Source organism: Streptomyces lunalinharesii, from assembly GCF_039532155.1.
Taxonomy (GTDB): domain Bacteria; phylum Actinomycetota; class Actinomycetes; order Streptomycetales; family Streptomycetaceae; genus Streptomyces; species Streptomyces lunalinharesii.
In genome coordinates, this window is sequence record NZ_BAAARK010000046.1 from 1 (window position 1) to 48,451 (window position 48,451).

The following is a 48,451-nucleotide window of genomic DNA, read 5'->3' on the forward strand; positions in this document are numbered from 1 at the left end:
CGTGGACAAGGCGAAGGAGATGGGCATCGACTGGTGGGAGCACGACCCCTCGCTCTCCTCGCACGCCGCGGACGGCCACCACTCGCTGGCCGAGGAGAACGCCCGCCTGCGCGCGGAGATCGAGGCGTTGCGCAGCGGGGAGGAACTGCCGGCCGCCGAACGGCAAGACGAACACGGCGGCAAGCGCAGGGAGTCCAGCCCCCGCAGCAGGAGTCGCGACGCGTCATGACCGACGTCAGCTACGTGTACGGCGTGGCCCGGGACCGCGACGGCTGCCTGGACGAGGTCGTCGCCGACGTGCCTGGGGTCGCGGACGCAGCAGTGCACCTGGTCCGCTCCGAGCGCCGCCCGGACGTCGCCGTCGCCGCGAGTGCGGTGCCGGCCGCCGACTTCAACGAGGCGGCGTTGCGCACGCACCTCGAAGACCTGGCCTGGCTGGAGTCGGTCGCGCGGGCCCACCACCGGGTCATCGAGGCGTTGGCCGCACGCACCACGGTGATGCCGCTCCGCCTGGCGACCGTCTACCTGGACGACGACCGGGTGCGGGCCGTGCTCGACGCGCGCCTGACCGCGTTCGACCGCCGCCTGGCGGACTTGGACGGCCTGGTGGAATGGGGCGTCAAGATCTACGTGGACGTCACCGAGGCGGAGGAGGCCCCGCCCGAACCGCCCGCGGGTTCCGGACGCGAGTACCTCAGACGCCGCAGAGCGGCGCGCCACGCCCATGAGGACGTGTACCGCGCCGTCGAGGACGTGGCGGCCCGGGTCGACTCCGCCGCCCGCGGCTACGCCGTCGAACGGGCCCGGCACCGAGCGCAACAAGGCCAACTGCTCACGGGCCCCGGCGAGAACGTGGTCAACGACGCCTACCTGGTACCGGCCGACCACGCGGAGCAATTCCGTTCCGAAGTCGAAGGATCCGCCCGAGGACTGCCAGGCATTCGGATCGACGTCACCGGCCCCTGGGCCCCCTACTCCTTCGCCGCACCCCCCGACAGCGAACCCACCCCGAGGAGCGCTGGGCCGTGACGGAGCCCGACGCCCCTCCGGCGGCACCCTCCGGCGCACTCCCGCAACGGCAGGTGGCCCTCATCGACCTCCTGGACCGCCTGCTCAGCGGCGGAGTGGTGCTCAGCGGTGACCTCGTGCTGTCCATCGCCGACATCGACCTGGTGCGGATCTCGTTGCGTGCACTGATCGTCTCGATCAGTGCAGAGCACCCGTCCCCCTGGGACGCGGCGCTCCGCCCGACGTCGGACGTCCACTACCCCCCTTCCGCCGATGACTCCTGAAGGCGACCGGCACCATGACCGCTTCGGCGAGGTCGCCGACGCGGCGACCCGCGCGTTCCGCCTGCTGCCGGCCACTCCGCACGAACTGGGGCGGCCGCGCAACGCCGGAGCCCGGCCCGTGCCGCAGCGGATCAGCACCGGACCCGACACGGTGGAGCGGGACCTGGTCAAGCTCGTCCTCACCCTCGTCGAACTCCTTCGGCAGCTCATGGAACGCCAGGCGCTCCAACGCGTCGACGCCGGAGACCTCACGGAAGAACAGGAGGAACGCCTGGGAACGACGCTGATGCTCCTCCACTCCCGCATGTCCGAACTCTGCGCCCAGTACGACCTGTCGCTCCAAGACTTGAACCTCGACCTCGGGCCCCTCGGAACGCTGCTTCCGCCCTCCGAATGAGCCCCTGAGTCGCTGAGCCCCTGCCTTCCTGTCCCTCTGGGCACAAGACCGGACAAGTGAGACAATTCACATATGCCTCCCGCGGGGTTCCGCGGGCGGACGGTCGACCCGCAACGGGTCGACCGGGCACGCGAGGAGTACGCCATGAGCATCAGCAAGAAGGCCAAGGGCGTTGCCAAGACCGCCGAGGGAAAGACCAAGGAGACGGCCGGAAAGATCACCGGAGACAAGGACCTCGAACTGAAGGGCAAGGCCGAAAAGACCCAGGGCAGGGCGCGCAAGACCGTGGAGAAGGGCAAGGACCTGCTCGAACCTTGACCTGCTCGTACCCTGACTTGCTCGGCTCGGCCCGGCTCGCGGAATTCCGAACGCGCGGGGGATCGGCGGATCACGAGGCGGCCGGAGCGGCGGCGGCACGGTCCGGCCACCCGCTCGGGGCTTCAGTCCTGAAGATCTGACAGGCCGTCCAGTTGTTCCACCAGGTCGAGTGCCGGGAGTTGGGACAACTCGGCGCGGGCGGCACGCATCGCGGCGCCGTACCGCGGAGCACCGAGCACGGCCGTGACGGCGTCGGCGATTTCGCCGCGGGTCGCCGTCAGGTCCAGGGCGCGCCCGAGGCCGTGGCGGGCGAACGCGGCGGCGTTGGCGGGCTGGTCGGCGAGAACGCCCATGGCCAGGACGGGCGTTGCGCCCTGCACCGCGTCGAGCAGGGACGCCCGGCCGCCGTGCGTGACGAACAGGTCGGCGTGGCGCAGGAGCGCGGGCTGCGCGACGTGCTCGACGACCTTGATGCGCGGGTCGGCGCTCCGCAGGTGAGCCGCGAGGTCGCCGGCGGACACGAGCACGTCGCAGTCGATCGCGGAGAGCGCGGCCATGATCTCCCGGTAGGCGCTGCCGACGACGGTACGGAGATCGGTCATGGCGGTGGTCAAGGTGCCGAGGCTCGCGTAGACGAGCGGACGGGAGGAGTCGGAGCGGTCCGGCGGCTGGGGCAAGGTGGTCCGGAACGCCGCCACGGTGCGTCGGACCGCCCGCGCCGAGGGTGGGGGAGCAGGGTAGAACCACGGGACCGGCGCGGGGGTGACCAGCGGCGGCAGCACGGGCGGGTCCTGGTCGTACTGCTTGTAGAGGGGGAGCAGCGCGGGTGCGACGTCGGTTTCCCAGAGGTCCAGGAGCACCGGTCCGAGGCCGTTGTCCGCCGCGAGCGCGGGCAGTCCCAGGATCGTGGCCGCGAGGTGGGCGCCGAGATCGCTGCACTCGGCAATCACCAGGTCCGGGCGTTCCCGCGTCCACGCGGCGAGCAGGTCGCGGGCCTTCGCCTCGGCCTGTTCCGGCCAGAGGTGACCGAAGGCGTACCGGTTGAAGGGTGAGTTCCCCGAGCCCTGCCAGATCTCGCTCGCCGTCTGCTGGACGAGGGGATCGCAGGTCCAGTTGGTTCCGGCGCGCTGGAACTCCACCCCGCGTCGCGGGGCTTCGCGGCGAAACATGGGGGGAGCGTGGAGCACGACGTGGTGCCCCTGCTCGACGGCCGGGCCGATGACGTAGTCCAACGCGGACACGTGCGAAGGTATCGGCTCGGCGGTGATCGCTATCCGTAAGGCCACGGACACTCCATGGTGCTCGTCGAGGTGGGACGCGGTGTTCTCGTCACGTCGCCACCCGTTGCGCTCGGCGGGACGGCGGTTGTCGCCCCGTTCGTCGTCCGTACCGCGAGGGGCCGCGCGGGCGCAGGCGTCTGCCTGCCGCAGTGCGCTGACGCGATGTGGTCGGACGGACCCGAGTTTGCCTGTGGACCCGTCCCAGGCGCCACGGGCGGCGGACGATTCGGGAAGGGCGAATGCGCATACCGTCCCTGAGCTGGAGCAACACCACCCGCCTGGAACGTGGGAACGGGACGCCGTGGTGCGGCAGTCCGATCCCGTACCGCTGGAACCCTGCCGTACCGCTGGAACCCTGCCGCACCGAGTTCCCCGCCGCGGGCGCTGGTTGGCGTCCCTACACGGCCGACGACGCGGCCCGGGCGTGTTCGGCGGCCTCGGCGGCGGTGTAGGAGGAGGCGAAGGTGAACGCGCGGTGGGTCGGCCCGTGCGCCCGCAGTTCCGCCAGCCGCTCCATGGCCTCGTCCACGGTCGGGAGGTGGCCGGCGGGGACCCACCAGAGCACCAGGTGCGCCTCGACGTGCCGTTCGAACCATTCGCGGCGCCGCTGCATCGCCTCCAGGTGCCCGCTGCGGTAGGTGAACTCCCACAGGGCCTCCTGGGTCTCCCACACCGACATGGTGACGATGACGTTCTCGCCCGCCGGGCGCAGGCCGGTGGCGTCGGCCGCGCCCTCCTCGACGAGCCGCCACACGAAGCCGGGCGCGTCGTCGGCGGAGGCGTTGACCGGGTCGAGCAGTTCCACGAACGGTGCGGTACGCGGGTCGTCGAGGGGGTGGCGGAGCGTGGCGACGTTGAGCTGGGCGAGGTGGACGGCGGCATGCGTGGATGCGGTCATGGCGTCATCCCAGCACGGTCCGGTTTTCTATGTCAATGAAGATTGTTTTTAGAACTCTCGATCACCACGCAACACTCTCCGGGCCGGGCGTCCATACGGGCCCGAACGGCACCATCCGTCCCGAACAGCCCCTCCAGCAGCGCGAGGTTCATGCCGCAGACCAGCGGCGGAAAACCTTCGGCGACGGCATGGAACGGGCAGTTGCGCATCCTGACGACGCGCCCGGCCGGCTCGGCGCCCTCGGTGCCGCCGCCAACTTCCGGGTCTTCCACGTGGGGTTCGTAACCACGGGCCGCCAGCATCTCCACGGCCTCTTCGAGACCGCCGCAGGGTGCCGCCGAGCCGCGCAGGGCCGCCCCCCGGCGACGCGCTGCCGCGCGCAGCCCGGCATCCAACCCGGCCTCCTCGGCCGCCTCGGCGAGCAGCTCGGCGGCGGTGCGGTAGTCGCGGGCGGGTAGCGACACCGACCGCTCGCCCCGCGCCCGCGTGTACACCTTGGCGGGGCGCCCCGCCCCCGGCCCCGAACGACCCGTCAGACGGCGGCTGCCGCTCTCCAACAGCCCGACCTCGGTCAGCTTGTCCAGGTGGTGCGCCGCGAGCGTGCGCGCCACCCCCGCCCCCTCGGCGGCCTCGTTGCGGCCGACCTCACGGCCCTGTGCCGCCACGTACTCGTACAAGCGGCGTCGCACCGGATCCTGCAACGCCGCGATCGCGTCGATGTTCTCCACCCGGCCATTCTAGGAACGCCCCGGCGGGGAGGGCGGAGAGCGCAGGGCACGCGAACGACCGCCCCATTGGCCGCCGGCGACGAGAGCCCTGCGGGCTCCACGACCCCGTCCGCATCTGGCGTCATCAGTCCCGGGCCTCCCTCGTCAGGTTCGGAACGCGAACTCGGCCCGCAGTCGGCCCTCGGCGCCCCGGCTCCGGTCGCTCCAGTAGAGGGCCTTGTACGCGGCGTCCCGCCGCAGATTCGCCGTGATCGACGTCGAGCCGTTCGCGCCGCAGTGGACGGTGCGGCAGGCCCAGTCCCACGTGACGCGCCGACCGTTGCCGTCCACGATCTCGATCCAGTCCCGGCCGTCGTGCGGATCCCGCCCCGTGGGCACTCGCCACGTGACGTCGACGCCGCCGAGGTACGACGGGTACGACGAACTCCGGGACTGCGCCGGCGACACCGCTTCGATGCCGAAGCCGGCGTCGAGCTTCCCCGGGCCCGGCCCTGGAGCCCCGGGGCCGTCGTTCCGGTGCGCCGGGGGCTGCCAGAGCCCGCGCGCCGATTCGGTCTTCGGGGCCGCCTGCACGGCGGCCCGCACCGCCCCGTCCGGTTCCTGAGGCGCCGCGGAAGCCGCCCCCAGTGCCACCACGGACGCACTCGCCAGCACCCCGGCGGTGACCGCGGCCCGCCAACGGGCCGCGTCCGCCCTGGCGCATAAGGAAGAGATCCGGCCCTTGCCTCGCGTGCGGAACGACATGCCCACTCCACTCAGCCGTCGATCGGTGATCACTGCATCGGCAACGCTAGGAAACGGAGGTGAACGTTCCTTCAACGATCGCTCAATGTTCAGCATTCATCCAGACTTGGTGGGCGTCGAGAGGGCGGGCCGGCCCGAAACGCGTTTGACGTTCCTCGGCGGTTGCAGATCGGATGACGTGTCATGAGCGCAGGGAACGTGCACACCGACATGCACCCCGACATGCATCCCATCGACGACGACCTCGTCCGGCGGCTGGTCGCCGGGCAGTTCCCGCAGTGGGCGGGGCTGGCCGTGGCGCGGCTTCCGTCCGGTGGCACGGTCAACGCGATGTACCGGCTGGGCGACGACCTGGTCGTACGGCTCCCGCTGGTGGAGGGCGGGGCCGACGACGTGGCGAGGGAACGCGCGTGGCTGCCGCGACTCGCGCCCCGCCTGCCCGCGCCCGTCCCGGAAGTCCTCGGAGCCGGGCGGGCGGCCGAGGGGTACCCGTGGCCGTGGTCGGTGTACCGGTGGCTCGCGGGCGAGCACCCCGAGGCGGGAGCGCTGAGCGCACCCGCCCTGCTGGCCGAGGACCTGGCCGCCTTCGTGGCGGCGATGCGGAGCATCACCCTGCCCGGCGCGCCACCGGCCCACCGCGGCGGGCCGGTTGCCCTGCTCGACGCAGCGACCCGGTCGGCGATCGAAGAACTGCGGCGGATTCCGCAGGAGGGCGTGGACTGCGATGCCGCCACCGCGGTGTGGGAGGACACGCTGCGGACCCCGGGCTGGGACGGCCCGCCGGTGTGGCTGCACGCCGACCTCATGCCGGGCAACGTCCTGGTGGACGGCGGCAGGCTGACCTCCGTCATCGACTTCGGATGCCTGGGAGCGGGGGATCCGGCCTGCGACCTGTTCCCCGCGTGGAACCTGCTGACCGCCGGTGCGAGGGAGGTCTTCCGCAAGGCGCTGGGCGTGGACGACGCGACCTGGATCCGCGGCCGGGGCCGGGCGCTTTCACAGGCGCTGATCGCGCTGCCGTACTACCGGACGACGAATCCGGCGATGGCGACCAACGCCCGGTACGTGATCCGGACGGTGCTCGACGGAGGCTGAGCCGGGGCGGGACCGCCGGGCGTTGACCCCGCCGATGCCGTCCGCCCGGGCGCCTACGGCCCGTGGTTGCCGGAGCCGTCACCTCGCCGTTGACATGGTCTTACTCGCGAGTAAGGTGACGGAATTCCTCAAGGAGGCGCCATGGCACTGTCAGCTCGATCCCCCCGGTACCTCGCCGGACTCCTGGCCGGGGCGGCGGCCGCCCACTACCTGGTCCCCAAGCAGTTCGATGGGACGATTCCCCGCGCCCTGCCCGGCTCTCCCCGAGCCTGGACCTACGCGAGCGGGGCCGTGGAACTGGCCCTGGCCGCCGGTGTGGCGCTGCCGCGCACGCGGCGCGTGGCGGCCCTGGCCGCGGCCGGGTTCTTCGTCGCGGTGTTCCCGGCCAACGTGCAGATGGCCGTCGACTGGCGCCGTCGCCCGGCACCCTTGAAGGCTGCTGCCCTGGCCCGGCTACCGCTACAGGCGCCCTTGGTGTTGTGGGCCTTGAACGTCGCGAAGCAGCAGGGCGGATCCCCGTCCGGCGGCGACGTTCGGTAGGGAAGGAGCGGAGGAGCGGACGGGGCCGCGGTGCCGTGACCAGCCGTCGTGCGCATCCGCCCGGGGCGCACGGCAGTCAGGATGCGTTCAGGTGGCCCGTGGCACGGTCGGGCCTCATGACATCCGAGACCTCACCCACCCCCGCGCCGAGCCTGCCGGGCGGCGCTGCCGAGCCGTTCGGCCGCCGGCTGCGGGGCAACAAGGTGCCCGAAGTCACCCTCTACTTCTGGATCATCAAGGTGCTGTGCACGACGGTCGGGGAGACCGCGGCCGACCTGCTCAACGCCCAGGCCGGCCTCGGGCTGACCGGTGTGTCGGCTCTCATGAGCGCCCTGCTCGCCGTCGTCCTGGTGTTGCAGTTCCGCACCCGCTCCTACCGCGCCGGCGTCTACTGGCTGGCCGTCGCCCTGATCAGCGTCGTCGGCACGCTGGTCAGCGACAACCTCACCGACAACCTGGGCGTCCCCTTGGCGGCCAGCACGACCGTCTTCGCCCTCGTCCTGGCGATCGTCTTCGCGGTCTGGTACCGGCGTGAGCGGACGCTGTCCATCCACCACATCGACACCACCGGGCGCGAGTCCTTCTACTGGCTCGCCGTGCTGTTCACCTTCGCCCTCGGCACGGCGGCCGGGGACCTGGTCTCGGAACGCCTGGCCCTCGGATACTGGCTCTCCGCGGTCCTGTTCGGCCTGGCGATCGCCGCGGTCGCCCTCGCCCACTTCATGCTTGGGCTGGACGCGGTGTGGAGCTTCTGGATCGCCTACATCCTGACCCGCCCGCTCGGCGCGTCCCTCGGCGACTACCTCTCCCAACCGACCGGCGACGGCGGTCTGGGCCTGGGCACCGTCGTCACCAGCGCCCTGTTCCTCGCCGTCATCCTCGCCCTGGTCGGGTATCTGACGGTGACGCGGAAGGACGTGACGCCACCTCAGCAGGTCGTGCGGAACGCGGGCTGAGGGGAGCGGGCGGCAGGCGTTCAGGATGCGTTCATGCCGCCCCTGCCAAGGTCGGATGCGGCGGTCGTCCCTCGGCGGTCGCCCGTCCCGCGGGGCGCTCGCCCGCACTTCGGAGCGTTCGCCCCGCCACGACCACACCAGGAGCCCCCACCTTGCCGCAGTCGCAAGTCCTCGCCGACCACGACGTCACGAGCACGCCGAAGACGGTGCTGAAGAAGCTGCCCGAAGTCACCCTGGCCTTCTGGGTCATGAAGATCGCCGCGACCACGCTGGGGGAGACCGCCGGAGACCTCTTCTCCCAGACCCTGAAACTGGGCTACTTCCTCACCACGATCGCGCTGTTCCTGATCTTCGTGGTGACGCTGGTCGTCCAGCTCCGCTCCCGCCGCTACAACCCGTTCTTCTACTGGACGGTGATCCTGTCGACGAGCACGGCCGGCACCACGCTGTCCGACTTCATGAACCGCGACGCCAGCGCCGCGTACCTCTCCAATGGCTCCACCTCGCTCGGTTGGGGACCGCAGGGGCTGGGCCTCGGCTATCCGATCGGCGCGGCGATCCTGGTCTCGGTGCTGCTGGCCGTCTTCGCGTACTGGAAGCTCAGCGGGATGACGTTCCGCATCCGGGACATCGTCACCTTCCGCGGCGAGGCGCTGTTCTGGTCGGCGATCCTCGTCTCCAACACCCTCGGCACCTCCATGGGCGACTTCCTGTCCGACAGCTCCGGCCTCGGCTACGGCGGCGGCGCCCTGCTCGTCACCGGGGCGCTCGCCGTACTCGTCGTCCTGATGAAGGCGCCCGCGGTGCCGAACGTCCTGCTGTTCTGGCTGGCCTTCGTCCTGACCCGCCCGCTCGGCGCGACCGCGGGCGACTTCCTGACCAAGCCGGTCGCCAAGGGTGGCCTGGACCTCGGCACCACCGGCTCGTCGCTGGTGCTGCTCGCCGTCCTGCTCGGCCTCATGGCCTTCCTGCAAGTCCAGGAGCGCGGGACCACCACCCGGGTCGCGCCCGCGCCGGTGCCGGAGCCGGTCCCTCCGCGAGCCGACTGAACCACCGCTCCACCGGCTGCGGAGGCGCGTCGGCCACGCCGCTCCCGACGGCCGGCGCGGAGCCGGCGACGGGTCACCCGGCGGGCAGGTCGGCCAGGAAGCGCGCCCCGGCCGGGTGGGTGGGGTCGTGGGACACCTCACCGCCGACGGCGCGGGCCAGCCGCCTGGCGAGCGGCAGTCCGAGGCCCGCGCCGTCGTGTCCGTCGTCCTCATCGGCCCGGCGGCCGGGCTGGAAGAGGTCGTCGACGAACGCCGCGGGCACGCCCGGACCGTCGTCCGTGACGTCGATGCGCACGCCGCCGGACCACGGCCGCACGGACACGGTCACCCTGGAGCGGGCGTAGCGGACCGCGTTGGCCAGCAGCGGGCTGACGATGCGGGCCAGCAGTGCGGGCGCCACGCCGGCCGCCAGCGCCGGATCCGCGGCCTCGACGGCGGCCGTCACCCGCCCCCGCCCGTCGACGTCGTCGACCAGCCGGTGCAGCACGGGGACGACCACTGCGATGCCCGGGGCGGGCGCGGCGCCCGGTGCGCCTTCGCGGGCGTCGTCGAGCAGCGTGTCGCAGATGGCGCGCATGGACTGGGCGGCCTCGGCGATGACGTCGTGGGTGGCACGGGTTTCGGCGGCGGAGCGGGGGCGGGACCGCCACCAGTCGAGTTCGGCGACGATCCGGGCGAGCGGGGTGCGCAGTTCGTGGGACAGCTCGCCGGTCAGCTGCTGCTCGTGGCGCAGGACGGCTCCTATGCGGTCCAGCAGGGCGTCCAACGACGTGCCCAGCAGCGCCAGTTCGGCCGGGTGGCCCTTGGTGCCGAAGCGTTCCTCGGAGCCGACGGCGCTCCACTGTGCGGCCTGGTCGGTCATGATGCGCACCGGACGCAGGGCCCGCCCCACCGCCAGGCGGGTCAGCGCGTAGGTGCACGCGAGCATGACGGCGTCGAGGACCAGGGAGCCCAGCAGCAGGGTGTCGGCCGAGTTGCGGTACGGGGCGAGGTCCAGGGCGGTGACGACCGTGGCGGCGCTGTGCGGACCGGACACGGGTCGGGAACACAGGCGGACGCGGCGCGGGTCCTCGGCCTCGATCGTCGTGCACCGCTCGCCCCCGCGCGCGGCGAGCCGCGCGGCGGCCCTGGTCAGGGTGCCGTCGGCGGTGGCCGTCGGCGGCTTCTCCAGCAGGCGCGTCCCGGTGTAGATCCACACGTTCGCGTCCAGGAGGCGGTCGTTGGCGGTCTCCACGATCCGCACTCCGCGGCCGCTGGTGTCGACGGTCGTGGCGACGGCGGCCGAGCGGCTGCCCAGTTCGTTGTCCGCCTGGTGCCGCAGGTGCCGGTTCACCGCGGTGTTGAACACCACCGTCAGCACGGCCATCAGGAGCGCGGCGGTGGTCAGCGCCACGAGCGAGAGCCGGCCGCGCAAGGTGCGGGGGGTCGGGCGACGCACGAGTCCGGTCATGACAGCCGGTTGCCGATGCCGCGCACCGTGTGCAGGGTCAGTTCGCTGCGGGCCTCGCGCAGTTTGCGGCGCAGCCGACTCACGTACTGGTCCACCGTGTTGTCGCTGACCTGGGCTCCGTCCGGCCAGGCGGCCCGGACCAGGTCGCGCCGGCGGACGAGGTCGCCGCCGGCGGCCACCAGGGTCGCCAGCAGCCGGAACTCCGTGGGGGACAGCTCGACGTCGGCGGCACCGACCCGGGCCGTGTGCCGGGTCGCGTCGAGCACCAGGTCCCCGGCCCTGGCCACGGCGTTCGGTGCGGCGCGTCTGAGCACGGCCCGCAACCGGGCGGCGAGTTCGGCGAGATGGAACGGCTTGGACAGGTAGTCGTCGCCTCCGGCGGAGAACCCGGACAGCCGGTCGGTCAGGTGGTGGCGGGCCGTCAGGAAGACGATCGGGGCGACGAATCCGTTGGCGCGCATCGCCTGGCACACGTCGCGGCCGTCCGCGTCGGGCAGTCCGACGTCCAGGACGACCGCGTCGACGTCGTGGGCGATCAGCCGCAGGGCCATGGCCCCGTCGGCGGCGAGCACGGGCGCGAAGCCCTCGTCGTCGAGGCCGCGGCGGAGCACGTCGCGCAGTGCGTGATCGTCCTCGACGACCAGGATCTTGTGGTGCATGGACCTCCGTCCGGTCCTCGGCCCGCGCGGGCCGTGCGGGAGGGGGATTCCGCGGGCGGCATCCGGTCCGACGCCCGCGGGCGTACACCGAGCCGCCTGGTGGCGCACGGCCGCCGACCGGCGCCCGCCATTCGACTACAGCCGTGTAGACGCTTCACGGCACTGTAGACGACGGAGCGGGCGTACGGGTTCCCCTTGGCGGACCGGCCGAAGGGCGCCGAGTAGCCTGTGCGGACGGATGGCGAAGGAAGGCAGCAGTGGTGAACCCAGGCGACGAGGAGGCCCGCCAGGCATCCGGCAGGCGGGCGCGCGGTGAACTGGAGAGCGACGTGCTCGCCACGCTGTGGGCCGCGTCCGGCCCGCTGACCGCGCGGGAGACCCAGCAACGACTGCCGGGCGAGCTCGCCTACACGACCGTCATGACCATCCTCTCCCGACTGCACGACAAGGGAACCGTCGTCCGGCACCGCGAGGGCCGCGGGTACGCCTACGAGCCGGCCCGGGACGAGGCGTCGCACACCGCCCAGCGCATGCATTCGCTGTTGGCGGGCGGCTCCGACCGGGAGGCGGTGCTGGCCCGTTTCGTCTCGGAACTGTCCACGCAGGACGAGCACCTGCTGCAACAGCTGCTGTCCGGACACGGCGAACCACCAGCCGAGAGCGGGCGCTCCCCCCGGAAGCGGTGACCCGGTGCTGGTCAGCGTCTACGTCCCGTTCCTCGTCGCCGTCGCACTCGCCGCGTTGGCGCCCCCGATCGCGCGTCGCCTGCCCCCGCGCCCCGCTGCCTGGGCGCTGGTGTGCATCGCGTTCGTCACGGCGGTCGGCTGGGCCGGCTCGCTGGCGCTGCTGGCCTCCACCGGCATGGCGCAGATCCCGGAGATCGCGGCGGAGGGCCACTGGTCCGTCGCCGTCCTGCGCGCCGAGGACCCGGTGTACCTCGTCGTCGCCGTCGCAAGCGCCCTGGCGTTGGCGGCCGGCGCCGTCGCGTCGGGCGTGGCGGCCGTCCGTCTGTTCCGCCGACTGGTGCGGGCGCGCCGGGAGTGCGCCGACCTGCCGGGGGAGACGGAGCTGGCGGTCGTCGACGACGAGGTCCCGCTGGCCTTCGCGCTGCCGGGGGCGCCGGGCCGGATCGTGGTGTCCCGGGGGATGCTGCGCTGCCTGGACGACGACGAGCGCGCGGCCCTGCTCGCACACGAGCGGGCGCACCTGCGCGGCCGCCACCACGTCTTCCAGGGGCTGTGGGGGCTCGCCGCGGCGCTGAATCCGCTGTTGCGGCCGCTGGCCGCCACTGGTGGCTTCCTCTTGGAGCGTTGGGCCGACGAGGAGGCCGCGGCACGCGTCGGCGACCGCAGGGTCGTCGCGCAGGCCGTCGGGCGCGCCGCACTCGCCGCCGCCGGCGCCTCCCGCCCCCCGGCGCTGGCCGCCACCGGCGGGGCGGTGCCCCAGCGGGTGCGGGCCCTGCTGTCCCCGCCTCCCGCCCGCCGGCGGCTGCCGTTCGTGGTGGGCGGTCTCCTGCTCACCCTCTGCTGCGCGAGCCTGGCCCAAGCTGCCTCCGACAACGACCGGATACTGGACCACGCGCAGTGGAGGCGGTGTGCGGCGCACCTCCACAGCGTGCGCGAGTGGCCGGCCGACCGCGGCCTTCACGCGGCGGCCCGTTGCGTGGACCGCGCCCGAGGGGTGGACGGAAGCCGCCGCTCGTAGGTGGCGCGGAACCTCCCTGCCTCCGCCTGCCCGGACCCGTGCGGCACGCCTCTCCCGTCGCGTCAGGGCGGAGGGCGTGCCGTTCCCGCTCCGGGGAGCGTACGGGCCCCGGCCCCGGCCCCGGTCCCGTCGTCGCCCGATCCTGCGAGCGCATCGGCCCGTCCCTCGTGCCGGAACGGCGTCGACGTCTGCCCCGGCCCTTGCGGGGCGCCGCGCCCGGCTTCTCCGGACGGGGCCCGTTCCCCACTCTCTACAACATGTAGTAGCTTCGGCCTCGGCGCCGTCGCGATGCAGTCATGAACCTGATCCGCGTCGAAGCGCGGCCTCGGCCTGCCGTGGTGCCGCCTGCCCGGCGTGTGCCCGGCCCGTGCCCCGTAGTCCGTCAGGAGGCTGATCGACCGTGCCCCAGCATCGCGAACACCCACCGGGTTCGCCTCCCGCGCTGCCCGTTGCCCAACGACGGGGTGCGGGTCGCCAGCGCATCGTCGTCCTCTCCGCGAGCGTCGGCGCCGGACACGACGGGGCCGCCGACGGACTGGCCGCCCGGCTCGCCGGGCACGGCTTCCAGGTGGACCGGTACGACTTCCTCGACCTCCTGCCGGCCCGTGCGGGCAAGCTGCTGTGCGGCGCCTACCACCGTCTCCTGACGCGTGCGCCGGAGAGCTACCAACGCCTCTACCAGGCCACGGAGCGCGCCGCACGCCCCGGTGCCGTCTGGCGGGCGCTGTTGCGCAGTGCCGAACGGCGCACCCTCGCGGCACTTCCGCCGGACACGACCGCAGTCATCTCGACCTACCCGGGGGCCAGTCAGGTCCTCGGCGCGCTACGGCAGCGCGGGCTGCTGACGGTGCCGGTCTTCACCTACCTGACCGACTTCTCCGTCCATGCCCTGTGGATCGCCCCCGGCGTCGACGCGCACCTGGCCGTGCACCCCGTACCCGCGGCCCAGGCACACGCCCAAGGCGCGGCCGCCGTCACGGTCGTCGGACCCGTCACCGACCCCCGTTTCAGCCCTGCCACCGCGGGTCAACGCGCCGCCGCCCGGGCCCGGTTCGGCCTGCCCGACCAGGCACCGCTGGCCTTGCTGGTCGCCGGATCGTGGGGGGTCGGACCGGTGCGGCAGGCCGCCGCCGAGATACAGGCGACGGGCGTCGCCCAGCCGGTGGTGGTGTGCGGACGCAATCGAGCCCTCGCCGAGCGCGTGCGACAGGACGGCGTCGCGCACGTCTTCGGATGGGTGGACGACATGCCCGGCCTGATGCACGCCTGTGACGTGCTGGTCCAGAACGCCGGTGGGCTGACCTCACTGGAGGCGTTCGCCGCCGGGCTGCCGGTGGCCAGCTACCGGTGCATCCCCGGTCACGGCCGCACCAACGCCCAGGCACTGGAAGAGGGCGGGCTGGCGGCCTGGATCCGCACACCCGACGAGCTGCGCCCCGTGCTCGGCGAGCTGTTGCACGGACCACGCGGCCAGGCACAGCGCGCGGCCGGGATCGCCCTGCACCGAGCCGCCTGCGGTCCGGTGCCCGCCATCACCGCCCGCACGGGGCGCCGCGCGGCACCGCCCGCCCCCGCCCCCGCGCCCGCTGCCCGCCCCGCCGGCCGGCGACGGCTCGTCCTGGCCGCCGCCACCACGGCGGTCACCGTCTCGCTGGGCGTGGCCGCCCCGCTGACCTATGCGTACACCAAGTCCCCTGCCCGCTTCACCACCGTCGCGCACTACTTGGACGGAGACGACCGATGACTCCGGTCCGCACCGCACTGCTCGCCTCGGCCGCGGTCCTGCCGGGACTCGCCGCCCTGCACGCCGCACCGGCGATCTCCACGTTCGGACCGTTGCGCAACACGGTCATGCCCCGCCTGGCCGGGCAGGGGCGACCCGACCACATCGCGCTCACCTTCGACGACGGCCCCGACCACCTCTCCACCCCGCACTTCCTCCGCGTCCTCGAGGCGCAGGAGGTCCGCGCCACCTTCTTCCTGCTCGGCTCCATGCTGCACCGCTCCCGCGGGCTGGCGAAGGAGATGGCCGCCGCCGGTCACGAACTCGCCGTGCACGGATGGCAGCACCGTCCTCTGGCGTTCCGCGGCCCCCAGGCCACCTGGAGCGACCTCGCGCGCGCCCGCGATGCCGTCGCCGACGTCACCGGCCGGGCGCCCACGTTCTTCAGGCCCCCTTACGGGGTGATGACCACGGCCAGTCACCTCGCCTGCCGCCGGCTCGGGCTGAATCCGGTGCTGTGGACCAACTGGGGAGCGGACTGGCGCAAACGGGCCACTCCGCGCTCCGTCCAGGACACCGTCCTGCACAACCTGCACGGCGGCGGCACCATCCTGCTGCACGACTCCGACTGCACCTCCGCCACGGGCTCCTGGCGCGTCACCCTGCGAGCGCTGCCGTACCTGCTCGACGCCTGCCGGGAACGCGGCTGGCAGGTCGGCCCGCTCCGCGAACACGGCGTCGCCCCCGTCCGCCCCCGCACTTGATGTCCCAAGCCACCAGCGGGAGTTGAGCACGGGGTGGAGAACGGCGGCGTGGTGTTCGAAGCCAACGTGCACCCGGTGCTCGGTTCGGCGCACCCCGCGGAGTCGGTGGCGGTCCGGTACGGGCAGGCGCACCTGGCCCTGCTGTGATCGGGGAAACGCGCCCCGGGGGCGGGCGGCCGCGGGGCGCGCGTGGCACCGGACCGGCCGGGCTCGGGACGGGTCCCCGTCGCGGGAGCGCCCCGCACCGCTCGTAGGATGGATCGCGCCGACGCGTGCACGGGTAGGGAGGCTGTTGGTGCTGGCTGCCGTTGCCGACTCGCCCGGCCGACTGGCCGACGTCCTGACGCTCCGCGACGTCGACGGGCCGGCCGATCCCGGCGCGGGAGAGGTCGTGGTGCGCATGCTCGCGACGACCGTCAACCCGTCCGACGAGGTCAGCGTTTCGGGCGCGTACGGGTCACGGACGTCGTTCCCGATGGTCCCCGGGTTCGAGGGCGTCGGTGTGATCGTCGCGGTCGGGCCGGGAGTGCCTGGCAGTGCGCTGGGGCGGCGGGTGCTGCCGCTCGGCTCGGCGGGGAACTGGCAGCAGTACAAGCGGCTCGGCCACTCCTGGTGCGTTCCGGTGCCGGACGACGTGCCCGACGAGGTCGCCTGCTTCGCCTACATCAACCCCCTGACGGCCAGGCTGATGGTCGACCGGTTCTGCGGGCCGGGCGTGCGCACCGTCGTGGTCACGGCGGCCACGTCGGCCATCGGCCGGCACCTCGCGGAACTCCTGGCCGACCGCGGGGTCACCCCGGTGGGGGTCGTGCGGGGCACGCCGGGGCGGGGCGTGGCGGATCCGTCCCGATGGCGGGCCGTGGTCGCGACGAACGAGCCCGGCTGGCGCGAGCGGCTGCGGGCGGCGGTCGGGCCGCGGGGCGCCGACGTCACCTTCGACTGCGTCGGTGGGGGCGTGGGCGGCGACGTGTTCGCGCTGACGGCGGGCGACGGCGCGTTCGTCCACTACGGCCTGCTGTCGGGGACGCCGCTCCCGGCGGACTGCTTCACCGGTGGCGGCGGGGCCCGCGTGGAGCTGTTCCGCCTGCGCGACACCGTCCAGAAGGACGACGGGCGGCACCTGCCCGAACTGTTCGCGCCGGTCTTCGCCGACCTGCGCCGCGGTCGCCTGCACACGGCCGTCGGCACGCGCATCGGACTCGGCGAACTCGCCGAGCACGTCAAGGGGCCGGCGGCCGGCCGCGCCGGGAAGGTCCTCGTCGACCCGCAGCGGTGACGGCCGCACGGGCACCGGCCCGTGCGGCCGAACGGCCCCTTCCTACGCCTTGCGGGCGAGCAGGTGAACCTCCTGGAACTGCCGGCGGTCGGTGGGCTGGGGCTCGCGGACCATCCGGGCCACCTCGGCGAGCCCGGACGCGCGCAGCAGTGCGGCGAGGTGGCCCGGCGCCCACCGGTAGGCCGGCGCGACGGCGTGATCGAACTCCTGCGTCGGGTGGGACGCGCCGTCGGTGGCCGAAAAGCCGATCAGGAGGTGGCCGCCGGGCGCCAGTACGCGGCCGAACTCCGCCACGACGGCGGGGAGTTCCGGCGGCGGAGTGTGGATGACGGACCACCGCGCGAGGACGCCGGCCAGCCCGCCGTCGGCGACGTCCACCGCGGTCATCGAGCCCACGTCGAACGGCAGGCCCGGATGGGCCTCACGAGCCAGTTCGATCATGCTGGGCGAGGCGTCCATGCCGAAGACCGTCAGTCCCAACTCCCGCAAATGGGCGGTGACATGGCCGGGTCCGCACCCCAGGTCCGCGACCTGGCCCCCGCCGCCCGCGCGGACGACCTCGGCGAAGGCACCCAGCATCGCGCGGTCCAGGGGCCGGTCCCGCAACTCGTCACGGAACAGCTGTGCATAGGTGGCGGCAGCGGCGTCGTAGGCATCGCGGGTGGCGCTCAGGGCATCGTGTTCGACCATGCCCGTGACGATAGTTCCCGACGCCCAGGCGAGCCGCGAGAAGCACGCTCCCCGCGCACACCCGCCCGCCCACTCGACGCATGGCTCATCCGGCCCGCTCCTCATGGGTGAAGAAGTCGATCAGTTCCTGGGGCGTGGGTTGGTGGGGGGCTCGGGCGCCGGCCGCGGCGCTGCGGGGGAAGAGTGCCTGTTCGTACGCGGTGAGGGCGGCCTCGATGTCGTCGGGGTGCGTGGCGAGGGCCTGGCCGAGTTCGGCGCCGTCCTGCATGGCCAGGTTGGCGCCTTCGCCGTCCGGCGGCGAGAGGTGGGCCGCGTCGCCCAGCAGGGTCACGCCGGGCACCCGGTCCCAGCGGTGCCCGATCGGCAGGGAGTGGAGGGGGCGCAGGACCGGCGCGGCGCCGCCCGCGGTGATCAGGGCGGTGAGTTCCGGTGCCCAGCCGGCGTACTCCGCCGCGATCCGGGCGGCGGCCGCGCCGGCATCGGCGAAGTCGACGGTGGCGAACCAGTCCTGCGGCTTGGCGACGCTGACGTGGGCGTGCAGCGTCCCGTCCTGTTCCCGGTGCACCACGAGCCACTTCCCCGGCCCGTCCGGGTCGAGGGCGACGAGCGTCCCATCGCCGACCGCCTTCGCGGTGGCCGGGTGCCGGACGTCCGCGTCGGGCAGCCGGGTCTCGACGAACGACCGGCCGACGTAGGCGGGGGAGGCGTCGGAGAGCAGCGGCCGGACTCGTGACCACGCGCCGTCCGCGCCCACCAGCAGGTCCGTGACCACAGTGCTGCCGTTGGCGAAGAGCACCTCGTGGCGGCCCTCGATGCGGGCGCGGACGCCGGTGACCTTGTGGTCCCATCTGACGGTGCCGGCGGGGAGCGCGTCGAGCAGTAGCTGTCGCAGCTCGCCGCGCTGCACCTCGGGGCTGGTGCCCGTGCCGTCGTCGGCCTTGTCGTACAGGACGGTCCCGTTCCGGTCGACGAGCCGTATCGCTTGGCGGCCTGCCAGGACGATGCTGCGGAACTCCGCCGTCAACCCGGCTGCCCTGAGGGCGAGTTGACCGCTGCGTTCGTGGATGTCGAGCATCCCGCCCTGCGGACGCGCCGTCGCGGAGGGATCCGCCTCGTAGACCGTGACCGGGATGCCGTGGACGCGCAGGACGCGGGCCAGCACGAGGCCGCCGAGGCCGGCACCGATGATCGTGACAGGGGTGTGCATGGGTCTCCCTTGGGTTCGCCTTGGGTTCGCGCACCTGCCGGGTGGGCCCGGCAGGTGCCTTGCGAAACTGCGGTGCGCGCCGGACCGTTCGCCGGCGCGCGAGGCGACTCAGACGACGATGATCCGGCGCCCGCGCGTGTGGCCGGCCTGACTGTCGCGGTGCGCCGACGCGGCCTCGGCGAGCGGGTACGTCGCGTCGACCGGGAGGTGGAGCCTTCCCCGCGAGACGAGGTCGACGGCCGTGGCGAGGGCGTCCGGCACGCTGCCGGCCACGCCGGAGAAGCGGACGCCGAACTCCGGTGCGCCGAGGTCGGCGATGGAGACGACCCGGTCCGGATCGCCGGTCAGTTGGACGAGTTCGCGGAGGACGCCCGAGCCGGCCAGGTCGAGGGCCGCGTCGACGTGGCCGAGCCGGCGCACCCGCTCCACCCAGCCCTCGCCGTAGGTGGTGGCGCGGGCGCCCAGGCCGCGCAGGTAGTCCTGGTTCGCGCCGCCGGCCGTGCCGATCGTGGTGATGCCGCGGTCGCGGGCGATCTGTAGCACCGTCGAACCGACGCCGCCGGACGCGCCGCTGACCAGCAGTGTCTGCCCGGGCTGCACGCCGACCTCGCGGATGATGCGCAGCGCGGTCTCCACCACGGAGGGGTACCCGGCCGCCTCCTCGAACGGCAGCCCCTCGGGCATGCGGGCCCAGGCGGACAGCACGGCGAACTCGGCGTAGGTGGCGGCGCCCTCGCCGAACACCTGGTCGCCGACCTCGACGTCTTCGACGCCCGCACCGACCTCGTCCACCACCCCGGACGCGTCCTGCCCGACCCCGGCGGGCAACGTGATCGGACGGACCGTCAGTTTCTGACCTTCGCGCAGGCGCCAGTCGATGGCGTTCACGCCCGCCGCCCGTACGGCGATGCGCACCTGTCCGGGGCCCGCATGGGGTTCTTCGGCGTCCACGAGTTGCAGGACGTCCGGACCGCCGAACTCGGCGTAGCTCACTCTCTTCATGTCGGCGACTATAGTGCTAACGGTTAGCGTTTCAAAACGGTTATTGCTTTGTATTTGGTAGCGTGAGGGCATGACCGTGCCGCCCGGACGCCGCGAACGCAAGAAGGCCGCGACCCGCCAGAAGATCGCCGACACCGCCCTGCGGCTCTTCCTGGAACGCGGGTACGACGCGGTGGGCATCCGCGAGGTGGCCGCCGAGGCCGACGTCGCCGTGACCACGCTCTTCTCCCACTTCGCCGCCAAGGAGGCCCTGGTCTTCGAGCAGGACACCGACTTCGAGCAACGCCTCACCGAGGCAGTCACCGCCCGCACACCGCACGAGCCGCTCCTGCCTCCACTGCGCCGCGAGATCCAGGCCCTGGTGCGGCACTGCACGGCGGACGGCGCCGCCCCGATCTGGCGCATGATCGAGGCGTCACCCGCCCTGCGGGAGTACGAGGAGTTGATGCGGCTGCGCCATGCCGAGTCGCTGGCCACGGCCATCGCCGCCGACCCCGACTCGTCGCTGACCCCGACGGCCAGCCGGACCATCGCGAGGTTCGTGATCGACGCCTATTCGCTGGCCCGTGAGGCGCCCGACCCGGACACTGCGGTGGACGAGATCTTCCGGATGATCGAGGCGGCCTGGGACGTCGCCCGCACTTCCTGACGCACGCGCAGGACCGTGGATCGGTCACGCCTACGGGGTGAGGGTGTGTTCGGTCCAGATGGTCTTGCCGTGGGCGGTGTAGCGGGTGCCCCAGTGCGCGGCGAGTTGGGCGACGAGGAAGAGGCCGCGGCCCCCCTCGTCGCTCGCGGCGGCGCGGCGCACGTGCGGTGCGGTGCTGCTGGCGTCGGAAACCTCGCAGGTCAGGTCGCGGTCGTAGAGCAGACGCACGGTGATGGGCGGGGCGCCGTAGCGGATGGCGTTGGTGATCAGTTCGCTGAGGATCAGCTCGGCGGTGAACGCGGCGTCCCCGAGGTCCCACTGCGTCATCCAGCGCACGCAGGCGGCCCGGACGGGCGCCACGGCGGCAGGGTCGGGGGCGACGTCCCAGTGCGCGATGCGGTCGGGCGCCAGGCACCTCGTGGTGGCCACCATCAGTGCGACGTCGTCCTGCGGATGCTCGGGCAGCAGCGCCGCGCAGACGTCGGTGCAGGTCTGCTCGCTGGTGCGGCCCGGACGGGCCAGCGCGTGCCGCAGCCGTTCCAGACCGTCGTCGACGTCGAGGTCGCGGCGCTCCACCAGGCCGTCGGTGTAGAGGACCAGTTTGCTGCCCGGTTGCAGCGTGCGGGTGTGGGTTTCGAAGGGGGCGGTGCCCCATCCCAGGGGGAGGTTGGCCGGTACGTCGAGGACCTCCACGGTGCCGTCGGGGTGGACCAGGACGGGCGGCACGTGCCCGGCCCGGGCCACTTCGCAGGCGCCCGTGGTGGAGTCGTAGACGGCGTACAGCAGCGTGGCGCCGGTGACGGGTTCCGCCTCGGCGCCCGGGGCGGGGTCCTGGTCGATGCGGACGACGAGTTCGTCCACGTGCGCCAGCAGTTCCTCGGGTGACTGGTCCAGGGCGCTGAAGTTGTGGATCGCGGTGCGCAGGCGGCCCATGGTGGCCGTGGCGTGCAGGCCGTGTCCGACGACGTCGCCGACGACGAGGGCGACGCGCGCGCCGGGCAGCGGGATGACGTCGAACCAGTCACCGCCCACCCCTGCCTGCGCGGGCAGGTACCGGTAGGCGGCCTCGACGGCGTTCTGCGGCGGCAGCCGGCCGGGCAACAGGCTGCGCTGCAGCGCCACGGCCAGGGCGTGCTCGCGCGTGTAGCGGCGGGCGTTGTCGACGCACACCGCGGCCCGGGCGACCAGTTCCTCGGCCGGGTCCACGTCCTCGCCGCTGAACGGCTGCGGTCCGCGCCGCCAGAAGTTCGCCGTTCCCAACACCGTGCCGCGCGCCCGCAGCGGAACGGAGATCATGGAGTGGAACCCGGCCCGCAGGGTGCGCTCCGCAAACGCGGGGACACCGTGCCGCCAGTCCGTCGAGGCGGCCAGGTCCGGCACGAGGATCGCCCGGTGGTACGCCAACCCGCGTCCCTGCGGAGTCGCCGGATCCACGGTCACCGCACCCCCGACCTCGTGCAGGGCTTCGCCCGAGGCGACCCCGGCGACGGCCACGCGGCGCATCGTCGTCGGGGTGCCGGGGGGCGGCTCCTCGCCGCTGACGACGGCGTCGAGCAGGTCCACGGTCACCACGTCGGCGAACCGGCCGACCGCCACCTGGGCCAGTTCCTCGGCCGTGCGCACCACGTCCAGCGTCGTACCGACGCGCACTGCGGCGTCGTAGATCAACTCCAGCCGCTGCGCCGCCGTCGCGGCCCGGCCGGCGAGGGCCTGCAACTCCGTGGTGTCGCGCAACGTCGTCACCGTGCCGGCGGGGCCGTCGTAGCGGCCGGTGGGGCGATGGTTGACCGCCACGAGACGGTCACCGGCCATGTGCACCTCGTCGGTGGCCACCCGATCCGAGGACAGCAGTTCTCTGGTGGACTGCGGGAGGCACAGTTCGTCGAGGTGCCGGCCCTCGACGTCGTCGGGCAGCGCCAACAGGCGCCGCGCCTCGTCGTTGGCCAGCGTCAGCCGCCGCTCGCCGTCGAAGACGAGCACGCCCTCGCGCACGGAATGCAGGACCGCGTCGTGGTGCTCGTACATCCGGGTCACCTCGCGCGGACCCAAACCGCGCGTCTGCAGGCTCAACCGTCTGCTCACCCACACCCCGCCCACCGTCGCCAGGGCCAGCGCGCCGACGGCCCCCGCCGCCACGATCGGCAGGACGCGGTCCAGAGCGGCCGAGAGCGTCGTGACCTGCACCCCGGTGGTGACGATTCCCACCACCTTCCCGGACCGGTCCTGCACGGGCACCACCGCTCGCACCGCGTCCGAGGGCGCTCCCCGGAAGCGTTCGGTGTACGACTGGCCGGCCAGTGCGCGACGGAAGTCGCCGGCGGCCCGCTTGCCGATCAGGCTCGGCATGGGGTCGGTGTAGCGGATCCCGTCCGTACCGAGCACGGTGACGAAGTCGACGCCGCAGGCCGGTCCGATGCGCTGGGTCACCGGCTGTAGGACGGCGGTCGGGTCGGCCGACCGCAGTGCCGCCACCGTGTCGGCGGAGTCCGCGACGCCCACGGCGCACGCGAGTGACCTGCCGCGCGCGGCCTCCACCCCCGCGCTGCGCGTCTGCCACACCAGCACCACCGTGGCAGACACCACCAGCAGCACGACGATCAACCATTGCAGGAGGAACACCTGGCCGGCGACGCTGCGCGCGCTCACCGGCCGCCAGCGCGAACGCGGCTCCCGTCCGGGCCTGCCCCCCACTGTCATCGTGGACCGTCCATCTCGACTCACCGCGTCGATCTACCCGTGGCACCCGTACCTTCCACCTTGCACCTTCCACTCACCCTTACCAACGGCCTGCCGTCCCGCACGCCGAGCGCGGCCATCGGCCGATCCGGGGAAGCGCCCGACCCCAACACCACGGGTCGACAGCTGGGCAGACGGGCGCCGGACCGACTCGTCGCCGGACGACCCACCCCGGCAGGGCCGCCGGCGGTGCCGAGGGCGAACAACCGCACTAAGATCTTGGTCATCATCGGCGGGAAGCCCGGTCCGGATCGTCCTCTCGACGACGTCGTCCGCCACCTCACGGTGTGCCTGGGGGCAAGCCCGCGGGCGCTCGTGGCGGGCGGCGTGGTGGACCCGAGTCCCGTGCGATGAGCGGCAGTTCGGGGGCCGAGGACGAGCGAGCAGCAGCAACGTCCTCGTGGACGAGGGGGAAGTGTGGCAACACCACGGAACAGGCGCGGACGCAGCGGCACGGCCATGCGTAGGGCTCGCCTTGCGAGATCGAGGGAGTTGCCCGCCGCACGGCCGGACGCACCGCAGGGCGCACGGCCGGACGCACCGGAACGTGACGGCACGTCATTGCGGGACAGGAAACTGTGGATCGGCGCCTTCGTGACGGTCGTGACCGGCTTGGTGGCCCTCCTCGTCCAGGGTGGTTGGGACTGGCTACGAGAGGAGATGTCGGACCCGCCGGAACTGGTGGCCTACGCCCCCGCCGTCGAAGGGTGCACGCCGAAGTACCTGAACGCCCGACTGGACGAGCTGCGCGCGCATCCACAGACGGTCGATCACGGCGGCGTACTGATTCCGACCGCCGATGCCTGGCCGTCGGTCAATGTCACCGTGCAGGCCAAAACGAGTCAGGCGATCGTCCTCACGGGCGCGAAGGTCTCCGTGCTGTCCGCCCGCCCGCTCCCCGCCCGAGGCTCGGTCGTCGATGCCGAGTGCGGTGGAGGAATGGACGAGCGGGCCTTCGACGTCGACCTGGGAACCGACCCGGTGTCCGTCCGGCCGACCGTGGCGCGCACTGGCCAGGGAGGGGTCGTCAAGAGCCGGAACTTCCCGTTCAAGGTCTCGTCCGGGGATCCGGAGCAGTTCGTCTTCAACGTGAAGCACGTCGCGCAGGACGTGCGATTCGCGATCACCTTCTCCTGGGTCTCCGACGGAGAGCCGGGAAGCACCCGGCTCGACAACGGTGGCCAGGGCTATCACGTGATGGGTCTGCCGACGAACCTGCCGCGCTACAGCCGCGTCGACGTCTTCAAGGGCAAGCGGCCGGCTCGGAACTCCACGCCCGACGCCCCGTGAGCGCGGTGCCCCGGTGCCCCGGTCCGGCCTCGTCGCCGGCGTCCGGGGGCACCGCGCCCGTACCTTGCCCGTGGTCAGTTCAGGGGGTTCGTGTTGCCGGGGATGGTCGTTGAAGTGCTGGGGCGGTAGTGCATGGCGAGGCCAGCGTGCTGGTCCGGCCGGGCGTTCCGGTGCGCGTCGGGGTGATCGAGGCGGGCGCGGCGTCCGCGCAGCAGAAAGGCCGTGATGCGGGCTAACAGGTGGGGACGAGCAGTCATCTTGTTACCTCCCGTGGTCGTACGTCGAGGGTACCGAGCACCGGCCGCTCCGATGCTGATGAGGGGACGTTCAGCGGCTGATTCGGGGCGTGTCGGGGGCGCGGGTCGCTGAGCGTTGAGTGCGTGTGGAAGCACTGTGCCGACGCCGGGTGCAGAAGGCTGCCGAGGGGCGCCCGCGCCCCGTCCCTCCCCGGGCGTCCTCAGCGCGAGTTGGCGCAAAGCCACTGGTGGATGGCGCGTGCGGTGGTGCGGGCGTGTGCCTCCAACATGGTGAAGTGGTCGCCGGGGACGGTGACCTCGGCGTGCGGCAGGCTCCAGTCCGGGGCGGGTTCGGCGCCGGGCAGGAGGTCGCGGGCCCGTACGTACAGGGTGGGACAGGTGAGCGGGGTGGGTTTCCAGCCGCTGAAGAGATCGAAGTATCCGGCCATGGCGGTGAGTCGGTAGGGGCTGGCAGCGGCGAACTCCGCCGCCCGGCGCAGCATGTCCGACGTCATGGTGGAGAGCGCCGCACCCCGGTCGCCGTGGCCTGGGGGATAGGTGTCCAGCAGGACGACGGCCGCGGGGGCGGTGCCCTCGGACGCCAGGCGCTCGGCGACGGCATGGGCCACCCAGCCGCCGGCCGATCGCCCCACCAGTACGAGGGGGCCGTCGGCCGCAGCCGTGCGGACGGCGACGGCCTGGGCGGTGACGAGAGCGTCCAGTGTGGCGGGCAGTGCCTCCTGGGGTTCGAATCCCGGGTGCCGTACGGCGGAAACCGGCCGCAGTCCGCGCAGCCCGGCGCCGAGGCGCGCGTACTCCTGCGGTCCGGACAGCGCGCTGAGCGCGGGGGAGCAGACCAGCCCGGCGCCCGTGCCGCCCGCCGCGAGCACGACGGGTTCGTGCCCCGCCGCGGGCGCCCCGGTCCGGTCGAAGACGGGGCGCAGGCGCGCGGCGACGGTGAGGAGCGCCATGCCGTCCCAACTCCGTTCCCGGGCACAGGCGGCACGGAAGAGCGCGCCCAGGAAGTCCGGGGCGTAGGCGGTGTCCGGAGCGTCCGTGGTGTTCGGAGCGTCCGCGGGGCCGGTGGCCGCGGGCCGGTCCGGGGCGTCGGACGTCGTGCCCACGGACGGTGCCTCGGCGGCGTACCGCCGCGTCAGCTCGGTGGCGAGCGCGCGCGGCGTCGGGAAGTCGAAGAGCAGCGTGGACGGCAGTGCCAGTCCCGTCCATGTCGCGAGTTCGTTGCGCAGTTCGACCGCGGCCAGGGAGTCCAGTCCCAGGTCCGCGAGCAGGGCGTCCGCGTCGATCTCGCTCGCGTCCTCCGCGTGGCCCAGGACGCGGGCGGCCAGGGTCCGGACCCGGGTGAGCAGCGTCCCGGCCCGCTCGCCGGGGGAAGCGACCGCGGATGCCCGGCCGAGTCGGTCGCCGCCCCCGACTCCGCCGCCCTCCCCGTCTCCCGCGTCGGCGGCCGGGGCGAGGCGGGCGGCCACCACCACCGGTTCGGCACCGGCCACGGCGGCGTCGAAGAGGGCCAGGCCCTCGTCCGGTCCGAGCGGGACGAACCCGGAACGGGCCATCCGCTGCCGGTCTGCTTCGTCGAGGTGCGCCATCATGCCGTCGTCCTGGTGCCAGGGTCCCCAGGCGATCGACGTGCCGGCCAGTCCGAGCCGACCGCGGTGTCGTGCCAGGGCGTCCAGCACGCAGTTGGCCGCGGCGTAGTTGGCCTGGCCGGCGGAGCCGAGGACGCCCGCCACCGAGGAGAACAGCGCGAACACGGCCAAGTCGTGGCCGAGGGTCAGTTCGTGCAGCGCGAGGGCGGCGTCCGCCTTGGGGCGCAGCACCCGGCGCAGACGGTCGGTGGTGAGCGCCGTGACGACGCCGTCGTCCAGCACCCCCGCGGTGTGCACGACGCCGGTCAGCGGGTGGGCCGCCGGTACCGCGTCGAGCAGCGCGCCGAGCGCGGTCCGGTCCGCGACGTCACAGGCGCGCACGGTCACCTGGGCGCCCGCCTCGCGCAGCTCCGCGACGAGTTCCCGGGCCCCGGGCGCGTCCGGCCCACGGCGGCCGGCGAGCAGCAGGTGGCGGACGCCGTGGGCGGTGACCAGGTGCCGCGCCACCAACCTGCCCAGGGAACCGGTGCCGCCGGTGACCAGGACGGTGCCCTGCGGGTCGAGCGGCCGTCGTTCCCGCGGTGGCGACGCCGCCCCGGGCAGCGGCACGAGCTTCGGCACGTACGGCGTTCCCCGGCGCACGGCCGCCTCCGGTACCGAGGCGGCGAGCAGGGCGGGCACCGCACCCCAGGAGTCGGGGTGTTCGTCCACGTCGATCAGGGCGAAGCGGCCCGGGTTCTCGCGCAGGGCCGAGCGGACCAGGCCCCACACCGGTGCGTGGGACAGCACACGCGCCGCCCCGCCGGACCGGCCGCTCTCCCCGTGACCGGCGGCGCCGTCCGTGGGGAGACCGGCGTCGGTCGAAGTGACGGCACACCAGGTCACGAGGACGAGCCGGGAGCGGGACAGGCGGGGTTCGGCGAGCCACTGCTGCACCAGGCCCAGCGCCCAGTTCGCCGCCCGCAGCAAGCCGGCGGCCCGGTCGTGCGCGTCGCCGGCCGCGTCGGGTGGCGGGCACGGTGCCACGACGACGGCCGACGACGCGTCGCACGCCGCTGGGTCGCGGTACACCGGGACGCCGGAGCCCGGCGGCGCGAGGGCGTCCACCAGCGGTGTGCCCGCCGTGCCCAGAACCCCCCAGCGGGGTGTCGACCCTGGGGCGGGCGGCTCGGGCAGCGGCATCCAGGCCGTCCGGTGGAGCGCGCCGGTGGTCGTCTCGTGGCGGGCGCCGGTGACCGTGTCCGCCGTTGTCGGCGAGACGGTAGGCGGCAGGGGCCGGAGGGTCAGCGAACGGATCGTCGCCACCGGTGCGCCCGACCCGTCGGTCAGCTCCACTCCGGTGTGCCCGTCGGGCCCGGGGGCCACCCGCACCCGCAAGTGCCGTGCGCCACTGGTGTGCACGCGCACGTGGCTGAAGGCGAACGGCAGGGACAGCCCGCCGGCCGCCGGATCGGCCGCCCAGGAACGGTGGGTGGCGAGGCCGTCCAGGGCCAGGGCGTGCAGCGCCGCGTCGAGCAGTGCGGGGTGCAGGACGAACTGCGGGGCGTCCGCCTCCGGGCGTGGTGCCAGGGCCGCTTCGGGCAGCGTGACGTCGGCGTACAGCTCCTCGCCGTGCCGCCAGGCGGCGTGCATGCCCCGGAAGGCGGGACCGTACCGCAGCCCGTCGGCGGCCAGTTGCTCGTAGGGGCCGTGTTCCGGACCGCCGGTGGGCAGGGGCACCGCCGCCTCCGGCGGCCAGGGCGCGTGCGGCCGGGGCATGCCGTCGCTGCCGGCGGCGGTCGCTTCCTCGTCCGCGGGCGGCGCCGGCGACAGCGTGCCGACGGCGTTCCGGAGCCAGGGCTCCGCGCCCGCCGCGGCGGGCGGCCGGGAGTGGAAGAACACGGCCCGCCGGCCCGCGTCGTCCGCCCCCGCCACCTTCACCTGCAACGCGACGGCGCCTTCCGGGGGCAGGGGCAGCGGCGCGGTCAGGACGAGCTCGTCCAGCAGGGCCGCGCCCACCAACTCGCCGGCGCGCAGGGCCATGTCGACGAAGGCGGTCGCCGGCAGCAGGACCTGGCCGGCCACCACGTGGTCGGCGAGCCACGGCTGGTCGGACACCGAGAGCAGCCCGCTCAGCAGCAACCCGCCGTCGTCGGCGGTGCGGGTGCACGACCCCAGGAACGGGTGGGCGGGCTCGGCCGTAGGGGAGGCGGGTGGTTGTTCCGGGGTGGCGTTCAGCCAGTACCGGCGGCGTTGGAAGGCGTACGTGGGCAGGGCGACGCGCCGCCCGCCGCGGCCGGCGAAGATGGCCCGCCAGTCGACGGGCACGCCGTGGGCGTGCAGCGCGGCCAGCGCGTCGAGCAGGGCGTCCGGCTCGGGCCGCGTCCTGCGCAGGGTCGGCAGGACCAGTGGCGCCGCTCCCCGTTCGCCGCCCGCCCCGTCCCCGTTCCCGTCCGTGCCCGGGTCGGCCGGGGAGGGGCCGGACGCGGCGAGGCAGTCCCGCACCAGGCCGGTGAGCACGCCGTCCGGCCCCAACTCGACGTAGTGTGCCGCGCCGCGCTCCGCCAGGTGCGCCACCGTGTCGGCGAAGCGCACCGGGCGGCGGACGTGGTCCACCCAGAACTCCGGGGTGCACAGCTCCGCGTCGGTGGCCGCCCGGCCCGCCACGGCGGTGAGCAGCGGCAGCCGCGGCGCGGCGAACGACAGCCGCCGGACCACGTCCGCGAAGTCCGCCAGCACGGGTTCCATCCGGGCGGAGTGGAAGGCGTGACCGACCTGCAGCGGCGTCACCGAACGGCCCCGCTGCCGGAAGTACGCGGCGGTCTCCCGCACCGCGGCCTCGTCGCCGGAGACGACCACCGAGGCGGGCCCGTTGATCGCGGCGATCTCCACCGCACGCCCGGTCCCGGCCAGGTGGGCGGCCACCTCGTCCGCGCCGGCGGCCACCGCCGCCATCGTGCCGCCCGCCGGCAGCGCGTCCATCAGCCGGCCCCGGGCCGCCACGAGCGTGCACGCGTCCGCGAGGGACAACACCCCGGCGACATGGGCCGCCGTCACCTCACCCACCGAGTGCCCGGCCACCGCGCCGGGGCGCACCCCCCAGGACTCGAACTGCCGGAACAGGGCCGTCTCCAGGGCGAACAGCGCCGGCTGCGCGAACCGGGTCGTCGCCAGCAGCCCGCCCGCCGCCGTACCGGGCCCGGCGAACATGACCTCCCGCAGGGGCACCGGCAGCAGCGGGTCGAGCAGGGCGGCGCACTCGTCCAGCGAACGGGCGAAGGCCGGGTGCAGCTCCCGCGACGCGTACAGTTCACGGCCCGTGCCGGCGCGTTGACTGCCCTGGCCGGTGAAAAGCAGGGCCGGCGGGCCGAGAGGGCGGGACGTGCCCGTGTGGACCCCGGGCCGGCCGCCGTCGTCCTCCTGCGCCACGGCCCGCAGGGCGCCGAGCAGTTCGGCACGGTTCCGGGCCACCACCACGGCCCGGTGCGCGAAGGCTGCCCGCGTGGTGGCGAGCGAGTGCCCGAGGTCCACCAGGGACGCATCGGGGGCGGCGTCCACGTGGTCGTGCAGCCGTCGTGCCTGGGCCCGCAACCCCGGCACGGTCCTGGCCGACACCACTAGGGCCACCGCGGCCCGTCGGGGGCGCGGCGCACCCTCCCGCACCGTCCCGCGCGCGGCCCGGTCGCTCGCGGCCCCGCCGTCCACCGTGGCGGGCAGTGCGGCCGCTCCGTCGGCCGGTGGCTCTTCGAGCACCACATGGGCGTTGGTGCCGCTGATGCCGAAGGAGGACACCCCCGCCCGGCGCCGGCGGTCCGTCGCGGGCCACTCCACCGCCCGCGTCAGCAGCGCGATCCGCCCCGACGACCAGTCGACGCGCGGGGTCGGCTCGTCGGCGTGCAGCGTCCGCGGCAGCACGCCGTACCGCATCGCCTGCACCATTTTGATCACGCCGGCCACTCCGGCGGCGGCCTGGGCGTGACCGAGGTTCGACTTCACCGAGCCCAGTCGGAGGGGACGTTGCCGAGCCCCGCGCCCGTACGTCGCGAAGAACGCCTCCGCCTCGATGACGTCCCCGAGCCGGGTGCCGGTGCCGTGCGCCTCCACCGCGTCGACGTCCCCGGGGGCCAGCCCCGCGTCGGCGAGTGCCTGTCGGATCACCCGCTGCTGCGCCGGTCCGTGCGGTGCGGTCAGCCCGTTGCTCGCCCCGTCCTGGTTCACCGCCGAGCCGCGCACCACGGCCAGCACCGGAAGCCCGGCGCGGCGGGCCTCCGACAACCGGCTCAGCAGCAGCATGCCGGCGCCCTCGGCCCACCCGGTGCCGTCGGCGGACGCGCCGAACGCCTTGCACCGGCCGTCCGGTGCCAGCGCCCGCTGGCGACTGAACTCCACGAACGACGAGGGCCCCGACATGACCGTGGCGCCGCCGGCCAACGCGAAGGCGCACTCACCGCGCCGCAACGCCTGCGCCGCCAGGTGCAGGGCCACCAGGGACGAGGAACACGCCGTGTCCACGGTGAGGGCCGGGCCTTCGAGGCCGAAGGCGTAGGCGATGCGCCCCGAGGCGACGCTCCCGGCGTTGCCGAGGCCGAGGTACCCCTCGACGTGCTCGGGCGTCCTCGTCAGGCGGCGGGCGTAGTCGCTGTACATCAGCCCGACGTACACCCCGGTCGCCGAGCCGCGCAGGGTGGCGGGGACGAGACCGGCGTGCTCGAAGGACTCCCACGCCACTTCGAGCAGCAGCCGGTGCTGCGGGTCCATGGCCAGCGCCTCGCGGGGCGAGATGCCGAAGAAGCCGGGGTCGAAGCGGTCCGCACCGGAGAGGAAACCGCCCTCGCGCACGTACGTCCGGCCGGGCCGTCCGGGGTCCGGGTCGTACAGCGCCCGGGTGTCCCACCCCCGGTCGGTGGGGAACGGGCCGATGGCGTCCCTGCCTTCGGCCACCAGCCGCCACAGTTCCTCGGGAGAGGTCACGTCCCCGGGATAGCGGCACGCCATCCCCACGATCACCACCGGATCGTCGTCCGACCGGGCCGCGCTGCCGGTCAGCGGCCCGGCGGCGGTCGGCCCGGCGGCGTCCCGTTCCCCCAGGTGGGCGGCGAGCGCGGCGGCCGTGGGGAAGTCGAAGGCGACGGCCTCGGAGAGCCGTAGGCCGGTCACCGCCGACAACCGCTCCCGCAGTACCGTCGCCGTCAGGGAGTCCATGCCCAGGTCGCGCAGCGCGGTGCCGGGCTCCACCGCCCGAGGCGGACAGCCGAGCACCGCGGCCACCTCGCTCCGCACCAGGGCCAGCAGGTCCTCCGGCGGATTCCCGGCGTCCGGCCCGGCCAGCGCCCGCGCGGGCAGGTCGGCGAGTTCGCGCCGCAGGACCTTGCCGGCGGCGGTACGGGGCACGGCCGCCACCTCGAACAGCTCGACCGGCACCTTGACGCCGGACAGTTCCGCGCGACAGGCGGCGAGGATGCGACCCCTGTCCCATGCGCCGGCACCGGGCCCGGCGACCAGATAGCCGATCGGCACCTCCCCGAAGAGCGGGTGCGGGCGTCCGGCCACGGCGGCGTCCGCGACCCCCGGGAGCCGCCGCAGCACCGCCTCCACTTCCGAAGGGTGGACGTTCACCCCGCCCCGGATGATCAGGTCGCTCGCCCGGCCGGTGACCACCAGTTCACCGGAGGCGTCGATCCTGACCAGGTCACCCGTGCGGAACCAGCCGTCGCGCAGCACCTCGGCGGTGGCTTCCGGCCTGCCGTGGTAACCAGCCATGATCCCGGGCCCGTTGACCCACAACTCGCCCTCGCCCGTGTCCCGACCGTCGGGGCCGCCGACCCGGACCCGGGTGCCGGGCAGCACCCGGCCGCACGCCCCGGAGGCCGGCGCCTCGCCCGGCGCCGTCATGGTGACCGGGCCCGCCTCCGTACTGCCGTAGTGCTCCAGATAGGGGACGCGGCAGATCGCCTCGAAGGACTCGCGGAACCCGGGCCCCGCCGCGGCCCCCGCGCTGACGCAGCCCCGCAGCGCGGGGGCGCCGAGGCCGACGCCGTCCCCGCCGCCCGGCTCGTCCCGGACCGCGTCGAGCAGCGCCGCATGCGTGGTCGGAACCCCGCCGAGCAGGGTGAACGGGGCGTCCCCGCGCCGCAGTTCGGCGAGCACGCCCGCCACCGTGAACCGGGGCAGCAGCACCGCGCTCGCCCCCACTACGGTCACCCCGAGGAAGCACACCACCTGGCTCATCGCGTGATGGAGCGGCAACGGCCACAGCACGCGGTCCCGTTCGGACAGGCCCAGGACGCCGACGAGGCCCGTCGCGACCGGCGAGAGGCGGTTGCGCTGGGTGGACAGGACGCCCTTGGGCACGCCGGAGGAGCCCGAGGTGTAGAGCAGCCAGGCCACCTCGTCCAGTCCGAGATCGTCCCGGGCCGGGGTCCGCGGCTCGGTGCCCGCCAACTCCTCGTACCGCAGCGCGCCGTCCGGGGACGTCGCGGCGGGCCGGCCGACGGCCGGCTCCGCGACGCCCGCGGACGAAGGCGAGCCCGCCGCCCCGTCCTCGTCGTCGCCGCCCGCGGCCACCACCACCGTCAGCCCGGGCCGCGACGACAGCGTGCGCCGCCGCGTCAGGCAGGCGTCGTCGGTGAGCAGGACCCGTGCCCCGCTGTCGTCCAGCAGGCGGGTCAGCTCAGCCTCGGAGCTGCCGGGGTCCAGGGGCACGCCCACGCCGCTCGCCCGGGTGACGGCGAGCAGGCCCTCGACCGCCTCGACGCGGTTGCCGAGCAGTACGGCCACCCGGTCACCGCGCGCCACGCCGAGTCCCACCAGGTGACCGGCCAGCCGTGCGGTCCTGCCCGCCAGCTCCCGGTACGTCACCCGCCTGAACCGGTCCTGGAAGCAGACCTTGTCCCCGAGGCGACGGGCGTGGTCCCCGAGCAGTTCGGGCAGCGGTGTGACGATGTCGGCGTGCGTACCCACCGCTTAACCTCCTTGAGACGGGACGTTGTTGAGGACGACGGCAGGTTCCCCGCGGTTGCCGGCTCCGGAGGAAGGCACCCGTTCGGCCGCGGCAGAGCGGCTCGATCGGTGGGACGGCACCGTCGAGCCGGCTCCACCGGCCTTCCTTCCCCGCAACCGGACTCACGCGTCCGGCCCGCCCCCGTCTTCGTCCCCGTCCCCGTCACCGCCCCCGTCCTCGCGCCGGTGGCCGGGCGCGTCCGCGAGGGCGTCCCGTACGAGTTGGAGGGGGTGGCGCGCGGCGCGGTGCGTGGTGTGGGCGATCTGCTGGCGGCAGGAGACGCCGGTGGCCGCGATGACGGTGGTCGGGGGCTCGGCGGCGAGTGCCGGAACGAGGCGGTCGCGGGCGATGCGCAGGGACAACGCGTAGTGCTCGGCCTCGAAGCCGAAGGAGCCCGCCATTCCGCAGCAGCCGGCGTCCAGTTCGGCGACCTGGGCGCCGGGGATGCGGCGCAGCAGGGCCACCGTGGCGGCGGTGCCGACCTCCGCCTTCTGGTGGCAGTGCCCGTGGTAGACGATGCGGCGCCCGGCGTAGGGGTTGTCGGGGCGCAGGTGGAGCCGCCCGGCGTCGATCGCCTCGGTGAGGAGTTCCTCGGTCTGCCGGACGCGCGCGGCGACCTGGCGGACCTCCGGGACGTCCGGATGCAGGCGGAGGTGCTCGTCGCGGAGAGTGAGGAGGCAGGAGGGTTCGCATCCGGTGATCGGGCCGTCCGTGGCGGCCAGCCGACGGGTGAGCGCGAGCGAGGCCGCCGCGGCACGGTCGAGCAGGCCCTTGGAGTAGGCGGCGCGGCCGCAGCAGCCGCGGCTTTCCAACCGGACCGCCCAGCCGGCGCGTTCGAGGAGTTCGACGGCGGCCCGGCCGACCGCCGGCTCGGTGTAGGTGGTGAAGGAGTCGGCGAGGAAGGTGACGGTTCCCCACGGTGCCTGGTGGCCGGGCCCGACGCGGTGCCGGTGCCAGCGGACGAGGTTGCCGCGGAGGGGGAGCGGGAGCGGGCGGTCGGCGGCGAGGCCGAGCCGCCGAGCCAACAGGCGCCGGGCGCCGGGGGCGTGGTCGAGCAGGGCGGGGAGGGGGGCGAGGGCGGAGCCGAGGCGGTTGAGCGTCCGGATGGCGCCGAAGAGCCGGCTGCGCAGCGGGACGCCGTGCAGGTCGTGGCGGTGCGAGAGGGCCTCCGCCTTGAGGGCGGCCAGGTCGACGCCGAGCGGGCACTCGCTCCGGCACGCCTTGCACATCAGGCACAGGTCGAGGGCCTCGTGCAGGCGGTCGTCCCCGAGCGCGGCCCTGGGGTCGGCCGCGGACAGGGCTTTGACGAGGGCGCCGGCGCGTCCCCGGGTGGCGTGCTGCTCCTCTCGGGTCGCCATGTAGGAGGGGCACATGGTGCCGTGCGCGTCCTTGCGGCACAGTCCGATGTTCATGCACCGGTCGGCGGCGCCGCGCATCCCGCCGGTGTCGGCGAAGTCCAGGCGGGTGCGTAGCCCGGGGGCCGGAGGCAGGGCCGGATCGCGCAGGTGGTCGGTCATCGGCCCGGCGTCGACGATCTTGCCGGGGTTGAGGCGCGCGTCGGGGTCGAAGAGACGTTTCACCGCCCGCATCGCCTCGTAGAGCTCGTCGCCGAACAGCCGGCGGTTGAACTCGCTGCGGGCCAGCCCGTCGCCGTGCTCGCTGGAGTTGGCTCCGCCGTACTCAGCGGCGAGGTCGCGGACCTCCTCGGCGACGGCGCGCATGGCGGCGACCCGCGCGGGGTCGGTGAGGTCGACGAACGGGCGGATGTGCAGGCAGCCGACGGAGGCGTGGCCGTAGAAGCCGGCGGTCATGTCGTGCCGGTCGAGGATCTCCTTGAAGCGGCGGGTGTAGGCGGGCAGGTGGGCGGGGTCGACGGCGGTGTCCTCGACGAAGGCCAGCGGTCGGTCGGTGCCCGAACCGGCGGCCATCAGCAGACCGAGGGAGGACTTGCGGACGGTGAGCAGGGCGGCCTGCTCGGCGGGCGTCTCGGCGATCAGGGTGTGGTAGCCGTGGCCGTGGCGCCGCCACCGGCCCGCCAGATCGGCCAGTCGGCCGCGGAGTTCGTCCTCGTCGTCGCCGGTGAGGCTGACGAAGAGCAGGGCCTCGGGGGTGCCGTGCAACAGGGCGTCGAGCGAGGCGTATTCGATCTTGCGGCGGGCGAGGTCGAGGATGGTGCGGTCCATCAGCTCCACTGCCGCCGGGTCGCAGGCGAGGGCGTCGCCGGTGGCCTCGACGGCGGCGCCGACGGAGGTGAAGTGGCCGACGGCGAAGACGGTGTGGGCGGGCCGGGGGACGAGCCGGACCTCGGCCGCGGTGACGAGGGCGAGGGTGCCCTCGGAGCCGACCAGGAAACGGGCCGGGTCGAAGGGGCGTCCGGCGTCGGCGTCGGCGGCCAGGCGGTCCAGGCGGTAGCCGCCGGCCCGGCGCCAGTGGGCCGGGTAGCCGGCGGCGATGGCGTCCGCGTGCGCCGCGGCGAGGGCGGGCAGTTCGCGGTGGAGGCGGCCGTCCAGGGTGGCGCGGGCGGCGCGGCGGGCGCGTTCGGGTTCGCTCACGGGCCCGAGGCGTGTCGTCGTGCCGTCGGAGAGGACCACCTCCAGCGCCAGGACGTGGTCGATGGTCATGCCGTGCCGCAGTGAGCCGCTGCCCGCGGAGTTGTTGCCGAGCATGCCGCCGAGGGTGGCCCGGTTGCTGGTGGAGGTGTCCGGGCCGAAGACGAGGCCGTGCGCCGCGGCGGCGCGGTTCAGCTGGTCCTGCACGACGCCGGGTTGGACCCGGGCGGTGCGGGCGGTGGGGTCGAGGTCGGTGATGCGGTCGAGGTGGCGGGAGAAGTCGAGGACCAGGCCGGCGCCGACGGTCTGCCCGGCGAGGCTGGTGCCGGCACCGCGGGCGGTCACGGTGGCGTCGTGCGCCGCGGCGGCGCGCACGGCGGCGGCGACGTCCTCGGCGTGCCGCGGGAAGGCGACGCCGAGCGGGGTGATGGCGTACATGCTGGCGTCGCGGGAGTACAGGTGGCGGGTGTGGTCGTCGAAGGCCACCGCCCCGTCGAGGTCGCGCACGAGGCGACGACGCAGCGCCTCACCGGCGGCGCTCATGCCGGCACCCCCGTTCGCTCGGCCGCGCGTGGGCGAGGCGCACGCCTTTCGACGAGGGGTACGTTCCGCTCGTCCATGTCGTCCATGTCCTCCAGGTGGTTCATGCGGCGCTCATCACGTCGAGGGCGGCGGTGAGTCCCGCCGGGTCGGCCGGGAAGCCGTGGGCGGCCAGGCCCATCTGGACACCGGCCAGCGCCCCGGCGAGGTGCAGGTCGCTCAGCTGCCCCAGGTGCCCGATCCGGAAGACCCGCCCGGCGAGCCGCCCGAGACCGTTGCCGAGCGACATGTCGTAGCGGTCGAGGACGGTGGCGCGGAGCGCGTCGGCGTCCTGGCCGTCCGGCATCAGCACGGCGGTCAGGGTGGACGAGTGGGCGCGCGGGTCGGCGCAGAGCACGGTCAGGCCCCAGCCGCGGACGGCGGCGCGGGTCGCGGCGGCGTGCCGCGCGTGCCGGGCGAAGACCTGCGGCAGGCCCTCCGCCGCCAGCAGGTCGAGGGCGACGTCGAGGCCGTACAGCAGGTTGGTCGCGGGGGTGTAGGGGAAGCGGCCGTGTTCGGCGGTGTCGAGCAGGGGGTCCCAGTCCCAGTAGGCGCGCGGCAGGCGGGCGGTGCGGTGGGCTTCGAGGGCGCGCGGGCCGAGGGCGTTGAAGCCGAGTCCCGGTGGGAGCATCAGGCCCTTCTGCGAGCCGGCGACGGTGACGTCGACGCCCCACTCGTCGTGCCGGTAGTCGGTGGAGCCGAGCGAGGAGACGGTGTCGACGAGGAACAACGCCGGATGCGCCGCCTCGTCAAGTGCCCGGCGCAGCAGGGGAACGGGACTGGTGACGCCGGTGGAGGTCTCGTTGTGGACGACGCACACGGCCTTGATGCGGTGCTGCGGATCGTGGGCGAGGCGGGCGGCGAGGGTGGCGGGGTCGGCGCCGTGGCGCCAGTCACCGGGGACGAGTTCGACGTCGAGGCCGAGACGTTCGGCCAGTTCCTGCCAGAGCACCGCGAAGTGGCCGGTCTCGAAGCACAGCACGCGGTCGCCGGGGCTGAGCGTGTTGACCAGGGCGGCCTCCCAGGCTCCGGTGCCCGAGCTGGGGTAGAGGGCGATCGGTCCGGTCGTGCCGAAGACCGGGCCGAGGCGGGTCACGACGCGCCGCGCCAACTCGGCGAAGGCGGGCCCCCGGTGGTCGATGGTGGGCGCGGCGAGCGCGCGCAACACCGGGTCGGGGACGTTGGTGGGGCCCGGGATCTGGAGGAAGTGGCGGCCGGTGGAGGGGAGCGAACTGGCCTGTCGTAGTGGGGAGTTCATGTGAGCGGTCCCTTCCCTGGAGGGTTGTGCCGTCTGGTGGCACGCTGTACCGTCTCAAGGCACGAGGAGCGTAGGGCTGGCCCCTGGAGGGAGTCAACGGTGCAGAACGTGCGGAACGCGCTGCGCGCGCTGGAGGAGGTGGCCGAGCGTCAGCCGATCGGCGTCGCCGACCTGGCGCGCGCGATGGAGCTGCCGAAGAGTTCGGTGCAGCGCACGCTCGTCACGCTGCACGAGGCGGGTTGGATACGTCCCGCCGAGGGGCGCCCGACCCGCTGGCAGGTGACCGCCAAGGCGCTGCACGTGGGTCGCCGCGCCACCGGCGAGTTGGGGCTGCGGGACGCCGCGGTGCCGGTGATGGAGGAGCTGCGGGCGCGTACGGACGAGACGGTCCACCTGGCGGTGCCGGAGGGTGAACGGGTCGTGCTCGTCGAGCGGTTGGAGACCGGCCAGCCGGTGCGGATCATCCTGCCGCTGGGTCAGGTCCTGCCGGTGCACGCGTCGGCGAACGGCAAGGCGGTGCTGGCGGCCCGGTCGGACGCGGAGGTGGCGGAGCAACTGGCCGGCGGACTCGCCCGGTTCACGGATACCACGGCGACGGACCCGGCGGTGCTGCGCGCGGAGGTCGACGAGATTCGGGCGCGCGGTTGGGCGACGAACCGGGGCGAGTGGCGGGCGGACGTGTCCGCGGTGGCGGCGGCGGTGCTGGGGGAGTCCGGGCGCCCGGTGGCGAGCCTCAGCGTGAACGTGCCGACCGCTCGACTGACGGACCCGATGCGGGACCGGTTCGGGGCGTTGGTCGCCGAGGCGGCGGGACGGCTGAGCGAGGCGCTGGGCGGGCGGCCGGGGCGTTCGGCGGCGCGAAGGGCGTGACGCGCGGCCTCTTGACGGCCGCTGCACCCGCACCCATGCTCTCCGGCTGACGGAAAAATATATCCGAATCACGGAATTCCGTCCTGCCGTTCGTGCGTCCACGGACGGACCGAGCACGCCGAGCCCCGGCCCGCGCGGCCGGAGAGAGCGAGTCTCGCCGTGTACCGTCAAGTCACCGATCCCCTGGGCCACTTGGGGCTCACCGCACTGCTGGCCGCCACCCCGCTCCTGGTCCTCCTGGTGCTGCTGGGCGTGGTGCGGATGGCCTCCCACCGGGCCGCCCTGTGGAGCCTGGCCAGCGCCGTTGTCATCGCCCTCACCGCCTACCGGATGCCGCTCGGCCAGATCGCGGACGGCGCGGCGGAGGGCGCCGCGTTCGGCCTCTTCCCGATCGTCTGGATCATCCTCAACGCGGTGTGGATCAACAAGCTCCAACGCGCCTCCGGCCACTTCGACCTCATCGGCCGGACCTTCACCTCCCTGTCCGCGGACCCCCGCGTACAGGCCCTCGTCGTCGCGTTCTGCTTCGGCGCCATGATCGAGTCGCTGTCCGGGTTCGGCACCCCCATCGCCATCACCTCGATCATCCTGCTCGGCCTCGGCCTGTCGCCGCTCCGCGCCGCCGCGGTGGCCGCCTTCGCCAACACCGCACCGGCCGCCTTCGGTTCGGTCGGCAACCCCATCCAGGCACTCGCCAAGGCCACCGGCCTCTCCGAGCACGACCTCGGCGCCATGGTCGGCCGCCAGTCGGCGGTGATCGCCGTGCTGGTGCCCTTCTTCCTCCTGCTGATCCTGGACGGGCGCCGCGGACTGCGCGAGGTCTGGCCGGCAGCACTGGTGGCCGGCGTCGCCTTCGGGGCCGGCCAGTACATGTGCGCGAACTTCTTCACCTACCAACTGACCGACGTCACGGCCGGCCTGGTCTCGGTGCTGGCCGTCGTGGTGCTGCTGCGCTTCTGGCGGCCCGCCGGAACCCATCCCGCAGCCGACTCCGACCCACGACCGGGGAAGGCGCCGCGCCTGCCGCTGCTCCAGGCGTTCGCCCCGTACGCGCTGCTCATCGTGGCGTTCGCGCTGGTGTCGGTGGACGGCCCGGTGGCCCGCTTCGTCGAGGCGCGGGGCATCTCGTTCCGCTGGCCGGGACTCGACGTCCGCACCGCCGACGGGACGCTCCCCAAAGCGGCGGTCTACGACCTCGACTGGCTCGGGTCGGGCGGCACGGTGCTGCTGGTCGTCGGCGTGCTGACGGTCCTGATCCTGCGGGTCCGACCCGGCCGCGCGCTGCGCGCCTACGGCGAGGCGTGCGGCCAGATCCGCTGGGCCGCGCTGTCCATCGGCTGCGTCCTGGCACTGTCCTACGTCATGAACCTCTCCGGCATGGCCGTCTCCCTGGGTGCCTGGCTGGCCGGGACGGGCGGTGCGTTCGCGCTGCTGTCGGGGTTCCTGGGCTGGTTCGGGGTGGCGCTGACCGGGTCGGACACCTCGTCCAACGCCCTGTTCGGCGCGATGCAGGTCGCCGCGGCGCACCGGGTCGGCATGGACGGCCTGCTGGCCGCGGCGACGAACAGCACCGGGGGAGTACAGGGCAAGGCAGAGGCCATGCAGAACCTCGCGATCGCCTCGAGCGCGGTCGGACTGACGGGCCGCGAGGGCGAGATCCTGCGCAAGGTGATCGGCTGGAGCCTGTGCGTCCTGGCGGTGCTCTGCCTGCTCGCCTGGGCACAGACGACACCGCTACTGGACTGGATGGTGGTGGGCCGCTGACCGCACACACCGCGCAGGCGAGGGGCACGGTGCGTTCGCCGTTCGCCGTTCGGCGCTCGTTGCCGTGGTGCGGCCAGGCCACTCCACCGCGTCCGGCGGCCCGTTCCACCGCCACGCGCCGGGAGCGCTGCGACCCCCGGTAGCCTTCCCCCTCATGACGCGTGCTTGGATCTTGCCGGTGCTGTTGGTGCTCTGCGGCTCAGCCATGGCGACTGGGAAGTTGCTCAACGGGGCTCCTGGTGCAGCCGTTGCGCTGCTGCTCCTGTTCGCGCTGCTCGCAGCAGTGACCTCGCCCCTGCTCTTTCCCAGGTCGATCGGTGCCTCGGAGGCACAGCGCCGCAGCGCGGCCGATGGCCGGCCGGTCGTCTACTGGCGCCCGGGCTGCACGTACTGTCTGCGCCTGCGCCTCCGGTTGGGCCGCCACGCCCGCCAACTGCACTGGGTCAACATCTGGCGCGATCCGGCTGGAGCCGCGGCGGTGCGGGCAGCCAACGACGGCAACGAGACCGTGCCGACCGTCGTCGTGGCGGGCCGGCCGCACACCAACCCCGACCCCGCGTGGGTGCGCGAACAGCTCTCCCGCCCAGCGTGATCGAGAGCGGTGTCCCAGCAGAGGGGGACGTCGCCGTCGGCGATGACCTCAACGCCGAGATCAGTGGTGGGCAGCTCCACCTCCACCTCTGCCCGGCCGGACCACGGACCAGGCGCTGGCGAAGGCGCAGTCGACCAGCTCTCCAGTCGGACGGAGGCCCGGATGACTTGTGAGGGGACCTGTAGACAGACCATCCCGGGCGCCGAGACCAGCCACTTCGAAAAGTCCGCGTTCGGGGTGTGCGTGTCGCCCCTCAGGACGTCGGCAAGCCCGTCCCCGGCACGCCGGCACGCCGGCACCTCGGCACTGCGCCCGAGCCGGATGCCAACCAGGGCGCCGGTCACCGGTTCAGCCGGTGGGCGTGCCGACCTGATCGCGTTCGAGCGTGGAGCGCAGGGACGAGAGGGCCTGCGCGACCGCTGACAGCGAGGGGGCGTCCAGGGCGCCTCCGAGCAGTTCGGCCAGGCCGCCGGTGACGGTGCGTTCCGACTCCTCGACGAGCCGCGCGCCGTCGTCGGTCAGGGCCAGCAGGGAGGACCGGCGATCCGCCGGGTTCGGCCGGCGGGCGGCCCAACCCTGCTTCTCCAGGCGGTCGATGCCCTTGCTGGTGGCCCCGACGCCGATGGCGAACTCGGCGGCCACGTCCGCCACCCGACACCCGGGGTGGTCGCGCAGGTAGCTCAGGCACTCGTACTGCGAGGTGACGATCCCGTGGCGTTCGCGGAGACGGTCGTTGAGGGCGTTGTACAGGCGCGTCTCGCACCGGACCAGGTCGGCGAACAGCCCGGAGAAATCCGCTGCGGCGCGGTCTCCGCTCCATGTATATTCCACGGCATATAGTGTACAGGAAGCTACTTCTGGCAGGAGTGTGCCCATGAGCAGGGAACAGCGCATCCGAGTCGACGAGATCCTGCGGCAGCCGGGCCCCGAGGGGCCCCGGTCGGTCGAGGAGATCCGGGCCGGATTCCGGCAGTTGATGGCCCAGATGATCGTGCCCCACAGCAGCATCCGCACCGCGCCGACGACGCTCGGCGACCGGCCCGCGCTGCACGTCGAGCCGACGAGGGCACCGGACCCAGGGGCGGACGGCGGCCCCGACGCCGGGACGATCCTCTACTTCCACGGCGGCGGCTGGGTCTTCGGCTCGCCCCGGACCGCCCTCTCGATGACCGGGAACCTCGTCGCCAGGACCGGCCTCAGGGCGTACTCGCTGGACTACCGGCTCGCCCCCGAACACCCCTTCCCCGCCGCCATCGAGGACGCCCTGAGCGCCTATCGCGCGCTCCTCGACCGCGGCGAGGACCCCGCGGCCATCGTCTTCGCGGGGGACTCCGCCGGTGGCGGCCTCACCGTCACCGCCTGCCTCGCCGCCCGGGACGCGGGCCTTCCGCTGCCCGCCGGCATCCTCGCCTTCTCCCCGGGCACCGACATGACCCGGACCGGCGCAAGCATGGACACCAAGGAAGGCATCGACCCGGTCTTCACCCGCGCTGCCCTCGAACGCACCGGAGCCATGTACCTCGCCGGCGCCGACCCGCGCCAGCCCCTGCTGAGTCCGGCCGTCCACGCCGACTTGACCGGCCTTCCCCCGATACTGATCCAAGTCGGTACCAACGAGGTGCTGCTGGACGACTCCACCCGCCTGGCCGCGCGGGCGAGCGCGGCGGGCGTGGACGTCATCCTCGACGTCACCGCCGACGTGCCGCACGTCTTCCAGTCGTTCGCCGGCGTCCTCGACGAGGCGGACGAGGCGTTGGACCGTGCCGCCCTCTTCCTGCGTCAACGGATCCGCGGCGGAGGCGCCGGTGAAGTGCACAAGCGGAAGGACTCGTACCAGTAGTGCGGATGATCTTTCACTGGCTACGGTGAACCCTCAGATGACGGGCGGCCGTTCGTAAGCCGTCCTCGTGGTTCCGCGCTCGTCCGCTGGCGCCCGCCCTGCACGAAGACGCCTCTCGGCAGGGACGGTGCGCCGCGGGACGACGACTCGTACCCGCCCCCGGCCGCGCGGCGGTGCGCGGCGTCGAACGGGCAGTGCGCGTGCCGCCGATACCGCACAGTTCAGAAAGTGAGCAGACAGACAGATGCAACCGACGTTCGTACTGGTCCACGGAGCCTTCGGGAACTCCTTCTCCTTCGCACCGCTCCAAGCCGAACTCGGCCTCCTCGGCCACCGCTCCGTCGCCGTCGACCTTCCAGGGCACGGGTTCGCCGCGACGTACCCGCGTGCCTACCAGGCGCCGCAGGACCTCGAAGGGCTCGCGACGACGCCCGGGGCCATCAAGGGCGTCACTTTCGCCGACAGCGTCGCGCACCTCATCGGAACATTGGAGCGGGCCAAGCGGAACGGGCCCGTCATCCTCGTCTCCCACAGCCGCGGCGGCATGGCGGCCACCGGCGCGGCCAACCGGCGGCCCGACCTGATCGACCGCATCGTCTACGTGTCCGCCTGGTGCCCCGTCGACCTTGAGGTCGGCGCCTACTACGCCGAGCCCGAAATGGCCACGGTCGACACCACAGGGCTGGCGTCGGCGATGGTCGGCGATCCCGCCCGGCTCGGGCTGATGCGCTCCAACTTCCGCACCGCCGACCCCGCCGCCCTCGCCGCCTTCAAGGCGGCGTTCCTCGCGGACGGAACGGACGACGAGTTCATGGCCTTCCTCAACACCTTCCAGCCCGACGAGAGCCTCGACATCGGCACGCCCGGCGACCGGGCCCAGGCAGACACCTGGGGCCGGATCCCCAAGACCTACATCCGGCTCACCGAGGACACCAGCATCACGCCCGCCATGCAGGACCGGATGATCCGCGAGGGCGACGCCCTGACGCCGGAGAACCCCTACGACGTCCGCACGCTCACGAGCAGCCACCTGAAGTGGCTGGTGGACCCGGCACCGGCCGCCCGCATCCTGGGCGAACTCGCCGAGTTCTAGGCTGTTTTGTGTGAATCACCCCGGATCGGCTTCCGGACGTCGCCGCCCTGCTGACCAGCGACACGGCTGGTGGATCCAACTCGTCTGAATCCTTTGCTGCTGCCGCTGGCTCTTATGGACGTTATGGGTGAGCGGCCATGTGGCCGAAGAGTCGAGGGAGGTGGGGGACCGTGGCCCCGTTCACGAGGTCCTCATGGCCGGGTGACCAACTCGTCGGCGCCGCGCAGCGCGGCGACAAGCCGTCGATCGAGGTGTTGGTCTCCGGCGTGTATCCGCATGTCCGGCGGTTCGCGTTCTCGTTGTGTGCCAGCAGTCAGGACGCCGAGGACGCGGCGCAGGAAGCGATGATCGTCCTGTTCCGCAGGATCGGGACCCTGCGGGCCACCGCCGCGCTCGCCTCATGGATGTTCCGGATCGTGCGCAGCGAGTGCCTGCGGCGCGCACGGGGCCTCGCGCACCGCTCGGAAACGGCCGTCGAAACAGCGGTGTCCTCGGCCGAGGACGATGTGCTGGGTCGGCTGGAGATCGAGCGGCTGGCCGACGTGATCGCAGCGCTGCCGGACGACCAGCGTCGCGTCCTGATCATGCGAGACATCCAGGGACTACCGGGGAAGACCGTCGCCTCGGCGCTGGGGCTGAGTACACCGGCGATGAAGTCCCGGCTGCACCGCGCCCGCCGCGCCGTGCGCGAGGGGCTGGGTGAGCCGGAGTGAGCATGCACACTTCCCCGGCCGAGCCCCGAGGAGTGCTCCTCGTACACGGCGCCTGGCACAGCGGCACGGCGTGGCGCGGCGTCGCCGCCGGGCTGCGTGCGCACGGCGTTCCTGTGGCTGTCGCCGAGTTGCACCGGGGATCGCTGGCGGGGGACGTTGCCGCCGCCGAAGCCGCACTGGACGACATCGCCGAGTCCGGTCCCGTCGTCGCCTGCGGCCACTCCTACGGCGGCGCCGTCATCAGCGGTCTGCCCCCGCAAAAGGTGGCGCAGCTCGTGTACCTGGCCGCGATGATGCCCGACGTCGGCGAGACCAGCTTCGGGCTGCTCGCCCAGGCACCACCGAGCGACTTGGGCGCATGCATGATCGGTGACATCACCGGCACCACCACGATCGATCCGGCCCGAGCCGGGGAACTGTTCCACGGGCAGCTCGATGCGGACCGGCGGTTGCGTCACGTCGCCGAGCTGGTCCCACAGGTCATGGCCGCCGGCCACCAGGCGGCCGTGACTGCGGCCTGGCGCTCGCGGCCCAGCACATACGTCCGCTGCACCGACGACCGGGTCATCCACCCGGACCTGCAACGCCGTTTCACGCAGCGCGCCACCCACACGGTCACCTGGCACAGTGACCACGGAGTCTTCGCTTCCCACGAGTCGGACACCGTCGCCCTGCTGGCCCTGCTCGCCCGGGCGTGAGCCACCCCGCCCGCCACCGCCGCCCACCGCGGCCATGGACTGGGGCCTCTCGTCTGGATCATCGTGCGGACCAGGCGAAGACGCCTGCGACGTGGAGTCCGGCCCGGTAGGTGGTGGCGGTCTTCTCGTAGCGGGTGGCGATGCCCCGCCGTTGCTTGAGGCGGTTGTGCACCGCTCGACGGTGTTGCGCTGCTTGGAGGTCTCGCGGTCGAAGGCCGGTGGTCTGCCACCACGGCCGCCCCGACGTAGCCGGGACCCGTAGCGGTCAGCGGGAACGCGTCGATCCCCCCGGTGATCTCGTCACCGACCACCCCACTGATCCAAACGCAACGCCCAGGGCCTGTCCGGCCGATCGTGCCGGACAGGCCCCTGCTCCCGAGGAGGGCTCAGTGCGTGAGCGTGAAGGTGAGATCGCTGGAGCGTTTGCCGCTCGGCCGGACTGCTGAAACGAGTGTCCCCACCGTGATCAGGCTCCCTGCCCCGGCCCTCGACCTCTGCCCCCACTTCACGGGGGCTGATCGCCCCGGGGACTCACGTAGTGGGCCATGATCTGAGTGCGTCCGTCGCCGTTGCTCTGCACTGTCCAGGCGGCTGCCTGGCCAATGGCGCGGGCATTGAGCACTACGACCTCACCGCCATCGAACTTGTGCATGAACGTCTGTCCGATGGTGTTCTCAAGGCGCACGCTCGTAGCGGCACCAATGCCGGCAACCGCCTGGCTACCGGCGATGGGGGCGTTGCTCACGAACAGTGCTGTTCCGACCCACCCATCGGAATAGGTGGTGGATGCCTGCTGCACTACCAGGCGGGCATGGTAGGAAACCTCCCACCAGCCGGGATAGGGGATCGTGAGCGTCGGGACGTCGGTGATGGGCACGTAGTCGCTCGGGGTGAGGCGGTGCAGGAAGTCGGCCTGGGCGGTCTGGACCCATAACTGCCCTACATGGTGGGCAGGACTTGGGGAAGGGCCTTGGAGAACATCTCGTACGCGTCCAACAGGCTCTGCCGCTGCGCAAGCCAACGCTGGTGCAACGTCGAGTCGATGTCCGCAACGTGCGAAGGGCTGCGCCGGAGAGCGTCTATGGCCTGCAGGGCCGCTTCGAGCCGCCGGAGGGCCGCACCCGAGATTTCTTCGAGCTCCGTCACCTGACACGCCACCACATTGTCGAAATGCCCCCTGAGCACCTCCCCTTCCGCCCTTCGTAGCTTGTCGCGCACCTCACCCAGTGCTCGTCGGTTGCGAAGGGCGTACATCAACTCATCGAGCGCGTCGACGGCTTCCCCCAGCTTCACCTGGAAGGCGAGGCAGCGCTGTCGGCGCCAATCGTCATGCTGAACACGCCTCTCCTCCGTTCTGCCCTGCTGGTCCAACTCGCCTTGCTGGAGCAGCTGAACACGCGCTCCACGCGCCGCCAACCCTGCCCCCGCCGCGGCACCCGCCGCGCTCGCGAATCCCGCCAAGCCAGCGGCCCAGACCGCGGCGACCCCCTGATCCATGAACGGGATTTTGCCGGGTCCATGGCGGGAGCGGTAGAGAGCCACGACCGACGGCCGCCACCCGGTCGGCGGGGAGGTTGGTCGAGCGCAGGCAGTCAGCCGGCGGTCGGGGTGCCGATGCCGTGCAGCAGGGTGTCGACGACGCGGGTGGCGAGGGCGTCCAGGGCGGCGTCGTCCTCCGGAGCCTGGATGGCGGCCTCGTGGATCAGGGCGTAGTAGACGCGCCGCGCCCAGTCCAGATCGGTGCCGGGCGGGAGCACGCCGGCGTCGCGCAGGCGGACGAACAACTGCGCGCACCGGGCAAGTACGTCGGCGTGGACCCGGGCGACCTCGGGGGCGTCGGTGGGCAGGGCGCCCATCGCGAAGCCCCATCCGATCTTCACGCGGAGCACGTTCGCGGTGACCTGGTAGAGCGCGACGGCGGGCGGGGCGGTCTGCGGCCGGGCGGCCTCGACGGCCTCGTGGAACCGCTGCGTCGCCCACGCGGCCAGCGCCGCGATCAGTGCCTCCCGCGAGGCGAACCGCCGGTGCACGGTGGTCCGCGCGACGCCCGCGGCCTCGGCGATCTGCTCCATCGTGGCCGCGGGGTTGGCGGACAGCACCCGCTCGGCGGCTTCGAGGATCGCACGCACCGTCCGCTCGGTGTCGGCGCGCAGCGGTTTCGGAGAGGCGGGCGGCACCACGGGCGGGGTCCTTCCAGGAGAGCGTCAGCTCACCAAGGGTACGTCAGTGAAGCAACTGCAGCATGACTTGCAACATCGATGATGCATGTTCTAGCTTCTCTGCATCACCAAAGACGCGATCGGTAATGGAGGAGCACCATGGATCTGCACCTGAACGGCAAGACCGCTCTGGTCACGGGCGCCAGTCGGGGCATCGGGTTGGCCGTCGTCCGTGCCCTGGCGGCCGAAGGCGTGCGCGTGGTCGCCGCCGCCCGGAACTCCACCCCGGAACTGGCGGCGGCCGGCGCGATATCGATGGCGGCCGACCTGTCCGACCCCGCCGCGGCCGAACGCCTGGTCACCGAGGCCGTCGCGGAGTTGGGCGGCCTCGACATCCTGGTCAACAACGTCGGCGGCGGTGACGGCGGACTCAACGGCGGTTTCCTCGACCTGACCGACGCTCAGTGGGCGCAGGTGGTGGATCTGAACTTCTTCGCCACCGTCCGGGTGACTCGCGCGGCTCTGCCCGCCCTGGCAGCCGCGCGCGGCGCGATCGTCAACGTGTCCTCGGTCGGGGCCCGCGTCCCGCACGGCGGCCCGATCGCCTACACCACCGCCAAGGCCGCCCTCACCGCGTTCGGCAAGGCCCTGGCCGAGGAGTTCGGCCCGCAAGGGGTGCGGGTGAACACCGTCTCCCCGGGGCCGGTCCGCACCGACATGTGGGAGAGCCCGACCGGCTACGGCGCCGAACTCGCCGCCGCCATGAATGTCCCCCACGCCGAACTCCTGGCGGGACTGCCCGCCGCGACGGGCATGCTCATCGACCGCCTCGTCGAACCCGACGAGGTCGCCGCCCTCGTCGCCTACCTCGCCTCACCCCGCGCCGCCGCCATCACCGGCACCGACCACCTCATCGACGGGGGAGCCGTCAAAACCGCCTAGGACTTGTCCGGTCGATCATGTGGCTACTTCGTGCCGAGGTCGTTGATGGTGGCATGGGGCGGGGTGATCTGAGGGATGCCGAGTGGGAACGGCTGCGGCCTTTTCTGCCGGTCAGCAACCGGCGT

40 protein-coding genes and 2 pseudogenes are annotated in these 48,451 nt (G+C 73.4%); 24 read left to right on the forward strand and 18 right to left on the reverse strand.

What is annotated here, in order from left to right; genetic code table 11:
• The 5 genes and pseudogenes from ABD385_RS36060 to ABD385_RS36080 all read left to right on the forward strand — a co-directional run.
• Positions 1-229: pseudogene (locus ABD385_RS36060) on the forward strand (gas vesicle protein); the annotation flags it as partial.
• The gene (locus ABD385_RS36065) at positions 226-1,029 is read left to right on the forward strand and encodes a GvpL/GvpF family gas vesicle protein (RefSeq protein ID WP_344583855.1); all 804 of its coding nucleotides are present in this window, start codon (positions 226-228) and stop codon (positions 1,027-1,029) included. The pseudogene ABD385_RS36060 and the gene ABD385_RS36065, both read left to right, overlap by 4 nt.
• On the forward strand, positions 1,026-1,292 hold the full coding sequence (locus tag ABD385_RS36070) for a gas vesicle protein (protein ID WP_344583856.1): 267 nt from the start codon (positions 1,026-1,028) through the stop codon (positions 1,290-1,292). Before ABD385_RS36065 ends, ABD385_RS36070 begins: the two co-directional genes overlap by 4 nt.
• The gene (locus ABD385_RS36075) at positions 1,282-1,689 is read left to right on the forward strand and encodes a gas vesicle protein K (RefSeq protein ID WP_344583857.1); all 408 of its coding nucleotides are present in this window, start codon (positions 1,282-1,284) and stop codon (positions 1,687-1,689) included. The genes ABD385_RS36070 and ABD385_RS36075 overlap by 11 nt, the downstream gene beginning before the upstream one ends.
• A gap of 144 nt (positions 1,690-1,833) precedes the next feature.
• Complete coding sequence (locus tag ABD385_RS36080) at positions 1,834-2,007, forward strand: CsbD family protein (protein WP_344583858.1); 174 nt, start codon at positions 1,834-1,836, stop codon at positions 2,005-2,007.
• 122 nt (positions 2,008-2,129) lie between these two features.
• On the opposite strand, the gene ABD385_RS36085 is transcribed toward ABD385_RS36080, so the two are convergent.
• The 4 genes from ABD385_RS36085 to ABD385_RS36100 all read right to left on the reverse strand — a co-directional run bounded on the left by ABD385_RS36085 (position 2,130) and on the right by ABD385_RS36100 (position 5,657).
• The gene (locus ABD385_RS36085; protein WP_344583859.1) at positions 2,130-3,293 is read right to left on the reverse strand and encodes a glycosyltransferase; all 1,164 of its coding nucleotides are present in this window, start codon (positions 3,291-3,293) and stop codon (positions 2,130-2,132) included.
• A 391-nt stretch (positions 3,294-3,684) separates the two neighbouring features.
• Complete coding sequence (locus tag ABD385_RS36090) at positions 3,685-4,185, reverse strand: DUF3291 domain-containing protein (RefSeq protein ID WP_344583861.1); 501 nt, start codon at positions 4,183-4,185, stop codon at positions 3,685-3,687.
• 32 nt (positions 4,186-4,217) lie between these two features.
• Positions 4,218-4,913, reverse strand: a complete 696-nt coding sequence (locus tag ABD385_RS36095) for a helix-turn-helix transcriptional regulator (protein WP_344583863.1) — start codon at positions 4,911-4,913, stop codon at positions 4,218-4,220.
• 144 nt (positions 4,914-5,057) lie between these two features.
• Positions 5,058-5,657 (reverse strand): hypothetical protein, encoded by a 600-nt coding sequence (locus ABD385_RS36100; RefSeq protein WP_344583865.1) that lies wholly within the window; start codon positions 5,655-5,657, stop codon positions 5,058-5,060.
• Between the two features lie 210 nt (positions 5,658-5,867).
• On the opposite strand from ABD385_RS36100, the gene ABD385_RS36105 reads away from it, so the two are divergent.
• The 4 genes from ABD385_RS36105 to ABD385_RS36120 all read left to right on the forward strand — a co-directional run bounded on the left by ABD385_RS36105 (position 5,868) and on the right by ABD385_RS36120 (position 9,297).
• Complete coding sequence (locus tag ABD385_RS36105; RefSeq protein ID WP_425585559.1) at positions 5,868-6,752, forward strand: aminoglycoside phosphotransferase family protein; 885 nt, start codon at positions 5,868-5,870, stop codon at positions 6,750-6,752.
• A 141-nt stretch (positions 6,753-6,893) separates the two neighbouring features.
• On the forward strand, positions 6,894-7,292 hold the full coding sequence (locus ABD385_RS36110; RefSeq protein ID WP_344583867.1) for a DoxX family protein: 399 nt from the start codon (positions 6,894-6,896) through the stop codon (positions 7,290-7,292).
• Positions 7,293-7,408: 116 nt separating this feature from the next.
• Complete coding sequence (locus tag ABD385_RS36115; protein WP_344583869.1) at positions 7,409-8,248, forward strand: COG4705 family protein; 840 nt, start codon at positions 7,409-7,411, stop codon at positions 8,246-8,248.
• A gap of 152 nt (positions 8,249-8,400) precedes the next feature.
• Positions 8,401-9,297 carry a COG4705 family protein gene (locus ABD385_RS36120; RefSeq protein WP_344583871.1) on the forward strand — a complete coding sequence of 299 codons (897 nt, stop codon included), beginning with the start codon at positions 8,401-8,403 and terminating at the stop codon, positions 9,295-9,297.
• Positions 9,298-9,370: 73 nt separating this feature from the next.
• Here ABD385_RS36120 and ABD385_RS36125 read toward each other — a convergent pair whose 3' ends face one another.
• Together ABD385_RS36125 and ABD385_RS36130 are read right to left on the reverse strand one after the other, a co-directional pair.
• Positions 9,371-10,747 carry a sensor histidine kinase gene (locus ABD385_RS36125; RefSeq protein WP_344583873.1) on the reverse strand — a complete coding sequence of 459 codons (1,377 nt, stop codon included), beginning with the start codon at positions 10,745-10,747 and terminating at the stop codon, positions 9,371-9,373.
• On the reverse strand, positions 10,744-11,406 hold the full coding sequence (locus ABD385_RS36130) for a response regulator transcription factor (RefSeq protein ID WP_344583875.1): 663 nt from the start codon (positions 11,404-11,406) through the stop codon (positions 10,744-10,746). The genes ABD385_RS36125 and ABD385_RS36130 overlap by 4 nt, the downstream gene beginning before the upstream one ends.
• Positions 11,407-11,663: 257 nt before the next feature.
• On the opposite strand from ABD385_RS36130, the gene ABD385_RS36135 reads away from it, so the two are divergent.
• The 5 genes from ABD385_RS36135 (at position 11,664) to ABD385_RS36155 (ending at position 16,873) form a co-directional block, all read left to right on the forward strand.
• Complete coding sequence (locus tag ABD385_RS36135; RefSeq protein ID WP_344583876.1) at positions 11,664-12,092, forward strand: BlaI/MecI/CopY family transcriptional regulator; 429 nt, start codon at positions 11,664-11,666, stop codon at positions 12,090-12,092.
• A gap of 4 nt (positions 12,093-12,096) precedes the next feature.
• Positions 12,097-13,110, forward strand: a complete 1,014-nt coding sequence (locus tag ABD385_RS36140; protein WP_344583878.1) for a M56 family metallopeptidase — start codon at positions 12,097-12,099, stop codon at positions 13,108-13,110.
• 400 nt (positions 13,111-13,510) lie between these two features.
• Positions 13,511-14,854, forward strand: coding sequence for an MGDG synthase family glycosyltransferase (locus ABD385_RS36145; RefSeq protein ID WP_344583879.1), 1,344 nt, complete (start codon positions 13,511-13,513; stop codon positions 14,852-14,854).
• Positions 14,851-15,597: a polysaccharide deacetylase family protein gene (locus tag ABD385_RS36150; protein WP_344583880.1), complete on the forward strand. Its 747-nt coding sequence runs from the start codon at positions 14,851-14,853 to the stop codon at positions 15,595-15,597. The genes ABD385_RS36145 and ABD385_RS36150 overlap by 4 nt, the downstream gene beginning before the upstream one ends.
• A gap of 295 nt (positions 15,598-15,892) precedes the next feature.
• Positions 15,893-16,873 (forward strand): zinc-dependent alcohol dehydrogenase family protein, encoded by a 981-nt coding sequence (locus tag ABD385_RS36155; RefSeq protein ID WP_344583881.1) that lies wholly within the window; start codon positions 15,893-15,895, stop codon positions 16,871-16,873.
• Positions 16,874-16,915: 42 nt separating this feature from the next.
• On the opposite strand, the gene ABD385_RS36160 is transcribed toward ABD385_RS36155, so the two are convergent.
• The 3 genes from ABD385_RS36160 to ABD385_RS36170 all read right to left on the reverse strand — a co-directional run bounded on the left by ABD385_RS36160 (position 16,916) and on the right by ABD385_RS36170 (position 19,772).
• Complete coding sequence (locus ABD385_RS36160) at positions 16,916-17,563, reverse strand: class I SAM-dependent methyltransferase (RefSeq protein ID WP_344583883.1); 648 nt, start codon at positions 17,561-17,563, stop codon at positions 16,916-16,918.
• Positions 17,564-17,648: 85 nt separating this feature from the next.
• Complete coding sequence (locus tag ABD385_RS36165; protein WP_344583884.1) at positions 17,649-18,770, reverse strand: FAD-dependent oxidoreductase; 1,122 nt, start codon at positions 18,768-18,770, stop codon at positions 17,649-17,651.
• A 108-nt stretch (positions 18,771-18,878) separates the two neighbouring features.
• Entirely contained in the window at positions 18,879-19,772 is an 894-nt protein-coding gene (locus tag ABD385_RS36170; RefSeq protein ID WP_344583885.1) for an NADP-dependent oxidoreductase, read from the reverse strand.
• Between the two features lie 70 nt (positions 19,773-19,842).
• On the opposite strand from ABD385_RS36170, the gene ABD385_RS36175 reads away from it, so the two are divergent.
• Positions 19,843-20,421, forward strand: coding sequence for a TetR/AcrR family transcriptional regulator (locus ABD385_RS36175; protein ID WP_344583887.1), 579 nt, complete (start codon positions 19,843-19,845; stop codon positions 20,419-20,421).
• Between the two features lie 30 nt (positions 20,422-20,451).
• Here ABD385_RS36175 and ABD385_RS36180 read toward each other — a convergent pair whose 3' ends face one another.
• Positions 20,452-23,067, reverse strand: coding sequence for a SpoIIE family protein phosphatase (locus ABD385_RS36180; RefSeq protein WP_344583889.1), 2,616 nt, complete (start codon positions 23,065-23,067; stop codon positions 20,452-20,454).
• A gap of 684 nt (positions 23,068-23,751) precedes the next feature.
• Here ABD385_RS36180 and ABD385_RS36185 point away from each other — a divergent pair.
• Positions 23,752-24,447, forward strand: a complete 696-nt coding sequence (locus tag ABD385_RS36185) for a hypothetical protein (protein WP_344583891.1) — start codon at positions 23,752-23,754, stop codon at positions 24,445-24,447.
• Positions 24,448-24,904: 457 nt separating this feature from the next.
• Here ABD385_RS36185 and ABD385_RS36190 read toward each other — a convergent pair whose 3' ends face one another.
• The 3 genes from ABD385_RS36190 to ABD385_RS36200 all read right to left on the reverse strand — a co-directional run bounded on the left by ABD385_RS36190 (position 24,905) and on the right by ABD385_RS36200 (position 37,655).
• Positions 24,905-33,229 (reverse strand): type I polyketide synthase, encoded by an 8,325-nt coding sequence (locus ABD385_RS36190; protein WP_344583892.1) that lies wholly within the window; start codon positions 33,227-33,229, stop codon positions 24,905-24,907.
• Between the two features lie 162 nt (positions 33,230-33,391).
• Entirely contained in the window at positions 33,392-36,361 is a 2,970-nt protein-coding gene (locus ABD385_RS36195) for an FAD-binding and (Fe-S)-binding domain-containing protein (protein WP_344583893.1), read from the reverse strand.
• 100 nt (positions 36,362-36,461) lie between these two features.
• A complete protein-coding gene (locus ABD385_RS36200) occupies positions 36,462-37,655 on the reverse strand; it encodes a pyridoxal-phosphate-dependent aminotransferase family protein (protein ID WP_344583894.1) in 1,194 nt (397 codons plus the stop codon).
• A 99-nt stretch (positions 37,656-37,754) separates the two neighbouring features.
• Between ABD385_RS36200 and ABD385_RS36205 the strand changes: the two genes are divergently transcribed.
• The 3 genes from ABD385_RS36205 to ABD385_RS36215 all read left to right on the forward strand — a co-directional run bounded on the left by ABD385_RS36205 (position 37,755) and on the right by ABD385_RS36215 (position 40,881).
• Positions 37,755-38,525 carry an IclR family transcriptional regulator gene (locus tag ABD385_RS36205; protein WP_344583896.1) on the forward strand — a complete coding sequence of 257 codons (771 nt, stop codon included), beginning with the start codon at positions 37,755-37,757 and terminating at the stop codon, positions 38,523-38,525.
• A gap of 159 nt (positions 38,526-38,684) precedes the next feature.
• Positions 38,685-40,289, forward strand: a complete 1,605-nt coding sequence (locus tag ABD385_RS36210; protein ID WP_344583897.1) for an L-lactate permease — start codon at positions 38,685-38,687, stop codon at positions 40,287-40,289.
• A 154-nt stretch (positions 40,290-40,443) separates the two neighbouring features.
• A complete protein-coding gene (locus tag ABD385_RS36215; RefSeq protein WP_344583899.1) occupies positions 40,444-40,881 on the forward strand; it encodes a glutaredoxin domain-containing protein in 438 nt (145 codons plus the stop codon).
• Between the two features lie 348 nt (positions 40,882-41,229).
• Here ABD385_RS36215 and ABD385_RS36220 read toward each other — a convergent pair whose 3' ends face one another.
• Positions 41,230-41,712: a MarR family winged helix-turn-helix transcriptional regulator gene (locus ABD385_RS36220; RefSeq protein WP_344583900.1), complete on the reverse strand. Its 483-nt coding sequence runs from the start codon at positions 41,710-41,712 to the stop codon at positions 41,230-41,232.
• 43 nt (positions 41,713-41,755) lie between these two features.
• On the opposite strand from ABD385_RS36220, the gene ABD385_RS36225 reads away from it, so the two are divergent.
• The 4 genes from ABD385_RS36225 to ABD385_RS36240 all read left to right on the forward strand — a co-directional run bounded on the left by ABD385_RS36225 (position 41,756) and on the right by ABD385_RS36240 (position 45,225).
• Positions 41,756-42,721 (forward strand): alpha/beta hydrolase, encoded by a 966-nt coding sequence (locus tag ABD385_RS36225; RefSeq protein ID WP_344583902.1) that lies wholly within the window; start codon positions 41,756-41,758, stop codon positions 42,719-42,721.
• 244 nt (positions 42,722-42,965) lie between these two features.
• Complete coding sequence (locus ABD385_RS36230; RefSeq protein ID WP_344583903.1) at positions 42,966-43,814, forward strand: alpha/beta hydrolase; 849 nt, start codon at positions 42,966-42,968, stop codon at positions 43,812-43,814.
• Positions 43,815-43,984: 170 nt separating this feature from the next.
• Positions 43,985-44,527: an RNA polymerase sigma factor gene (locus ABD385_RS36235; protein ID WP_344583904.1), complete on the forward strand. Its 543-nt coding sequence runs from the start codon at positions 43,985-43,987 to the stop codon at positions 44,525-44,527.
• 2 nt (positions 44,528-44,529) lie between these two features.
• The gene (locus ABD385_RS36240) at positions 44,530-45,225 is read left to right on the forward strand and encodes an alpha/beta hydrolase (protein ID WP_344583905.1); all 696 of its coding nucleotides are present in this window, start codon (positions 44,530-44,532) and stop codon (positions 45,223-45,225) included.
• Between the two features lie 58 nt (positions 45,226-45,283).
• Here the strand turns inward: ABD385_RS36240 and ABD385_RS36245 are convergent.
• The 4 genes and pseudogenes from ABD385_RS36245 to ABD385_RS36260 all read right to left on the reverse strand — a co-directional run.
• Positions 45,284-45,495: pseudogene (locus ABD385_RS36245) on the reverse strand (IS5/IS1182 family transposase); the annotation flags it as partial.
• A gap of 235 nt (positions 45,496-45,730) precedes the next feature.
• The gene (locus ABD385_RS36250; RefSeq protein WP_344583906.1) at positions 45,731-46,102 is read right to left on the reverse strand and encodes a hypothetical protein; all 372 of its coding nucleotides are present in this window, start codon (positions 46,100-46,102) and stop codon (positions 45,731-45,733) included.
• 62 nt (positions 46,103-46,164) lie between these two features.
• On the reverse strand, positions 46,165-46,722 hold the full coding sequence (locus ABD385_RS36255; RefSeq protein ID WP_344583907.1) for a hypothetical protein: 558 nt from the start codon (positions 46,720-46,722) through the stop codon (positions 46,165-46,167).
• Positions 46,723-46,817: 95 nt separating this feature from the next.
• The gene (locus ABD385_RS36260; RefSeq protein ID WP_344583908.1) at positions 46,818-47,405 is read right to left on the reverse strand and encodes a TetR/AcrR family transcriptional regulator; all 588 of its coding nucleotides are present in this window, start codon (positions 47,403-47,405) and stop codon (positions 46,818-46,820) included.
• A 138-nt stretch (positions 47,406-47,543) separates the two neighbouring features.
• Between ABD385_RS36260 and ABD385_RS36265 the strand changes: the two genes are divergently transcribed.
• Positions 47,544-48,326 carry an oxidoreductase gene (locus tag ABD385_RS36265; RefSeq protein WP_344583909.1) on the forward strand — a complete coding sequence of 261 codons (783 nt, stop codon included), beginning with the start codon at positions 47,544-47,546 and terminating at the stop codon, positions 48,324-48,326.
• Positions 48,327-48,451 lie beyond the last annotated feature (125 nt).

What these genes read in the sequence shown, in the direction of transcription:
- ABD385_RS36215 (WP_344583899.1), top strand. Translation starts at nt 40,444, where the DNA reads ATGACGCGTGCTTGGATCTTGCCGGTGCTGTTGGTGCTCTGCGGCTCA.
- ABD385_RS36130 (WP_344583875.1), bottom strand. Translation starts at nt 11,406, where the DNA reads ATGCACCACAAGATCCTGGTCGTCGAGGACGATCACGCACTGCGCGAC.
- ABD385_RS36105 (WP_425585559.1), top strand. Translation starts at nt 5,868, where the DNA reads ATGCACCCCGACATGCATCCCATCGACGACGACCTCGTCCGGCGGCTG.
- ABD385_RS36090 (WP_344583861.1), bottom strand. Translation starts at nt 4,185, where the DNA reads ATGACCGCATCCACGCATGCCGCCGTCCACCTCGCCCAGCTCAACGTC.
- ABD385_RS36160 (WP_344583883.1), bottom strand. Translation starts at nt 17,563, where the DNA reads ATGGTCGAACACGATGCCCTGAGCGCCACCCGCGATGCCTACGACGCC.
- ABD385_RS36230 (WP_344583903.1), top strand. Translation starts at nt 42,966, where the DNA reads ATGCAACCGACGTTCGTACTGGTCCACGGAGCCTTCGGGAACTCCTTC.
- ABD385_RS36240 (WP_344583905.1), top strand. Translation starts at nt 44,530, where the DNA reads ATGCACACTTCCCCGGCCGAGCCCCGAGGAGTGCTCCTCGTACACGGC.
- ABD385_RS36165 (WP_344583884.1), bottom strand. Translation starts at nt 18,770, where the DNA reads ATGCACACCCCTGTCACGATCATCGGTGCCGGCCTCGGCGGCCTCGTG.
- ABD385_RS36080 (WP_344583858.1), top strand. Translation starts at nt 1,834, where the DNA reads ATGAGCATCAGCAAGAAGGCCAAGGGCGTTGCCAAGACCGCCGAGGGA.
- ABD385_RS36265 (WP_344583909.1), top strand. Translation starts at nt 47,544, where the DNA reads ATGGATCTGCACCTGAACGGCAAGACCGCTCTGGTCACGGGCGCCAGT.
- ABD385_RS36115 (WP_344583869.1), top strand. Translation starts at nt 7,409, where the DNA reads ATGACATCCGAGACCTCACCCACCCCCGCGCCGAGCCTGCCGGGCGGC.
- ABD385_RS36150 (WP_344583880.1), top strand. Translation starts at nt 14,851, where the DNA reads ATGACTCCGGTCCGCACCGCACTGCTCGCCTCGGCCGCGGTCCTGCCG.
- ABD385_RS36200 (WP_344583894.1), bottom strand. Translation starts at nt 37,655, where the DNA reads ATGAACTCCCCACTACGACAGGCCAGTTCGCTCCCCTCCACCGGCCGC.
- ABD385_RS36075 (WP_344583857.1), top strand. Translation starts at nt 1,282, where the DNA reads ATGACTCCTGAAGGCGACCGGCACCATGACCGCTTCGGCGAGGTCGCC.
- ABD385_RS36195 (WP_344583893.1), bottom strand. Translation starts at nt 36,361, where the DNA reads ATGAGCGCCGCCGGTGAGGCGCTGCGTCGTCGCCTCGTGCGCGACCTC.
- ABD385_RS36225 (WP_344583902.1), top strand. Translation starts at nt 41,756, where the DNA reads ATGAGCAGGGAACAGCGCATCCGAGTCGACGAGATCCTGCGGCAGCCG.
- ABD385_RS36255 (WP_344583907.1), bottom strand. Translation starts at nt 46,722, where the DNA reads ATGGATCAGGGGGTCGCCGCGGTCTGGGCCGCTGGCTTGGCGGGATTC.
- ABD385_RS36100 (WP_344583865.1), bottom strand. Translation starts at nt 5,657, where the DNA reads ATGTCGTTCCGCACGCGAGGCAAGGGCCGGATCTCTTCCTTATGCGCC.
- ABD385_RS36125 (WP_344583873.1), bottom strand. Translation starts at nt 10,747, where the DNA reads ATGACCGGACTCGTGCGTCGCCCGACCCCCCGCACCTTGCGCGGCCGG.
- ABD385_RS36175 (WP_344583887.1), top strand. Translation starts at nt 19,843, where the DNA reads ATGACCGTGCCGCCCGGACGCCGCGAACGCAAGAAGGCCGCGACCCGC.
- ABD385_RS36065 (WP_344583855.1), top strand. Translation starts at nt 226, where the DNA reads ATGACCGACGTCAGCTACGTGTACGGCGTGGCCCGGGACCGCGACGGC.
- ABD385_RS36170 (WP_344583885.1), bottom strand. Translation starts at nt 19,772, where the DNA reads ATGAAGAGAGTGAGCTACGCCGAGTTCGGCGGTCCGGACGTCCTGCAA.
- ABD385_RS36110 (WP_344583867.1), top strand. Translation starts at nt 6,894, where the DNA reads ATGGCACTGTCAGCTCGATCCCCCCGGTACCTCGCCGGACTCCTGGCC.